This window comes from Aquimarina sp. MMG016 (assembly GCF_018100805.1).
Classification (GTDB): domain Bacteria; phylum Bacteroidota; class Bacteroidia; order Flavobacteriales; family Flavobacteriaceae; genus Aquimarina.
The window spans coordinates 57,672-115,342 of the sequence record NZ_JAGJEA010000016.1 but is presented as its reverse complement, the minus strand read 5'-3'; the positions used below and the strand labels follow the sequence as shown (position 1 = coordinate 115,342).

General features: G+C 35.1%; 55 protein-coding genes (2 of these 55 cut by a window edge). 31 read left to right on the top strand and 24 right to left on the bottom strand.

Annotation, left to right across the window (positions count from 1 at the left end):
• A protein-coding gene (locus J8M14_RS21185) for a PA14 domain-containing protein (RefSeq protein ID WP_211076827.1) crosses the window boundary here: on the bottom strand, nt 1-3,275 show its 5' portion. The gene continues 343 nt to the left of window position 1, outside the view; the window shows 3,275 of its 3,618 coding nt (coding positions 1-3,275); it begins with the start codon at nt 3,273-3,275; the stop codon falls past the left edge of the window.
• A gap of 187 nt (nt 3,276-3,462) precedes the next feature.
• Here J8M14_RS21185 and J8M14_RS21180 point away from each other — a divergent pair, with 187 nt between their 5' ends.
• Nucleotides 3,463-4,044, top strand: a complete 582-nt coding sequence (locus tag J8M14_RS21180) for a hypothetical protein (RefSeq protein WP_211076826.1) — start codon at nt 3,463-3,465, stop codon at nt 4,042-4,044.
• Between the two features lie 105 nt (nt 4,045-4,149).
• Here J8M14_RS21180 and J8M14_RS21175 read toward each other — a convergent pair whose 3' ends face one another.
• A complete protein-coding gene (locus J8M14_RS21175) occupies nt 4,150-5,223 on the bottom strand; it encodes a hypothetical protein (protein WP_211076825.1) in 1,074 nt (357 codons plus the stop codon).
• Between the two features lie 200 nt (nt 5,224-5,423).
• The gene (locus J8M14_RS21170) at nt 5,424-6,578 is read right to left on the bottom strand and encodes a hypothetical protein (RefSeq protein WP_211076824.1); all 1,155 of its coding nucleotides are present in this window, start codon (nt 6,576-6,578) and stop codon (nt 5,424-5,426) included.
• Between the two features lie 401 nt (nt 6,579-6,979).
• Here J8M14_RS21170 and J8M14_RS21165 point away from each other — a divergent pair, with 401 nt between their 5' ends.
• The gene (locus J8M14_RS21165) at nt 6,980-7,513 is read left to right on the top strand and encodes a hypothetical protein (RefSeq protein WP_211076823.1); all 534 of its coding nucleotides are present in this window, start codon (nt 6,980-6,982) and stop codon (nt 7,511-7,513) included.
• Nucleotides 7,514-7,617: 104 nt separating this feature from the next.
• Here J8M14_RS21165 and J8M14_RS21160 read toward each other — a convergent pair whose 3' ends face one another.
• Complete coding sequence (locus tag J8M14_RS21160; RefSeq protein ID WP_211076822.1) at nt 7,618-9,624, bottom strand: dehydrogenase E1 component subunit alpha/beta; 2,007 nt, start codon at nt 9,622-9,624, stop codon at nt 7,618-7,620.
• A 254-nt stretch (nt 9,625-9,878) separates the two neighbouring features.
• On the opposite strand from J8M14_RS21160, the gene J8M14_RS21155 reads away from it, so the two are divergent.
• The 8 genes from J8M14_RS21155 to J8M14_RS21120 all read left to right on the top strand — a co-directional run bounded on the left by J8M14_RS21155 (nt 9,879) and on the right by J8M14_RS21120 (nt 16,397).
• Nucleotides 9,879-10,829 (top strand): isopenicillin N synthase family oxygenase, encoded by a 951-nt coding sequence (locus J8M14_RS21155; protein WP_211076821.1) that lies wholly within the window; start codon nt 9,879-9,881, stop codon nt 10,827-10,829.
• A 92-nt stretch (nt 10,830-10,921) separates the two neighbouring features.
• Nucleotides 10,922-11,251, top strand: a complete 330-nt coding sequence (locus tag J8M14_RS21150) for a translation initiation factor (RefSeq protein WP_211076820.1) — start codon at nt 10,922-10,924, stop codon at nt 11,249-11,251.
• Nucleotides 11,252-11,253: 2 nt separating this feature from the next.
• Complete coding sequence (locus tag J8M14_RS21145) at nt 11,254-12,192, top strand: DUF1835 domain-containing protein (RefSeq protein WP_211076819.1); 939 nt, start codon at nt 11,254-11,256, stop codon at nt 12,190-12,192.
• Nucleotide 12,193: 1 nt separating this feature from the next.
• Nucleotides 12,194-13,066: a nucleoside phosphorylase gene (locus J8M14_RS21140; protein WP_211076818.1), complete on the top strand. Its 873-nt coding sequence runs from the start codon at nt 12,194-12,196 to the stop codon at nt 13,064-13,066.
• A gap of 478 nt (nt 13,067-13,544) precedes the next feature.
• Nucleotides 13,545-14,396 (top strand): substrate-binding domain-containing protein, encoded by an 852-nt coding sequence (locus tag J8M14_RS21135; RefSeq protein ID WP_211076817.1) that lies wholly within the window; start codon nt 13,545-13,547, stop codon nt 14,394-14,396.
• Nucleotides 14,397-14,510: 114 nt separating this feature from the next.
• Nucleotides 14,511-15,101 (top strand): hypothetical protein, encoded by a 591-nt coding sequence (locus J8M14_RS21130; protein WP_211076816.1) that lies wholly within the window; start codon nt 14,511-14,513, stop codon nt 15,099-15,101.
• A 121-nt stretch (nt 15,102-15,222) separates the two neighbouring features.
• Entirely contained in the window at nt 15,223-15,678 is a 456-nt protein-coding gene (gene tnpA, locus J8M14_RS21125) for an IS200/IS605 family transposase (RefSeq protein WP_211076815.1), read from the top strand.
• Between the two features lie 545 nt (nt 15,679-16,223).
• The gene (locus tag J8M14_RS21120; RefSeq protein ID WP_211076814.1) at nt 16,224-16,397 is read left to right on the top strand and encodes a hypothetical protein; all 174 of its coding nucleotides are present in this window, start codon (nt 16,224-16,226) and stop codon (nt 16,395-16,397) included.
• A 2-nt stretch (nt 16,398-16,399) separates the two neighbouring features.
• Here J8M14_RS21120 and J8M14_RS21115 read toward each other — a convergent pair whose 3' ends face one another.
• Entirely contained in the window at nt 16,400-17,065 is a 666-nt protein-coding gene (locus J8M14_RS21115) for a uracil-DNA glycosylase (protein ID WP_211076813.1), read from the bottom strand.
• Nucleotides 17,066-17,152: 87 nt separating this feature from the next.
• Here J8M14_RS21115 and J8M14_RS21110 point away from each other — a divergent pair, with 87 nt between their 5' ends.
• The 4 genes from J8M14_RS21110 (at nt 17,153) to J8M14_RS21095 (ending at nt 25,247) form a co-directional block, all read left to right on the top strand.
• Nucleotides 17,153-19,324, top strand: a complete 2,172-nt coding sequence (locus J8M14_RS21110) for a DNA mismatch repair protein MutS (protein WP_211076812.1) — start codon at nt 17,153-17,155, stop codon at nt 19,322-19,324.
• A 13-nt stretch (nt 19,325-19,337) separates the two neighbouring features.
• Nucleotides 19,338-20,645, top strand: coding sequence for a hypothetical protein (locus J8M14_RS21105; RefSeq protein WP_211076811.1), 1,308 nt, complete (start codon nt 19,338-19,340; stop codon nt 20,643-20,645).
• A gap of 217 nt (nt 20,646-20,862) precedes the next feature.
• Complete coding sequence (locus J8M14_RS21100) at nt 20,863-23,361, top strand: PIG-L family deacetylase (protein WP_211076810.1); 2,499 nt, start codon at nt 20,863-20,865, stop codon at nt 23,359-23,361.
• A 176-nt stretch (nt 23,362-23,537) separates the two neighbouring features.
• Nucleotides 23,538-25,247 carry a sodium:solute symporter gene (locus tag J8M14_RS21095; RefSeq protein ID WP_211076809.1) on the top strand — a complete coding sequence of 570 codons (1,710 nt, stop codon included), beginning with the start codon at nt 23,538-23,540 and terminating at the stop codon, nt 25,245-25,247.
• Between the two features lie 86 nt (nt 25,248-25,333).
• On the opposite strand, the gene J8M14_RS21090 is transcribed toward J8M14_RS21095, so the two are convergent.
• Nucleotides 25,334-25,672, bottom strand: coding sequence for a hypothetical protein (locus J8M14_RS21090; RefSeq protein WP_211076808.1), 339 nt, complete (start codon nt 25,670-25,672; stop codon nt 25,334-25,336).
• A 234-nt stretch (nt 25,673-25,906) separates the two neighbouring features.
• Here J8M14_RS21090 and J8M14_RS21085 point away from each other — a divergent pair, with 234 nt between their 5' ends.
• Entirely contained in the window at nt 25,907-26,893 is a 987-nt protein-coding gene (locus J8M14_RS21085; RefSeq protein WP_211076807.1) for a Gfo/Idh/MocA family oxidoreductase, read from the top strand.
• A 71-nt stretch (nt 26,894-26,964) separates the two neighbouring features.
• On the opposite strand, the gene J8M14_RS21080 is transcribed toward J8M14_RS21085, so the two are convergent.
• Nucleotides 26,965-27,807: a DUF2911 domain-containing protein gene (locus tag J8M14_RS21080; protein ID WP_211076806.1), complete on the bottom strand. Its 843-nt coding sequence runs from the start codon at nt 27,805-27,807 to the stop codon at nt 26,965-26,967.
• 129 nt (nt 27,808-27,936) lie between these two features.
• Here J8M14_RS21080 and J8M14_RS21075 point away from each other — a divergent pair, with 129 nt between their 5' ends.
• The 6 genes from J8M14_RS21075 (at nt 27,937) to J8M14_RS21050 (ending at nt 32,461) form a co-directional block, all read left to right on the top strand.
• The gene (locus J8M14_RS21075) at nt 27,937-28,596 is read left to right on the top strand and encodes an MIP family channel protein (RefSeq protein ID WP_211076805.1); all 660 of its coding nucleotides are present in this window, start codon (nt 27,937-27,939) and stop codon (nt 28,594-28,596) included.
• Nucleotides 28,597-29,048: 452 nt separating this feature from the next.
• A complete protein-coding gene (locus tag J8M14_RS21070; protein ID WP_211076804.1) occupies nt 29,049-29,405 on the top strand; it encodes a hypothetical protein in 357 nt (118 codons plus the stop codon).
• An 84-nt stretch (nt 29,406-29,489) separates the two neighbouring features.
• Nucleotides 29,490-29,984 carry an SRPBCC family protein gene (locus J8M14_RS21065; RefSeq protein ID WP_211076803.1) on the top strand — a complete coding sequence of 165 codons (495 nt, stop codon included), beginning with the start codon at nt 29,490-29,492 and terminating at the stop codon, nt 29,982-29,984.
• A 10-nt stretch (nt 29,985-29,994) separates the two neighbouring features.
• Entirely contained in the window at nt 29,995-30,693 is a 699-nt protein-coding gene (locus tag J8M14_RS21060; RefSeq protein ID WP_211076802.1) for an SDR family oxidoreductase, read from the top strand.
• Nucleotide 30,694: 1 nt separating this feature from the next.
• A complete protein-coding gene (locus J8M14_RS21055) occupies nt 30,695-32,005 on the top strand; it encodes a deoxyribodipyrimidine photo-lyase (protein ID WP_211076801.1) in 1,311 nt (436 codons plus the stop codon).
• A gap of 90 nt (nt 32,006-32,095) precedes the next feature.
• Nucleotides 32,096-32,461 (top strand): SnoaL-like domain-containing protein, encoded by a 366-nt coding sequence (locus J8M14_RS21050; RefSeq protein ID WP_211076800.1) that lies wholly within the window; start codon nt 32,096-32,098, stop codon nt 32,459-32,461.
• Between the two features lie 126 nt (nt 32,462-32,587).
• On the opposite strand, the gene J8M14_RS21045 is transcribed toward J8M14_RS21050, so the two are convergent.
• Complete coding sequence (locus tag J8M14_RS21045) at nt 32,588-33,466, bottom strand: LysR family transcriptional regulator (protein ID WP_211076799.1); 879 nt, start codon at nt 33,464-33,466, stop codon at nt 32,588-32,590.
• Nucleotides 33,467-33,549: 83 nt separating this feature from the next.
• Between J8M14_RS21045 and hutH the strand changes: the two genes are divergently transcribed.
• The 8 genes from hutH to J8M14_RS21005 all read left to right on the top strand — a co-directional run bounded on the left by hutH (nt 33,550) and on the right by J8M14_RS21005 (nt 42,772).
• Nucleotides 33,550-35,130, top strand: a complete 1,581-nt coding sequence (gene hutH, locus J8M14_RS21040; RefSeq protein WP_211076798.1) for a histidine ammonia-lyase — start codon at nt 33,550-33,552, stop codon at nt 35,128-35,130.
• 72 nt (nt 35,131-35,202) lie between these two features.
• On the top strand, nt 35,203-36,453 hold the full coding sequence (gene hutI, locus J8M14_RS21035; protein ID WP_211076797.1) for an imidazolonepropionase: 1,251 nt from the start codon (nt 35,203-35,205) through the stop codon (nt 36,451-36,453).
• A 95-nt stretch (nt 36,454-36,548) separates the two neighbouring features.
• Nucleotides 36,549-38,555 carry a urocanate hydratase gene (locus tag J8M14_RS21030; protein ID WP_211076796.1) on the top strand — a complete coding sequence of 669 codons (2,007 nt, stop codon included), beginning with the start codon at nt 36,549-36,551 and terminating at the stop codon, nt 38,553-38,555.
• A gap of 123 nt (nt 38,556-38,678) precedes the next feature.
• Nucleotides 38,679-39,629 carry a formimidoylglutamase gene (gene hutG / locus J8M14_RS21025; protein WP_211076795.1) on the top strand — a complete coding sequence of 317 codons (951 nt, stop codon included), beginning with the start codon at nt 38,679-38,681 and terminating at the stop codon, nt 39,627-39,629.
• Nucleotides 39,630-39,672: 43 nt separating this feature from the next.
• Nucleotides 39,673-40,479 (top strand): SH3 domain-containing protein, encoded by an 807-nt coding sequence (locus J8M14_RS21020; RefSeq protein WP_211076794.1) that lies wholly within the window; start codon nt 39,673-39,675, stop codon nt 40,477-40,479.
• Between the two features lie 8 nt (nt 40,480-40,487).
• Nucleotides 40,488-41,123, top strand: coding sequence for a hypothetical protein (locus J8M14_RS21015; protein ID WP_211076793.1), 636 nt, complete (start codon nt 40,488-40,490; stop codon nt 41,121-41,123).
• Between the two features lie 52 nt (nt 41,124-41,175).
• Nucleotides 41,176-41,697, top strand: coding sequence for a hypothetical protein (locus J8M14_RS21010; protein ID WP_211076792.1), 522 nt, complete (start codon nt 41,176-41,178; stop codon nt 41,695-41,697).
• 598 nt (nt 41,698-42,295) lie between these two features.
• Nucleotides 42,296-42,772, top strand: coding sequence for a hypothetical protein (locus J8M14_RS21005; protein ID WP_211076791.1), 477 nt, complete (start codon nt 42,296-42,298; stop codon nt 42,770-42,772).
• Between the two features lie 94 nt (nt 42,773-42,866).
• Here J8M14_RS21005 and J8M14_RS21000 read toward each other — a convergent pair whose 3' ends face one another.
• The 3 genes from J8M14_RS21000 to J8M14_RS20990 all read right to left on the bottom strand — a co-directional run bounded on the left by J8M14_RS21000 (nt 42,867) and on the right by J8M14_RS20990 (nt 44,717).
• Nucleotides 42,867-43,373 carry a ferritin gene (locus tag J8M14_RS21000; protein ID WP_211076790.1) on the bottom strand — a complete coding sequence of 169 codons (507 nt, stop codon included), beginning with the start codon at nt 43,371-43,373 and terminating at the stop codon, nt 42,867-42,869.
• A gap of 95 nt (nt 43,374-43,468) precedes the next feature.
• On the bottom strand, nt 43,469-43,780 hold the full coding sequence (locus tag J8M14_RS20995; protein ID WP_211076789.1) for a hypothetical protein: 312 nt from the start codon (nt 43,778-43,780) through the stop codon (nt 43,469-43,471).
• 112 nt (nt 43,781-43,892) lie between these two features.
• On the bottom strand, nt 43,893-44,717 hold the full coding sequence (locus J8M14_RS20990; RefSeq protein ID WP_211076788.1) for an alpha/beta hydrolase: 825 nt from the start codon (nt 44,715-44,717) through the stop codon (nt 43,893-43,895).
• 104 nt (nt 44,718-44,821) lie between these two features.
• On the opposite strand from J8M14_RS20990, the gene J8M14_RS20985 reads away from it, so the two are divergent.
• Nucleotides 44,822-45,466, top strand: a complete 645-nt coding sequence (locus J8M14_RS20985; protein WP_211076787.1) for a hypothetical protein — start codon at nt 44,822-44,824, stop codon at nt 45,464-45,466.
• Between the two features lie 69 nt (nt 45,467-45,535).
• Nucleotides 45,536-45,958 (top strand): hypothetical protein, encoded by a 423-nt coding sequence (locus J8M14_RS20980; protein WP_211076786.1) that lies wholly within the window; start codon nt 45,536-45,538, stop codon nt 45,956-45,958.
• 67 nt (nt 45,959-46,025) lie between these two features.
• Here J8M14_RS20980 and J8M14_RS20975 read toward each other — a convergent pair whose 3' ends face one another.
• The 13 genes from J8M14_RS20975 to J8M14_RS20915 all read right to left on the bottom strand — a co-directional run.
• Complete coding sequence (locus tag J8M14_RS20975) at nt 46,026-46,493, bottom strand: MaoC family dehydratase (protein ID WP_211076785.1); 468 nt, start codon at nt 46,491-46,493, stop codon at nt 46,026-46,028.
• A gap of 205 nt (nt 46,494-46,698) precedes the next feature.
• Nucleotides 46,699-47,436: a 3-oxoacyl-ACP reductase FabG gene (fabG, locus tag J8M14_RS20970; RefSeq protein ID WP_211076784.1), complete on the bottom strand. Its 738-nt coding sequence runs from the start codon at nt 47,434-47,436 to the stop codon at nt 46,699-46,701.
• A gap of 167 nt (nt 47,437-47,603) precedes the next feature.
• Nucleotides 47,604-48,581, bottom strand: coding sequence for an NADPH:quinone oxidoreductase family protein (locus J8M14_RS20965; RefSeq protein WP_211076783.1), 978 nt, complete (start codon nt 48,579-48,581; stop codon nt 47,604-47,606).
• A gap of 79 nt (nt 48,582-48,660) precedes the next feature.
• Nucleotides 48,661-49,662, bottom strand: a complete 1,002-nt coding sequence (locus J8M14_RS20960; RefSeq protein ID WP_211076838.1) for an NADP-dependent oxidoreductase — start codon at nt 49,660-49,662, stop codon at nt 48,661-48,663.
• A gap of 37 nt (nt 49,663-49,699) precedes the next feature.
• Nucleotides 49,700-50,464, bottom strand: a complete 765-nt coding sequence (locus J8M14_RS20955) for an enoyl-CoA hydratase/isomerase family protein (RefSeq protein ID WP_211076782.1) — start codon at nt 50,462-50,464, stop codon at nt 49,700-49,702.
• A gap of 33 nt (nt 50,465-50,497) precedes the next feature.
• Nucleotides 50,498-51,253, bottom strand: a complete 756-nt coding sequence (locus J8M14_RS20950) for an SDR family NAD(P)-dependent oxidoreductase (RefSeq protein WP_211076781.1) — start codon at nt 51,251-51,253, stop codon at nt 50,498-50,500.
• 28 nt (nt 51,254-51,281) lie between these two features.
• The gene (locus J8M14_RS20945; RefSeq protein ID WP_211076780.1) at nt 51,282-51,668 is read right to left on the bottom strand and encodes a hypothetical protein; all 387 of its coding nucleotides are present in this window, start codon (nt 51,666-51,668) and stop codon (nt 51,282-51,284) included.
• Nucleotides 51,669-51,670: 2 nt separating this feature from the next.
• Entirely contained in the window at nt 51,671-52,309 is a 639-nt protein-coding gene (locus J8M14_RS20940) for a transglutaminase domain-containing protein (protein WP_211076779.1), read from the bottom strand.
• 5 nt (nt 52,310-52,314) lie between these two features.
• Nucleotides 52,315-53,367, bottom strand: coding sequence for a phosphotransferase family protein (locus tag J8M14_RS20935; RefSeq protein WP_247672725.1), 1,053 nt, complete (start codon nt 53,365-53,367; stop codon nt 52,315-52,317).
• 24 nt (nt 53,368-53,391) lie between these two features.
• The gene (locus J8M14_RS20930) at nt 53,392-54,627 is read right to left on the bottom strand and encodes an acyl-CoA dehydrogenase family protein (RefSeq protein WP_211076778.1); all 1,236 of its coding nucleotides are present in this window, start codon (nt 54,625-54,627) and stop codon (nt 53,392-53,394) included.
• An 83-nt stretch (nt 54,628-54,710) separates the two neighbouring features.
• Nucleotides 54,711-55,487 carry a glucose 1-dehydrogenase gene (locus tag J8M14_RS20925; RefSeq protein WP_211076777.1) on the bottom strand — a complete coding sequence of 259 codons (777 nt, stop codon included), beginning with the start codon at nt 55,485-55,487 and terminating at the stop codon, nt 54,711-54,713.
• A gap of 52 nt (nt 55,488-55,539) precedes the next feature.
• Nucleotides 55,540-57,354, bottom strand: coding sequence for an acyl-CoA dehydrogenase (locus J8M14_RS20920; protein WP_211076776.1), 1,815 nt, complete (start codon nt 57,352-57,354; stop codon nt 55,540-55,542).
• A 187-nt stretch (nt 57,355-57,541) separates the two neighbouring features.
• Nucleotides 57,542-57,671, bottom strand: the 3' end of a protein-coding gene (locus tag J8M14_RS20915; RefSeq protein WP_211076775.1) for a Crp/Fnr family transcriptional regulator. It continues 443 nt past the right edge of the window; the window shows 130 of its 573 coding nt (coding positions 444-573); its start codon lies beyond the right edge, outside the window; its stop codon occupies nt 57,542-57,544.

Here is a 57,671-nt window from a genome sequence, read left to right as displayed (position 1 = left end):
TCAGAACCTTCTGGTGCTTTTTCTAATGTAGTACCTCTATAATATTCTCCTAGATATCCTTCTGGTAAAATCTGAAATCCAAGAAAGGCACTATAGGTATTCTGGAAATAATCTACCTCGATGGTTATATTTCCACCTTGGTGTTCATATACCTCACTATAATTCTTAGTTATACTGGGCTTCCACCCATCAATCAACTTAATGCCATTAATCTTTAGTATTACGCCATCGTCTCCCTTAATATGAAAACGATATCTTCCTACCGGTAACCATACGGTTCGTTTTGCCTTTGCAGAATAGGTATGATTAGCCAATTGAGAAGGCCTGGATCCCGGTAAATCCGAAAGGTCATTAACTTTGGCATTCGCTATAAATGTGTCAAAGTTGATTCCATCATAATATGTCACATCCCACTCTGTTTTTTTAAGCTCAAAGGTAAACCGTGCACTCCATCCCATATTAGCATATTCTATGGCGACATCGTGAAACCCAGCTTTTAACCATACATCTTTGTTCTGAGGGTCAGGCCCAGTGGTATGATGGTCTTCTATCAATTGTTTACCATTAATACTTAGCCTATGGCCATCATCAGATTGTAGTTTTGCATTATAATACCCATCCTGGGCGATGAATATTCTTCTACGCATGTGTACACTTACCTGATCTGTTTTCAAGTTTTGTGTCTGACTAAAATTATTGAGTAGTTTATCTATTTTATTAAAATTTAATCGCCAAGGTTCTGAGGATCCGTCTTGATATTGATCTATAAGCTTAGCCTTACCTGTGAGTGCCAGGTTCCTGAAAACTACATAATTAATATCCGGACTACTATCTTTTCTCATATCCCATCGAATGGGATCTTGATGCACGTCTGTTAGCCAAAATTGTTCTGACCACCCGAAATGCAGCGCCGCCCTGTAATATGTTTTGGATCCCATCTGTGGTATTATATCCAGATGACGATATTCTACCTTAACTTGATGTGTACCTTTAGTAATGGTCACCGGATTACCTGAAGCATTATTCTGATTCCAGTCATCTAAAACTAATTGATTAGCAACCCAAATACGACATCCCCCGGTATGTAATGCATGAAATTGATAAGTGCCCCCTTTAAAAAACAAATTTGCTTTGGATCTCAAAGAGAAAACCCCTGGTTGTTGACTGTTGATTGCCGGAGGTACATGACGCCATTCTAATCTGGTTTTGGTATCTATAAAGGTATTTGCAGGATCTCCAAATAAGCTATCATTAGTAAATATCTCGTATGTAAAATGGATAGGCTCAATGTCTAATTCTACTACCGCGCTTCCTTGGTTTTCATAATACTCTACCCTTAAAACGTGATCTCCTCCGGTAAGATAATGTTCTTCTGTATAGCTTTGTGCAGGTTGATTTTTCCAGGCGTTAATGACCAAGCGATCATCTACATACAAACGTATTCCGTCATCACCTTTTAGGTGAAAACGGTAATATCCTTCTTTGAACCGTTTTAATTTGGTAAAACGGATAGAAAAATCATTCTTCAGGGGCAATGAGTTGAGATCTATCAGCGGGTTTAGTGTAGTAATTGGCAATTCAAACCTTAATGCACTACCTGCTCCCCAATTATAATCTAATTCATCAATTTCTGTAGGCACAGGCAATGTTACGGTCTGATTGATCAAGAAGACTTTTATTTTAGCCTGCACGCTATTAAGAGGGCTACCCATTAAATGTTTATTATCATAATATTCTACCAGCCATTTTTTTTCATGCTCAGGATTTGCCTGATGATCAATCATAGTAAATGCACTATGTGAATAACGTCTGTACCAACCATAGGGCATTAACAAATGCCCACCATATTCGGGACCTAATTGATGTGCGGTAGAATTGGCTCCTCCCCAGCTATTACGAACGATAAAAAAACCACCTTCCATATCTTTATGTAGGTCGTTTCTATCTATAAACCCAATAATAGTAGTGCAATGACTTGACCCAATACCTTTGGAATCCAAAGGGTTCGGCATTGTAACCGTACCTGTAGATGTACTCCAACCATGAACACCGCTTACCAGTCCTACACAGCGTCCGGTTTTTAATGTTTCTTTAACCGCAGCAATATCTCTGGCAGGAAGCGCCACAACCTGTCCGTTTTTATAAAACTGAGCTCTATCCATCGCTTCATCAGGTACAGGGAGATGTACATAATTAGATCCCATATTGGTGCCATTGTATGGCAAATACGCTTCTTCACAACCGCCATACTCTGCATAATGTCGTAATGCTGCAAAGCCACTATATCCTCCTGCCCCAAATAACTGTCCTCTTTTAGAATACCAAAAAGTAAGCTCTTCTGATAAGTTTATAGGTTGGTTTCTAGGATCTCTAAAATATTCCATACCTTCAACAACAGCAGTAGAGCAAAATGCAGTACAGCTCCCTCGCCCACCTTGGTTACGTGCATCTCCAAAATATGGACGTAAATCTACCGCTGCTATAGCTCCAAAGTACCAATAGAAAATCTCAGGGTAAATATCCCATTTTTGTATATCTTCTAATGAAGCTATCGGAATATCATCCAGTCCTAATTCTGTAACAAAACGATCATAATCAGGGTCATCTGAACTAAGATGCCCGGTAAATTTTGGTTGTTCTACGTGTTCTTTTATGACTTGTAATTTATCCTGCGGAGTGGTTTGTATAGCATAATTGATCAATTGTGTAAGCGCCAGTTCTGACACTTTCATTTTTTTAGCTTCTTCCTTTAGAGATAAACCATCCATTGCCATTTCTACCAATACCTCCTTATTAAAGATTCCTCTTTTTTTTAGCGCATTACTCAATCTCTTTTTAGCAATTTTTTCTTTTCCCAGATAAATCTCTGTTCCCCCTATTTGCAATCTTTCTGCTATATCATCTTTTTCAAACCCATAAAGATAATCATCAATTGGACTAATAATTGAATGCCCTAATTCCTGTCCGTTGGTAGCTATTGATAAATTAATAACTTCTTTTACCGCGGCACTGCGTTTCACTCTTGATGCACCTAACTGTTTTTCGTTATCGTGATCAAAAACCTTAATGACTAGTTCTGGCCCACCCTTTTCTTTACTTGTTTTTTTAAAATCTCTATCTGTATAATTAATAATATATCGTCCTTCATGATCTGTGATGCAATTTCCTAATGCATCCTCGCCATTGACATCCAGGTCAAAAGCTTTTACAGTTACATGAGAAAGACCTTCTCCTTTTGCATTAGTTATCTTGCCGGTGATATTCCAAGTTTTCATATGTTTGGTTTTAAGAGTTTCATACTCTTTAATGTGTTTTTACCTAAAAAGGTTAACATCACATATGCGGAATTTTCCAACTAATTAGAAAACATAAAAAAGTTAACTATTAAAAAATGAAGTAATAATAGGGGTAACATTTTTGGTGTTCAAGACACTAATGGTGATTGTAAACTTAAGTTGATTTATGAAAAAGACATTTTTACTACTTCTTATTACCATACTTACAGGTATCGGAACATATGGCCAAAAAACAAATGCGACCCTTATATTTAAAAATGGCATCAAACTAAGAGGTCTTGGTACGGTCATTAATGATGGTGATGTTAAGTTTAGGGAATCCAAAAAACATAAACGAGTGTATTATAGTTTTGACAAACTGGATTCTGTAATGGTCTATGATACAGATGTCGTCTATACCTATGTCCGCAAAAAAGTAAAAGACAAGTTGGAGCGAAAGGTATTACGGGTTGTAGCCAAAGGAAAAAAAGTAACGCTATATAAAGTAGTTATAGAAGGATACACTGATACTGGAATGGGTCCCAGTTTTGGCCATCACCATTCTATCAGCGGTTATTATGCGAGCAAAGAAGGGGAAAAAGAAGTAACCCACCTGGGGTCCTCAGGGTTATTTAGCATTAATTTTAAAAAAGCAGCCTCCAAATATTTTGAAGATTGCCCTGTTTTGGTGGAAAAAATAAAGAACAAAAAATATAAAAAACGCAATATCTTAGAGATAGTAGAATATTATAATAAGGAATGCAAGTAGTTCTTTGTCTGACGGCATAGATATCGCATATTTAATTATAAGACCATACAAATCAAGGGTACTCTAATTCATGGTTTGCTAAAGAATCTGAATCTGCTATTTTGATTAATCCCTAACCGCCATTGCATTGACAGTAATACGACTATTAATAGGAGTAGGAATATTCTGAAACTCCAGCCCGTTTCGCCAAATTTTTATTCTTTGATCATCGGGAACCATATTACCTTCTTCTTCTTCTGTAAGAATTTTTTCTGTCATTCCCATCACATAAACATCACCCTTATAAATCGTGACACTTACTGCGCGTCCCTGGATAGTGGGTTCGTCTAAAAATGAAATTACTCCATTTTTCCATAAGGCAGGAGCTGGATCACCACTAGTAACTGTTAACGGATTACTTCCAGCGATATAAACATCCGTATTATCGACATACAAGCTTTCTGCCGCTGTATAAAAGGATTCTCCGTTATTCAGATCAATTTCTATCCCATTTTCCCAATACTTGGCAAGGCTATTACGATCATAACCTTCTCCTATAATGTAAACGTTTCCGTTTTTGGCCACAATTCCGGAGGCATTTGTACGATAATCCTCATTATTTAAAACCGTGGCAACTCCATTTTTCCAATAGATAGCTCTACTTATATTTACCGTTTGATCTCTTATCAGACCACTAACATAAACATCATTTCCATCTACAAAAACAGATAAGGCGTTACTCAACGTATTTTCTAAAGTGGTACGTATTCCGTTTTTCCATAAACTAGCAACACCAACACCATTCAGAAAGCTTAGACCACAAGCATAGACGTCATCTCCCGACACATAAATACTATTAATAGTAGCTTGCTCTGATGGGTCTGTTTTTAAGAAAGGGATTCCATTTTTTAGAATATGAGCTACGTCATTCTCTAATTCATTAATTGAAACGTATACATCATTATTACTAACAAACACATCTGTACCTCTGCTTCTACCAGAAATATTACTTCTAGAAAGTTCTACAGGTATACCATTAGCCAATAGCATTACTTTGTCAATAACAATAGGATCATCTTCATACCCAATAACAAATACTTCTGGGGTAGCATCAGAAATAATAGTATCATCGTCTGACTTACAGGATACAAATGGCATCATGATTACTAAAATCATCATATATATACATAACTTTCTCATAAACTCAACAGTCGTTAAATTGAAATAATTTTTAATATTTACTTACTACTAAAGAAGTAGTGGTTTGCTTCTACAAATGTGTAAAAACAAATCGTCATATTTACCCCTGAAAACAAGGGTATTTGATGAGAAAATATATAATGATAAACTGTGTTTTTCTTTTGTTTAAAAATTTTATGTTTTGAAATCAGGGGAGCATATCATTCTCTATTTGGATACCAGGCGTTCTGTAAAGAAAAAGAACCTTTTATGTAGTATTTAAAAGCGTCTACAGTATAAAAACCTGATAATAACCTTGGGAGATCGTCTGGAACATATGGATCAAAATAAATCTGTAAAGGTGTTTTAATCCAAACATCATCCACAAACAGCGTTTCTGTATTTACTATTTCTACATATAGATATACTTCGTCAATTTGTGCATCTTTTATGCTGTTTACTCCTTCATATAACGCATTAAGATATTCTTTTTTTGACTTTTCAGAAGCATCTTTTGATATCTGAGAAGTTTTTACCAACAGTAATAACTTATTACCGTTTTTCTTTATGATATAGTTGGTTAGCGAATCTTCCTCTATCTCTAAGACCCCTTCCATATGATTTCTAAGCCTTTCAATTTCTGATGTATCCGGATGAGGCCATGGGCGATTTAATTCTTGTGTTTGTCTATATATCAATCTACCAACAGCCTCTTTTTCAAATTCTTTTGTTTCATTTATTAAGTAGTGTAGTGATTGTGGATATTGCTCAAATAATAATTCATAAAGCACTCTATCTATTTTATCCAAATAGTAGAAATATGAAGAAAATTTAGGGTCATAAATTAACTTGTACCTGGATATAGAGTCTGTTTTCTTTACATGATTCATTATACCCGTATAGGCCATATTTAAGGAGGCTACATATTGTGGTATTTTTTCTTTTAATCTATAGGTATTGAAAAGATAACGTAGAGTATCCCCTATTGGATAAATTTCAGACAATTGTTCTCTTTCTGTAACATAATACATTAGGTATGGATCTTCTTCATATTGATCAAAAAAACTAAGGATATCATTATGTCTTCTCGTTAACCCTTCCACTGTATAATTAGGGTGCTCTATAGTATCTCTGTTATGAACCGCTGTTACTTTTGCATATATTGTACTCCAGTACCTAGCCAGGCTTTTTAATTTAGCATACTGATAATCCAGGTCTCTGATTACATCCTTTTTGGCCCTTATTATATTTTCTTTTGCTTCTTTCTTATGTAGATACCGATCCTTAAAAAATGTAAAGCTGGTAAATAGTAGTATAATACAGCTAAAGATTACGAGAATTCGAAACCAGGTTTTCTTAGTATCCGATGTTTGCATAAAGTTTATAGTTTTAGTCCGGTATACCAAATAAGCCCTATCTGATATAAAAACAAAACAAATATGCAAAAACCTATTGTTTTGTACACCCCTGAAAACAAGGGTATCTTAAGAGTAATATGTAAATACTCCGGTTGATATGGATTTACCCTTTAAATCTGTATTAAAATATTAATATTCGTTTTAGCAACTGAAACTTATATTTCATAAAGTTTTTTAGGTGTTTCATAAGTTAATACTCTTCCAACTTTTCTGATAGCCATAATTTTATATTTAGAAATGATCACTCAAAACTTATAAGTTTTTGACAACTATTAGGAAAGTTTAGCATTATACTTTTGCATCATTAAAAGATTGAATAATCTAAAAAAGTAAACCCAAAATAAAACTATTTAATAATTATGAAAATTTACATTACCCTATTTATTACACTTGCACTATTCACTGTATCCTGTAGCAAGGATGACAGTCCTATTATTATAGAAGAAACTGACATCATTATTGCAAAAGAAGACCTGGTTGGAGTATATAACGTATTGACTAGAACTGATTCACGTGAAATTAATGGAGAATTTGATTACCAAAATAGAATTACAGATTTCACGGCAACAGAAGAAGTAGCTGAGTTTACATATACAGATAATGGAACCCTTCAATGGAGATCGAAAAAAACTCCAACAAGCGGTGTTGGTGGTTTTTGTTGGTCCTGGATACTTACTGATGGTATGCTATCTTTGGATAGTAATAGTACTACTGATGAATTTGATTCAGACTCTACCGAAGTGTTGTCTTATGAAAAAGATGGAATACTGGAAATAAAACATATAATAAAATATATAAGGGAAAATGGAAATGTAGATATCTACACTGTTGTATTTGAAACTACAAAAATTGAGCAGGCAACAATTGACTCTTCCGGATGTCGATTAGATTAATTTTTAGGTAAAAAAAATAAAAGCTACGAGCTTGATAAGGTCTTAAACAATAAGCTTTATCAAGCTCAATGTATTTTCACCCCTTACTTTTCAATACTCTATTTCTAATACGCTAATAATCCTAACAACTCTTTTTCAAACCTATTTTTAGCCAAATATTGAGCTTCTAAATTAGGTTCAAAAGGTATTGGAGTTTCTATACTGGCCACTCGCCTTACCGGTGCATCCAGGTATTCGAAGCAGTTTTCCATAATTAAAGCCGATATATCCGAAGCTATACCGCCAAACATGCTATCTTCTTGTAAGATAATCGCCTTACCGGTTTTTTGTACTGATTGATACAAGGTTTCTGTATCTAATGGTTGTAAGGTTCTCAGGTCAATCAAATCAGCAGAAATCTCTTTGTTATTTCCTAATACTTCTAATGCCCAATGAACTCCTGCTCCATAACTAATGATTGTGATATCATTTCCATCCTGTAACACAGATGCCTTCCCGAAAGGGAGATTATAATATCCTTCCGGCACTTCCTGGCGTATACTTCTGTATAAAGCTTTATGCTCAAAAAACAATACGGGATTTGGGTCTTCAATAGCTGTGGCTAACAACCCTTTGGCATCATAGGGAAATGCTGGGTATACCACTTTTAACCCAGGTGTTTTGGTAAACCATGCTTCATTGGTCTGACTATGAAAAGGTCCTGCTCCTACTCCTGCGCCACAAGGCATCCTAACCACTACATCAGCCGATTGCCCCCAACGATAATTAGATTTAGCTAACAGATTAATGATAGGATTAAATCCTGAAGACACAAAATCTGCAAATTGCATCTCCACAACAGCTTTATAATCATTTACTGCTAATCCATATCCGGCAGAAACAATTGCGGACTCACAAATCGGAGTGTTACGAACTCGTTCCTTCCCAAAAGCTTCTACAAAACCTTCTGTGATTTTAAAAACACCACCATATTCTGCTATATCCTGCCCCATAATCACCAGGTTGTCATTGCGTTGCATCGCTTCTTTTAACCCATCAGAAATTGCGTCAATTAACCGAAGTTCATTAGTAGTTGAACTTGGTTGTTTCTCTGTATAATAAAATCCCTTATAAACATCCTTCAATTCTGTATCCAAATCGACCGCTACAGTACGTTCTTCTTTAGCCTGCTTCCAGTGTGATTCGATTTCTGATTTAATCGCTGAACGTTTTTCCAGATCTTTTGTTTCTGTAATAACACCCTGCTCGTATAAATAGTCTTTATAGTTTTCTATAGGGTCCTTTGCCTGCCAATGATCCATAAGTTCTTGCGGTACATACTTAGTTCCACTAGCTTCTTCGTGACCTCGCATCCTAAAAGTTTTAAACTCAATTAGTATCGGACGTGGATTTTCTCTAACACTTTTGGCCAGTTCACTTACCTTATGATATATCTCTAGTATATTATTACCATCAATGATATGAGACTCGATACCATAACCCAATCCTCTATCTGCCAGATGCTGGCAGTTATATTGTTCACTAGTTGGGGTAGATAATCCGTATCCATTATTCTCAATACAGAATAACACTGGTAGGCTCCAAACTGAAGCTACATTCAACGCCTCATGAAAATCACCTTCACTGGTTCCTCCTTCTCCTGTAAATACAGCTATAACTTTATGATTCTTTTTCAAAAGATTACCCAGTGCAATACCACATGCAACCCCCATCTGAGGACCAAGATGTGATATCATTCCGACAAGATTATACTCCTGAGTACCAAAATGAAAAGAACGATCACGGCCATTGGTAAAACCATTAGCCTTGCCTTGCCATTGGCTAAACAATCGATATAACGGAATACCTCTGGTGGTAAATACACCCAGATTACGGTGCATAGGCAAGATATATTCATCTTTTTCTAATGCAGATGTTACTCCTACTGATATGGCTTCCTGACCGATACCACTAAACCATTTGGATATTTTTCCCTGGCGGAGCAATACCAACATTTTTTCTTCAATAAGCCTTGGTGTTAGCATATTGTGATATAATGAAATCAATACATCATGATCAGATGTTAGCTTATCAAATTGTAGCTGTGATTTTTCCTTAGAAATATGATCCATAAAAGAAAATTAATGGAGTAAATGTAATTATTTTTCGTTCAGAATACCATGTCGTTTAGACAATATTATTAAGTAGTTGTTAATTTAAACTAAACAAATCTATGAATTAGTTAAATTTACTATGATTTTAGAACCATATATTCAGAATCAAGTAAAATGATTTATATCCGAAAAATGTTGAAATTTTTGGAGAACTATTATACTTTTTACAGCAAATACAACTATTTTAGTTCTTCAATATAATGACTCACACTATGAATAATATACCAAGCGTAGATTTGGCTGATTTTTTGTCTGATGATCCATCGCGCAAACAGAAATTCGTTAACGAAATTGGAAAGGCATACGAAGAAATTGGTTTTGTGGCCTTAAAAAACCATTTTCTAAGTGACACACTTGTAGACAATTTATACAAAGAAGTAAAGGCCTTTTTTGCTTTACCAGTTGATACTAAGGAAAAATACGAAATCGAAGGCCTTGGTGGACAACGCGGTTATACTTCTTTTGGAAAAGAACACGCTAAAGGTAAAAAAGAAGGTGATCTTAAGGAATTCTGGCATTTTGGTCAGGAACCTGATGCAGATGCCAATCTAATCGAAGAATACCCTCCTAATGTTATTGTAAATGAACTAAAGGATTTTAACGTAACTGGAATGGAAGCATATCGAATGCTGGAGAAAACCGGTATTTATGTACTAAGAGCCTTAGCACTTTATATCGGGATCGACGAGCATTATTTTGACCATTGGGCAAGTAATGGCAATAGTATTCTAAGACCTATCCACTATCCTCCTATTACTGAAGAACCTAAAGGAGCAGTTCGTGCCGGAGCTCATGGAGATATCAATCTTATTACCTTATTAATGGGGGCTTCTACCGGAGGGCTACAGGTACAACGTAAAGATGGAGCATGGATAGATGCAATCCCAAAAGAAGATGAATTGGTGATTAATGTTGGGGATATGTTAGAACGCCATACTAATAATAAATTAAGATCTACGATACACAAAGTGATTAACCCTCCTAAAGAACAATGGGGAAAACCAAGATACTCTATCCCGTTTTTTATGCATCCCAGAAGTGATATGAAGCTGAATTGTCTGGAAGAATGTATTACTGAGGATAATCCTAAACAATATGATGACATCACAGCTGGCGAATTCTTACATCAAAGATTGGTAGAAATCGGATTAATTAAGAAATAATTACTAATCAGTACTTTTTATTATAAACACAAGTCGCATCAAAAACCCCATTAGATCATTTATTCATTAACATCATTAATTCATTAAATCAAATGGATTTACAAGACCAACTAAAAAACCTTTTTCCTGATCATAAAGTCGAAGAGGAAGAACAGATTAAAGAGACTGAAAAAGGAATATGGATACAGGATGATCCTATCATCTGCAAATATGAAAAACGAAAGGGAAAACCAATTACCATACTCGAAGGGTATACCGGAGCAGATGAAGATTTTAAAAAACTAGCCAAAGAACTAAAAACCACCCTAAGTGTTGGTGGAAGCTTTAAAGATGATCGCATCATTATCCAAGGAGATTATCGAGATCAGATTATGAATATACTGAAAGAAAAGGGGTTCAAAGTAAAACGAGTAGGAGGATAATTTTGGAAACAAAAACGTTACATATCACTAATGGGGATAGTCTTACCGATCGACTAAAAGAAATGCAGCTGGTCGATGGTGAGTTTCTGGTTTGGCGAGAAATGCTTTGTGAGGGTCCAACCTGCCATAAAGTAGAAGGAGAAGATTCTATTAAGAAAAGAGAGGATTTTCTGAAAAGATACTACAGAATTGATCATTCTGATTATGAAGAAAAGTTTGTCTCACAACTAAAAAAGTTTGATGACCTTCAGCAATATGATGAAATTATACTGTGGTTTGAATATGATCTCTTCTGTCAAATCAATATGATAGCTGCTCTTAGTATTTTACTGCGTAAAGAAGTAAAAGACATTCCTGTATATCTAGTGTGTAGTGGAAGAATTGAGAACGGAAAAAAGTTAATGGGACTCTGCGAACTTACCGATGCTCAACTAAAAAGCCATTACAAAAACAAAATACTATTAGATATTGACGACCTGGAGTTTGCTGATTATGTATGGACGTTATATTGTGAATCTAATCCGAAAAAAATTGCTGGGCAGATTAAAAGAAATTCTTCTTTTGAATATTTATCTATTAGCCTAAGAGCACATTTACAACGTTTTCCAAATATGCTTACCGGCCTAAATGTATTAGAACATAATATTCTGGAAATGGTAGAAAAGTACCAAATCAAAAATATCAGACAACTTATGGGATATGCCCTAGAATATCAAGGGTATTATGGGTATGGCGATATGCAAATGAAACGTGTTATCGCACGACTTTTTCAGTTTTTGGATCAAACTAAAGATCGTCTGGTACTATCAGAAAGAGGTAAATTGGCATTAAAACATAAAAAGAACTTCTACAATACTCAAAAATTGGATTGGCATTATGGTGGCGTCAAAAAATACGACTACCTCTATAATAATGAATCTCATACCCTTTTAAAATTATAATATGGCCATAGCCGAATCAGAACTTATTCTTAATCAAGATGGAAGCATATACCATCTAAATCTTAAACCGGAACATCTAGCTGAAACAGTTATTACGGTTGGTGATCCAGATCGTGTAGATCAGGTTAAACAGTATTTTGACAACATAGAATTCAAAATCCAAAAAAGAGAATTCCATACCCAAACTGGAACATACCAAGGAAAAAGAATTACTGTCATCTCTACTGGTATCGGTACCGATAATATAGATATTGTGTTTAATGAATTGGATGCTTTGGCTAATATAGATTTCACATCACGAAATATTAAACAAAATCATACTTCATTAGATATTATTAGAATTGGTACCACCGGAGCTATACAAGCAGATATTGCTGTAGATAGTTTTATTGTTTCTGAGGTAGCTATTGGTTTTGATAGTCTTCTTCACTTCTATGATAGTTCGCATGTACAGTTTCCTCAGATTTCTGCCCCCCTAATCAAACACTTAGATTGGGATTCTAACAAGTCAGCGCCCTATGTGGTAACTTTTGATAAAAAGCTAGGGAGACATATGCAGAGTGATGAAACCCAAAAAGGATTTACGATTACCAATGTTGGTTTTTATGGACCTCAGGGAAGAGTACTAAGACTGCCCACTTCTGATGCTAAACTAAATGAAAAGATCGCTTCTTTTGTATACGCAGATAAAAAGATAACCAATCTGGAAATGGAAACTGCCGGAATTTATGGAATGGCAAAACTTCTTGGTCATCGAGCAGTATCTATGAACGTAGTTCTTGCGAATCGTGCTACAGGAACATTTAGCCAAAATCCAAAAAAAGCTGTAGATCGCCTTATACGGTACACCTTAGATAAGATTAAGAGAATTTAACGCTAAAAAAATATGAAGTTATTACATCCAAATAGTGTATTCGATTGTAATTTTAAAAATAAATTATAAAAGAATCAAGTAACTAAATAAAAAAGGATGGAGCAATGTCCATCCTTTTTTAATATTATATTTAGAGAATACCTAAAAAGTATTCATCGTTTTAAAGAAATTCTAACCAAATAAAATTTTAAGGCTTATTAGGAAATTTGTTAATAACAATAACCCAACAAATATAACAATCCCGTTCTCTAAAGGGTTACTTTTTAATTTTGCAACCTTTACTTGAGCGTTTTTGTTCTTTAAAAAATTCTTTTTCATAGTAATTTTGTTTTTATTTGGATTAAAACTTGAGTAAAACTATTTCTTTTATCAGAATTACATTCCAAATATAAAACAAATAATTCAATTTACACGATAAAAAACACAAATAATCGATAAAATACACAATTTTTAACTTTTTAGCTTAAAAAAAGTAAATATGCATACTATAAAAATTGGTGGTGTCCCAGAACATTTTAATCTACCCTGGCACCTTACTATAGAGGACGGAAGTTACTTAAAAAACAATATACAATTAGATTGGATAGATTTTCCCGGAGGAACCGGAGCTATGTGCGAGGCATTAAGAAATGCAGATATAGATATAGCCATAATTCTTACTGAGGGTATTGTAAAAGATATCATAGCCGGTAATCCAAGTAAAATTGTACAAACTTATATAGATACTCCATTAATATGGGGAATTCATGTAAGCGCTAACTCCAACTACCAAAACCTTTCTGATTTACAAAACACCAAAGCCGCTATCAGTAGGTATGGGTCCGGATCACATCTTATGGCTTATGTAAATGCCCAAAACGAAGGTTGGGATACTTCTACCCTAAAATTCGAAGTGATTAAAAATCTAGATGGTGCTATTGAAGGGTTGACTAACGGAAATGCGGATTACTTTATGTGGGAGCATTTTACCACCAAACCGTTGGTAGATAAAGGAACATTTAGAAGAGTCGCCGACTGCCCTACTCCCTGGCCTTGTTTTGTGATTGCTGTTAGAGAAGAGGTTTTAAAAACCAAAAACGAAGAAATAAAAACAATTTTAGATATCATCAATACTACCACAGCAGATTTTAAGAAAATACCTAGTATAGATAGAACACTATCACATCGATATGATCAACAATTAGAAGATATCCGAAAATGGCTGGAAATCACAGAATGGAGCCAATCGCAAATCCAACCAGAAATTCTAAAGAAAGTTCAGGATCAATTGCATATACTTAATATCATTGAAGAAAAAGTAGATCCTAAAGAATTAATTTTTGCATTATAAGCAACCTTTTTACTATGATTACATCTTATTCCTAAGATTAACAATTATAACCTAACAAATAATCGTGGCAGACTTTTTGCTACACTAAGGAAAACAAAAAACAATCTAAACAAAATGAAAAAAATTTTCGCACTATTAGCAATTGTATTAATATCCCAGGGTGGGTTTGCACAGGATGATTCTGGTTTACCGCGTAGAGATATCAAGAAAAATGATTTCGGTATTAACCCGTTTAATTTAGTAGCTTTTGGAGCTCTGGATGTAGGTTACGAAAGAATACTAAATGATAATACATCTTTTGGAGTAGATGTATTCTATAGATTAGCAGATGATGAAGATGAAAATGATGATTGGATTGATACTGATGATATTTTTGATAAGGAATTCGCTTTAACAGGAAAGTTTAAATATTATATAGGTGATCGAGTGGCTCGAGGTTTTTATGTAGAAGCTTTCGGGATGTATTCTTCTGGAGAACATGATAACGAAAGACAAATCATAGATACCGATACCGGATTTATTAGTTTTGTTGATGTAGAAGAAGAATATTCAGATTTTGCTCTAGGTTTTGGAGTCGGAGGAAAATTTGTTACCAGAGGTGGTTTTGTAATTGATGTTGGATTTGGTTTAGGACGAAATCTATTTAGTAATGAAAGCCCAGAAATTGTAGCCAGACCTAATTTATATATAGGATATAGATTCTAATAATCTTTGTACAAAAAACAAATAGTAAACGGTTCTAAAACTTTTTTAGAACCGTTTTTATTCTCTACCGGGTAAATACCCCGAGGCTTGCCTCGTATGAAAAAAATAGTAATCTTTGGGCGTGAGCCCAAGTATTCATATACACAAGAGTCATAATGTTTCTATGTTGCTCTATCATTTAGTTTGTTCAACTAAATATAGGCGTATGGTTTTGAGTCCAAAAGTAGATCGTATTTTAAAGAGAACCTGTTTGGATATTCAAGACAGATATGAGATACATTTTTTAGAGATAGGATCAGACAAGGATCATGTTCATTTTTTAGTTCAAAGTGTTCCAACATATAGTCCCACCAAAATAGCGAGGACAATAAAGAGTTTAACAGCACGAGAGATATTTTCTAAAGCACCTGGAGTAAAAAGAGCTCTATGGGGCGGTGCATTTTGGGGTAGTGGTTTTTATATTAATACAGTTGGTCAACATAGTAATGAAAAGGTGATAGCAGAGTATGTAAAGAATCAAGGTAAAGAACAGGAATATGAGATTCTTCACATCAACAGACAATTAAGATTATTCTAAAACTAATGCCTCGTGGGCTTGCCCCGAGGATCATTTACTATTAGTTAAACTATATTTTGAAAAATTGCGTAGCAAAGCGTTCAAAATAGTTAGTTGAACCTGCCTACCTGGCGGATTGCAGGCAGGCTAACCCCGCTTTTTCAGCGGGGTCTTTAGTTTAAGACCTCGGCCCTTGGGTCGATTTTTAGAGTCCAGGGTTTGCCCTGGGATTTTAATACACTTATTTTACCATTTTCTTGTGTAAACAATTAAACTCATGAATAAAGTCTATTCTTTAGGGTAGGGTATTCCTTTATCCAAACGTTTAATATACAAGCAGGTATGAATAATGAATTGATTTTATTAAAATTCAATAGATATTACATTTTTAACCCTGGAATTATTAACAAATAATTAATAATACATCTTATACGGCATAACCATACAGTTTAACTGAAATATTTTTGTACATTTGCCGTGCCTACCCCTAAAAAAGAATAAGTTATTAACATATGGCGCAACCATTTTATTCATGCTATATCTAATAATTAACTAACAAATCAATTATGGCTACTTTTTTATTAATTTTAGGCGGACTGATAGCTTTTAACTTCATTTTATTAAAATTCAGCATGCAGTCTGTAGATGCTGATAAAAAGAAGGTAAAAGCTAAAAGAACAAATCTTCACGAAGCTGAAGTTGCTAAAACAAAATCATCCAATATTCCAGAAGCTGCATAATTTCACCAATCAATTGCAGTTTGTTGTGTTTTCTTTAGATATGAATTTGTTTTACTAAAATGCTTATTACCAAACCAATATCCCCTATTGGCACTTAATGGTGATGGATGCCCGCTTGTTAACACACAATGCTTTTTAGTATCTATCTTTGCTCCCTTTTTCTTCGCATAGCCTCCCCAAAGTAAAAACACTACATTTTCTTTTTGATCAGAAACCGTTTTAATTACCGCATCCGTAAATTGTTCCCAACCTTTATTTTGATGTGATCCAGCTTGATGCGCTCTCACTGTCAAAGTAGCATTTAATAATAAGACTCCTTGTTTTGCCCAACGTTGCAAATTTCCGCTTGACGGAAAAGGAATCCCCAGATCTGTTTCTATTTCCTTAAAAATATTGATTAGTGATGGAGGACTATCAATACCATCATTTACTGAAAAACATAAGCCATTAGCTTGTCCCACTCCATGATAAGGATCCTGGCCAATAATTACTACTTTGAGATCATCAAACCGACAATGATCAAAGGCAGCAAATATTTCCGGACCTTTAGGGAAACAGGTCGTATTTTTATATTCTGTTTTAACAAAATCAGCCAGATTTGTAAAATAAGGCTTCTCAAATTCCTCATGAAGTTGGGTTTTCCAACCCGGTTCAATATTTACATTCATAGGTATAACAAAAATTGTAGTATTTATGTACTTTTGCTTTGCTTAAAAAACGACGGAAGATAACCCAAAAATAGGGTAAAACAAAGTATGATTCGGATTTCTAAAAAAACACTTGACGACCTTGAATTTGGAACTGTTCTCAATCACGTCTCTGAGTTGTGCAATACAGATTATGGTATCCAAAAAGCATTGAACATCACTCCTTTTGGATCAGAAGATCAATTGCATACTGCTCTTAGTCAAGTATCAGAATATAAATCTTCTTATCTTAATGATGCACGAATCCCCAATCATGGATTTGATAGTATTGATAAAGAACTTCAGTTACTAGGAATTGAAAATACATTTTTAGAGGCTTTTAACCTTAAGAAATTAATTTCTATAAGTACTACAACTAACGGATTATTAAGTTTTTTCAAGAAGTATCATGAATTGTATCCTGTTCTTTTTCAAACTTCCACAGAAACTCCTTTTACCAAAGAGATTATCAATCTTATTGAAGCAGTTCTGGACAAATTTGGAGAAGTAAAAGATAATGCTTCTCCTGTTCTTCAGAATTTAAGAAGAGATATCAACCAAGTACAAGGGAAACTAAATGGTAGCTTTGGTAAAGACCTTACTCGATATAATAGCCTTGGATATCTAGATGACATTAAAGAAAGTGTGGTAGATAATCGCAGAGTGCTGGCAGTAAAATCCATGTATCGCCGAAAAGTAAAAGGTGCGATTATGGGGAATTCTAAAACCGGGAGTATTGTCTATATTGAACCTGAAGCCACACTTCAATTCAGTCGTGAGTTATCCAATCTACAGTATGAAGAACGAGAAGAAGTTGTAAAAATATTAAAAGAACTCACCAATAAACTTCGTCCGTTTTCTGAGCTTTTACAGCAATATCAGGAATATCTAAGTGATATAGATGTAGTAGCTGCCAAATCTAAATATGCAAACAAGCTTAATGGAGTATTACCTAAAATCTCTAAGAATAGAGAGCTAACTCTAAAAGATGCATATCATCCCCTGCTCTATCTTACGAATAAAGAAAAAGGAGAAAAAACATTTCCGCAGACTATTTCCTTATCACAAAACAACCGAATTATTGTTATTTCGGGACCAAATGCCGGAGGAAAAAGTATTACATTAAAAACAATTGGTTTACTGCAGATCATGTTACAAAGCGGAATGCTAATTCCTGTGCATGAATATAGCAGAATGTGCCTATTCAATACTATATTGACAGATATTGGAGATAATCAATCTATAGAGAATCATCTTAGCACATATAGCTATCGATTAAAGAATATGAATTACTTTCTTAGGAAATGTAATGACAAAACTTTATTCCTAATCGATGAGTTTGGAACAGGAAGTGACCCAGAATTAGGAGGAGCTCTAGCAGAAGCTTTTCTTGAAGTTTTTTATGAACGAGAATCTTTTGGAATCATTACCACACATTATGCAAATCTAAAGATGCTGGCGAATGAGTTACCCGAAATGACTAATGCTAATATGTTATTTGATGCCAGAACCCTAGAACCATTGTTTAAACTGCATCTTGGTGAGGCTGGAAGTTCATTCACCTTTGAGGTTGCGCAGAAAAATGGTATTCCTTATAGCTTGATTAATAAAGCAAAGAAAAAAGTTGAACGAGGTAAAATTCGTTTTGACAAAAGCATCGCCAATTTACAGAAAGAGCGTTCTAAACTCCAAAAAACAACCTCTTCTCTAAAAACAAAGGAACAAAAAGCCGAAGAAGAAAAAGAACGCTTGGAGAAAACCAATGAACGTATTCAGCGAAAGCTAGAGAGTTATCAAGAGCTATATGATAGTAATCAGCGTTTGATCTATCTTGGACAAAAGATTGATGATCTGAGTGAAAAGTTCTTTAACAATAAAAAGAAAAGGAACTTAATTGATGAGTTTATGAAAATTGTTCAGGTAGAAAACTCTAAACGTAAGAAGCAATCTGCCAAACAAAGAAATATACAAAAAGCCAAAGAGAAGAAAATAGTTAAAGAAGTAGAGAAAAAGGTCGAAGTCATTCGCGAAAAGAAAAAGGAAGAAAAAAAGAAAGAGGAAAAAATAATACAGCAAAAACCAAAAGTAGCTTTAAAAGTTGGTGACCGTGTAAGAATGATTGATGGAAAATCTGTGGGAACCATTGATACTATTGAAAAAGGAAAAGCAGTAGTGAATTATGGAATTTTCACCACCAATGTAGCTGTAGATCAACTAGAATTTGTAGAACGCAAAAAATAACCTAAATCCAAAAATGGAAATCTACATATACCTTATTTCATATATTCTATTAATTATTGGATTATCTGTTTATGCTTCTCGTTCTTCTACTACAGAGGATTTTCTCATCGGTGGCAGAAACCGAAGTAGTTTTACTATCTTATTCTCTAAGTTTGCTGGTGCAATTGGAGTCAGTACCCTGATTACTTATACAGGATATGCATATAAATTCGGTTGGGGTCTTTTTGCCATGTCCATTGGCTCTGTAGTAGGTTATCTCTTATTTGCTTTCTGGGCAGCTCCAAGAATAAAAAGACTTTCACTATCCGGTAATTTTTATACGCAAGGAGACTTACCCGGTTATGTAACCGGAAATAACAAAACCACTACAATAACTAATATCACCACAATGGTGGTGCAATTCTTTTGGGTATTGTTGTCACTAGCCGGAGGAGCCAAAATTATAGCATATTTTGAGATTATGAATTATGAATATGCCGTGCTGACAACAGCTCTGGTAGTAATGATATATGTATTATTATCAGGTTTTAAAGCGGTAATCATTACAGACGTACTACAAGGATTGATTATTATATGCTTTCTAGGGCTTTTGATTTACAGTTTGTTTAATGGAACTAGTTTTAGTTCTGTATTAAATGTTTCTACAACAGAAAATGTAAAAATTGGTAGCATCATTGGTCTAATATTATATGGTGGGTTATCTGTTTTTGGGCTGGCCGATCGTTATCAACTTTGTTATGCTGCCAAAGATGAGAAATCACTAAAAAAAGGTATGGGATTAGCCATTATTCCTGTTTTGGGGATTGCTTTTTTATTGCTTTTGATCGGACTCTCTGTGTATGCCCAAAATCCTTCATTGGATCCCGATACAGTTTTCGTTTACGCCATGAAAAACCTGTTGAACCAGTCCTTAATACCTTTATTATTAGTGTTATTTTTTGCAGGTTTAATGAGTACAGCTGATACTTCTGTATTTGCGGTGGCATCGCATACTATTTTTAATACTAAACAAGAAAACAAAGTAAATAAATTACGTATTACCACAATTGTAGTAATTATATCATCAAGTGTCATAGCTTTATTTTGGAAAAGCATTGTTGATATCACTATCGTTGGAGCTGCATTAAGAATGACACTTTCAATCCCTATGATATATGTTATTAGACAAAAGAAAAACAGTGGTCGATTTATTGCTAGTGTAATTGGTGGAGTATCAGGTTTACTTATTGGTTTAGCAGCTTTTGGAGCTAAACCAACCATTGCTATAACTGTGCTTTTAGGCTCTTTGCTCGGGTTGATCTATAAATCAAAAGAGCGTTAATACTCCATCTGATAATCAATATGATTTTGATTCTAAATTCAGACTAAAATAAAGGTCCCAACTGTTAAGTGAGATAAGTTCGACATATAATTTTGAATGTATAATCCATACTTTTCAAAATGGAGTTTCACTTAGTTAAAGTATCCTTAAACCACAATTCTGACAGTATTACTTTTATATATTTGGTGAAATTGAACTAAAAATTGCACCTATAATCATGCGAAAATTACTTCTAGTAATTAGTATTTCTTTACTATTACCAATAACTACTAAAGCACAGCAACCTCAAAAACCAAATTCAGTAGAAATACATGAAGCTATAAAAAAGCTAAATTTTTTAGGTTCAGTGCTCTATGTTGCAGCGCATCCGGATGATGAAAACACACGACTCATTTCATATATGGCTAATCAGGTTAAAGCCAGAACTGCTTATCTATCATTGACTCGAGGTGACGGTGGACAAAATCTAGTTGGGCCGGAAATAAGAGAATTATTAGGAGTTATAAGAACGCAAGAATTATTAGCAGCACGCAGAACAGATGGTGGAGAACAAATGTTTACCAGGGCTAACGATTTCGGATATTCTAAACATCCGGATGAAACATTAGGGATTTGGGATAAAAAAGAAGTATTAGGCGATGTAATTTGGGCAATACGCAAGTTTAGACCCGATGTAATTGTCAATCGTTTTAATCATAGAACACCTGGATCAACTCATGGCCATCATACTTCTTCTGCAATGCTTAGTGTAGAAGCATTTGATATGGTTGATGATAAAACGGTATATCCGGGTCAATTAAAATATGTAGACACCTGGAAACCAACTCGATTATTTTTTAATACATCCTGGTGGTTTTATGGTAGTAGAGAAAAGTTCGAAAAAGCTGATAAATCTAAATTATTGTCACTAGAAACCGGAGTATACTACCCTACTCTTGGGCTTTCTAATACAGAAATTGCTTCGTTAAGTCGTAGTCAGCATAAATCACAAGGATTCGGAAGTACTGGTTCTCGTGGAACTCAAACCGAATACATTGAATTGATAAAAGGAGAGTTACCAACAGATAAAACTGATATATTTGAAGGAGTTGATACTTCCTGGAACCGAGTAAAAGGTGGAAAAGCTATTGGAGATATTTTATATCAGGTCCAAAAAGACTTTGATTTTAAAAACCCAGCGGCTTCTATTCCTCAATTAATTAAAGCGTATCAACTTATAGAAAAGCTAGAAGATAAGCATTGGAAAACTATCAAATCTAAAGAAATTAAAGAAATCATAGCAGCTGCGTCCGGGTTATATCTAGAAGCGGTTTCCAAAGAAATAACAACTACCAGAAATAGTGATGTTAGCTTAAATATTGAAGCTATTAATCGTAGCAACACATCTATTAAATTAAAATCAGTACAGATTCCTAGCCTTAGAATTATAGAAAACTACGGAGAATCTTTAGAAAATAATGTTAGAAAGAATTACGAATTAAAGGGAACTATTCCTGCTAATGCAGCTTATACTAGTGCTTATTGGTTAAAAGAAAAAGGTACTTTAGGAATGTATGCTGTAAAAGATCAAAAACTGATCGGTACGCCGGAGACAAAGCATCAAATAAAAGCTATTTTTGATGTGGCTTTTGACGAAACTGTACTTACTTATGAAAAAGATATAGTATATAAAACTAATGATCCTGTGAAAGGAGAAGTGTATAAACCCTTTGAAATTATTCCGGCGGTATCAGCCAGTATAAAAGATAAGGTTATTATATATGCTAATGGACCTTCAAAACAAATTCCTGTTACTATTAAAGCAGGAAAAGCTAACATAAACGGAAGTATTTCTTTATTACACCCTGAAGAATGGCAGGTAACTCCTGATAATATAGATTTCAGTTTGTCACAAAAAGGAGAAGAAAAAACAGTAGTTTTTACGTTAACTGCTCCCGCAACTCAGAGTGAAGGATACATTTCTCCAAACATTCAATTTGAAGGAAACGAATATAATGATGAAGTCATTACTATAGAATATGAGCATATCCCATCTCAGACCGTTATATTACCTTCTGAAACTAAAGTGGTTCGTCTGGATGTTCAAAAAAAAGGACAGAACATAGGTTATATTGAAGGTGCTGGTGATGTGGTCCCCGAAAGCTTACAACAAATCGGATATAAAGTGACTACCATAGATCCTGAAAACATTTCTCCAGAAACATTAAAACCCTTTGATGCTATTGTTATAGGTATTAGAGCTTATAACACCATAGAAGAATTAAAGTTTAAGCAACAACATCTTCTGGAATATGTCAAAAATGGAGGAAATTTAATTGTACAATATAATACTAGCCATAGACTAAAAGTAAAAGATGATCTTGGACCATATCCTTTAAAATTATCAAGAGATCGCGTTACTGATGAAAACGCAGAGATCACCTTTTTAGCACCTGAGCATCCGGTATTAAACACGCCCAACAAAATAACAACTAATGATTTCAAGGGTTGGGTACAAGAACGAGGATTATACTTTCCTAATGAATGGTCTGATGAATATACTGCAATACTAGCCTCCAAAGATAAAGGAGAATCCTTAAAGAAAGGTCCTTTATTAGTAGCTAAACACGGAAAAGGATATTACGTATATACCGGATTAAGCTTTTTTAGAGAGTTTCCTGCTGGAGTTTCCGGGGCTTATCGCCTATTTGCAAACTTACTATCTTTAGGAAAATAAACTGAAGTTTTCATGGATACGCAAAAAGATAAAATCATCTGGAAAAAATGGTACACAGCTGTATTAATTGCTAATGTGATCTATATTTTATTATTCTATTTGATTACCAATAAATATTCCTAAAAGATCATCACTCATTAACTCATTTTTTCATTAACTCATTTTCGCTCTAGAATATGCAAACTATAGATTGGATAGTACTCATTGGAACCTTATTATTCATTGTTTTATACGGAACCTGGAAAACCCAGGGTAGCAAAAATGTTCAGGAATATATTCGTGGTGGTAATGAGGCTAAATGGTGGACCATTGGATTGTCTGTAATGGCCACACAAGCCAGTGCGATTACTTTTCTGTCTACTCCAGGCCAGGCATTTCACAGTGGAATGGGTTTCGTACAGTTTTATTTTGGGCTTCCAATCGCAATGGTGATTATTTGTTTAGTCTTTATTCCATTGTATCATAAACTAAAAGTATATACCGCATATGAATATCTTGAAAGCAGGTTCGATCTTAAAACTCGTACACTAACAGCTATTCTATTTTTGATTCAAAGAGGGTTAGGTGCAGGGATAACTATTTTTGCTCCGGCAATTATATTGTCGGCGGTGTTAGGATGGGATCTTACCACTCTTAATATCATCATCGGTATCTTAGTAATTATCTATACCGTTTCTGGCGGAACTAAAGCCGTGAGTGTTACTCAAAAACAGCAAATGGCAGTAATATTTACTGGCATGTTTATCGCTTTTGGCTTGATCATAAGTTATCTCCCTGATGATATTACCTTCTCTAAAGCTCTGGACATTGCCGGAGCCAGTGGAAAAATGGAAGTTTTGGATTTTTCTTTTGATCTAAATAATAGATATACAGTTTGGACTGGGATTTTAGGAGGAACCTTTTTGATGCTTTCTTACTTCGGTACGGATCAAAGTCAGGTACAACGTTATTTATCAGGTAAATCTATCAAAGAAAGTCAATTAGGATTATTATTTAATGGTTTGCTCAAAGTGCCTATGCAGTTCTTTATTCTGATGGTTGGTGTAATGGTTTTTGTTTTTTATCAATTTAACCCTACTCCTGTTAACTTTAACCCGGCCGCTAAAGAAGCAGTAAAAATTTCTGAGTATAATAAAGAATATAATACTTTGGAAACTGAATTATTACAGATTCAAAACTCAAAAGAAAAACTCATCAAACAATGGATGGTTGAAAAGGAAATGGGGGAAGCTTTTGATGTCAAAAATAGAGTGGCTCTACAAAGTTTTAATGAGGCTGAAGAAAATATTAGAGAACAAGCAAAAACTATCGTTAAAAAAGCAGATCCTGATGTAGAAACTAACGACAAGGATTATGTTTTTATACACTTTATACTAAACAATTTACCAAAAGGATTAATTGGTTTGTTATTGGCTGTAATCTTATCAGCAGCAATGTCTTCAACAGCTTCAGAATTAAATGCTTTGGCGTCTACCACTGCTATTGATCTTTATAAACGTAATGTTACTGAAGAAAAAAGTGACCAACATTATGTAGTTGCTTCTAAAGTTTTTACACTAGTCTGGGGAATACTCGCAATTCTGGTGGCCTGTTTTGCTAATCTGTTTGATAACCTTATTCAATTAGTGAATATTATCGGCTCTATTTTCTACGGAAATGTGCTGGGCATATTTTTACTTGCCTTCTTTATTAAATTTGTACACAGCAACGCTACTTTTGTAGCCGCACTACTAACACAAGTAATAGTTATTTATGTATGGTGGCAAGATTGGCTTCCCTTTCTTTGGTTGAATGCATTAGGTTGCGGTGTGGTCATATTTTTAGCCATTGTCTTACAGTTATTCATACCAACAACCAATACTAGTAAACCTGAATATACTACATAAGCATTATCTGAAATATTTTATCAAATAAAAAAGCCCGATATTTATACGTATCGGGCGGGACTATTTTTAAATTATAAAACAAAAACCTAATGATGTACAACAGCTTCTGATAAATATGAAGAAAGGTGCTTTTGAAACCTATTGTATTTTTCAATGATTCCATTAATTTCTTTATTGCTATTAACATCATTTGAGCGTTCAGAAACATTTTTGACCAAATGAGTTGTTTGATTTATCGTCTGTTTTAACTTAAGCCCGTTATGATTTAGTTCCATATATTGTTCGTGCATATCCGGAGTACAAGGTTCACATCGATATGAATGTAATTCTGAAAGCATAGAAGAGAGTTCGTTTCCCATTCTACTTAATCTTAGATAATTGGTTTGCTGGTTTGGGGAATCTTTTGTGATGACACGGTTTCTCATGATTGTGGTTGGGTTTTAGGTGAGTATATCTATTAAATATATAAAATATTACACTTATTATCAATTAGTTACACACAAACAGCATATATTTTTGTTTTATTCAAAAAAACAACCAAAATTTTGCGATAAGCATAAAATTTAACAACTAATTAGGTTCGATTACATCATAAAAACACAAAAAGAATTACTCTTTATATACTTTTAATCATCAACAAAACAATCAAAATCAGCAAAATGAATAATAAAAAAATCATCAAATGGGGCATTATTGGATGTGGTAAAATTGCACATAAATTTGCAGAAGATTTAATTACTATACCCAATGCAAAACTGCAAGCTGTCGCTAGTAGAAATCTAGGAAAAGCAGAAGAATTTGGTCATACATATGAAACTTCAGCTTGTTACGGTAGTTATGAAGAATTGAGTAAAGATCCCAATATTGAAGTTGTTTACATAGCTACTCCTCACGTTTTCCATTACCAGAATACTTTGATGTGTATTCACCAAGGCAAAGCTGTGTTGTGTGAAAAACCCTTTGCTATGAACATAAAGCAGGTTGAAGAGATGATCGCTGTAGCAAAACAGAAAAAGGTTTTTCTTATGGAAGCACTTTGGACCTATTTCTTACCCCATTATCAGTATGCTTTAGATTTAATAACTTCTAAAGAGCTTGGCGATGTAAAAAACATAACTGCTGATTTTGGTTTTGACAGTACTTTTAATCCAGAAAGCAGATTGTTTAATAAAGACCTCGGTGGTGGAAGTTTATTAGATGTAGGCATTTATCCTCTATTTGCAGCTTTAAGTATTTTAGGATACCCAGATGATATAAAGGCCGAAGCTTTTTTTGGTAATACCGAAGTTGATGAAACCTGTACTATGGAGCTTCAATATAAAAACGGAACTACAGCCAGACTATTCAGTGCAATTACTCAAAAAACAGCAACTGAAGCTATTATAGAGCTAGAAAAAGGTACTATTGTGATCAATAGCCGTTTTCACGAACCTTCATCTGTCACTGTTATTAAAAATGATGTTTCAGAACTCAAAGAATTTATGGTAAGTACCAATGGATATAGTTTTGAAGCAATTCATGTACAAGAAATGTTACTTCAGAATAGAACGGAAAGTACTCTAATGACTTTTAGGAAGAGTTTACATCTTATTAAATTATTAGACACTGTTCGAGAAAGAATTGGATTGTATTATGATAATCATTAAAAACAAGAAACGCCCTGAATACTCAGAGCGTTTCCTAAATGATTTTTGTATATGTGTGTGAAAAAGAGTGTTTATTTTGCTCCCCACTCTGCAAGAGAGTCTTTGTTTAATTTAACATAGTCAGCATTTCCTGCTTCCTCTGCTAGTTTTAAAGATGTCTTAGCAGCTTTTATTGCCCCAGGCTTATCACCTGTTCCTGCATAAATTAAAGATTGTTGTCTATGATACCAGAATGCTGGCTTTTCACGCCCTGCGATTGCTTTATCAATATGCTTTTTAGCTTTATCGAATTCTTTTAGATCTTTATAAAATACTGCTGCTTGATAGTGATCATTTGGAGATGGTCCAGACATCACCTGTTTGATACTAGCCAAAGCTTTATCTTTAGAAGGAACTTCGATCTTTACTGCAGCTTCTATATTTGACCAAACAAAGTTAATTTTTGCAGAATCCATAGTAAAGTCACTAAACATAATAGTAAATGTCTCTACATTGAATGGTATCTCAGTTGCCTTAACTGTAGTTTTTGCAGCCACTTTAGCATCATCCCATTTTTGAGGAGTTCCCCAGTTTTCTGCATCACTATAGAAAATTACCTCCCAGTTTTCCTTACCTGGTTTAGTAAAAATAGCATATGTTCCTTTTTTAAGTTCTTTACCATCAACTTTTACATCATCTCCAAAAGTGATCTGAGTGTTTTTATTGGCTCCTGTTCTCCATAACTTATCATAAGGTACTAAGTTTCCAAAAATGGTTCTTCCTTTCATGCTCGGGCGAGAATATTCTATAGCGACATCTGTTAATCCAATCACTTGTTCTGCTTTTGCAAATGGACTAGGTTGTGGTACTTTTACTTGTGCTTCTATATTTAAAGATAATAGAGCTACAGAAAGAAATAAGACGATTTTTTTCATGGTGTTTAATTTAGTTAAGAATTGTTTTAGTAGTAAATTATGGAACGAAAATAAAGGATTACCTCTGTATTAAGAGTTAACAAAAACTTAAAATAAGTAATGTTATATTTGCCATCATCTTATGAAATTATGAAAAATTATATTTCAGAATGTATTGGAACTTTTAGCTTAGTATTCTGTGGCACGGGAGCTATGACAATTAATGAAATTACCGGTGGTGATGTGACTCATGTAGGGATTGCTATTACCTGGGGATTAATCGTAATGGCTATGATTTATGCCTTTGGCGAAATTTCCGGAGCACATTTTAATCCAGCGGTTACTATAGCTTTTGCCTATGCAAAAAAGTTTCAATGGAAAGAAGTTCCTAAATATCTATTTGCACAATGCATTGGAGCTATTGCGGCTAGTAGTATTATGCTTTTCTTATTCCCAGACAGTGAATACCTGGGAGGAACTTTACCTTCTTTTGACGCTTTAAGAGCATTCATACTAGAGTTACTACTCACCTATTTCTTAATGGTAGTAATTATTAATGTGTCCACTGGTTCTAAAGAGACAGGAACTATGGCTGGAATTGCTATTGGTGGGGTGGTCGCATTAGAAGCTATGTTTGCAGGTCCTATGACCAATGCTTCTATGAATCCGGCTAGATCATTAGGTCCCGCCCTATTATCTGGTCACTGGGAACATCAATGGCTATATTTTACAGCTCCGATTATTGGAGCCTTATTAGCAGTTCTTACCTGTAAACTCGTAAAGCCAGAAAATTGCTGTGACGATTGTTAGGGAAAATTCCACGAATTTCAGTATATTGATAGCCCCTTATTAATATGACTTTGTTATATATAGATGTAGTAATTCTGATTGTTTTACTGTATATAAATTACCGAAAGTATAAATTCTCTACAGAGTTTGGTATAAAACAAAATACTGGATTAGCAACAATTTTTGTAATTGTTGTCTTATATGGTATTTCTATACCAGCCTTTAGCACTATATTAGTGAAATTTAGTTTCTTAAAATCTGATTCTTCAGAGTTTTATCTCGCTTATAAAAAAGTGAGACTCCCTTTTTATTGGGTTCTAGGTATGATCCAATTCATATATTTAATATTTGTAAACCAAAAAGTTATACCAAAAAATTCCTAGAAAGCAATACTGTTGATTTTTTTCAGAATTGTTATTGCAAAACTTATCTTTTTTAACATATATTTATCATTGCATAAACCATTCCCCCTTATGGACGTATATTCTAATGAATTTTGTCAGATGGAATTGCATGATCGTTTTGTTATTGTAACCATGAACGAAAATGTAAATCTCACACTCACAGAAGCAACTATTTTAAGAGATAAGCTCAAAAAATATTATAATTCTAATCATTTTGTAATGATTAGTCATCGTAAGTATAAGCATAAAGTTTGTGACCAAGTATACAAACAAGGACAGTTACCTAATATGAAAGGCCTTGCTATAGTTTCTAGCGATGATAAAGAACGAGATCGCGCCATGATAGAACAGCAATTATATGGTAAGTCGTTTACTTTTTTTGAAGATCTTGAGGAAGCCAAATCTTGGGCTGAAGGATACTTTTAGCTTAAAAAATTATTTTTTGTTTAACAATTAACTGTTTTTAGTTAAACAAAATGATCGTACTTTTACTTCAAACTTTTAAAAAGTATGAAAATTTACACCCTAAAAGCAAAACAAAACCTTCCTATTTCTGTTGAAGATGCCTGGAATTTTCTATCTGATCCTAACAATTTAAAAACCATTACTCCTGATTATATGGGGTTCGAGATATTATCTGGAACGGACCGAGGTATGTATCCTGGTCAGATTATACAATATATAGTTACTCCCGTTGCCGGAATTAAAAATAAATGGGTCACAGAAATTACTCATGTAAGGGATAAGGAATATTTCGTCGATGAGCAGAGATATGGGCCTTATGCCCTTTGGCACCATAAACACTTTATCAAAGAAATTCCAGGTGGTGTGGAAATGGAAGATATCATAGACTATAAAGTACCTTTCGGAATATTGGGTCAATTAGTGCATCCAATTCTAGTAAAACCAAAACTCAAAGAAATTTTTCAATATCGAGAACAAAAATTAATTGAGTTATTTGGAGAATTTGAATCCAATATAAACCATCAAATTGTATTTGCTTAACTTTTAGAAAATGAGAAAAAATATACTCCTTATTGGTGGAAGCCATGGAATAGGCTTCGAAATAGCGTTAAAATTATATAGTGAACATAATATATATATAGCATCTCGTACATCGGAAAACCTGGGAAATCTCGAGGTTACTCATATAGATTACGATGCTTCAACGGATGAAATTGATACTTCTTTACTACCTGAGAAGATAGATGGATTTGTGTATTGTCCCGGAAGTATTAATTTAAAACCTTTCAAAATGCTTACTCCACAAGCTTTTGAAGATGATATGCAGATCAATTTTATGTTTTTGGTCAAAATCATTCATACTATTTTACCCAAACTAAAAAATGCTGAGCAAGCGAGCTTGATTTTCTTTAGTACTGTAGCTGTAAAAGTAGGGATGCCCTTTCATACCAGTATTGCAGCTGCTAAAGGAGCAATTGAAGGTTTTGCCAAAGCGTTGGCCGCAGAATATGCGCCTCAATTTAGGGTAAATGTCATTGCACCCTCTCTCACGGATACTCCTTTGGCAAAAAGATTATTAGGCAATGATAAAAAGAAAGAACTCATGAATAATCGTCATCCGTTGAAACGGGTTGGACAAGCTGAAGATATTGCTAATATTGCAAGGTTTTTATTAAGTGATGATAGTAGTTGGATTACCGGGCAAGTGATTGGTGTCGATGGAGGGATGTCAACGCTTAACGTAAATTAGAATGAATCAAAAAATTTCGATATTTTGGCTTAGAAGAGATTTACGATTAGATGATAACAAAGGATTATCTGAAGCCTTACAAAGTAAATATCCAGTACTTCCTATCTTTATTTTTGACAAAAACATCTTGGATCACCTTCCTAAAAATGATGCTAGAGTAACTTTTATTCATGAAACTCTTCAAAGCATAAGGAAAGAACTTCAAAAAAACTTTAAAAGTTCTTTGGCAATATTTTATGGTTCTCCCAAAATTATTTTTGATCAGCTTATATCAAAATATGATATCCAGGAAGTCTATACCAATCACGATTATGAACCTTATGCAAGGACTCGTGATGACAGGATCAAACAACTTCTGACTGAAAAAAATATAGATTTTTATACCTATAAAGATCAGGTTGTCTTCGAAAAAGATGAAATCCTAAAGGCAGATGGTAACCCATATGTAGTATACACTCCCTATAAAAATAGGTGGAAAGAAGTTTTTAAGGCTACAACACTAAAAATTCATAATACCAAAAGTCTATTAAGCAACCTTATTCAGGAAAACAATCTTCCCAACATTTCATTAGAAGAAATGGGGTTTACAACTTCATCTATTAAAGTTCCACAATATACTGTTACGCCAAACCTTATTCAGAATTATGAAGACACCAGAAATTTTCCTGCAGTAAAGAACGGAACTTCTCGTTTAGGGCCTCATTTACGATTTGGAACTGTGAGTATTCGCAAAATGATCCAAAAAGCTATTAACGAAGAAAATGAAGTATTTTGGTCGGAATTGATATGGCGAGAATTCTTTATGCAAATTCTTTGGCATTTTCCACATACCAAAGACAGATCCTTTAGACCAAAATATGATCGTATACAATGGCAAAATAATGAAAATGATTTCGAGCAATGGAAGAAAGGTGAAACTGGATACCCTTTGGTAGATGCAGGAATGCGAGAACTTAATGAAACCGGCTATATGCATAACCGCGTTCGAATGGTTGTCGCAAGCTTTCTTTGCAAACATTTATTGATCGATTGGCGTTGGGGAGAGGCATATTTTGCAGAAAAACTATTAGATTACGACCTGTCTGCTAATGTAGGCAATTGGCAATGGGCAGCAGGATCAGGCGTTGATGCAGCACCATATTTTAGAATATTTAATCCTACTACACAGATCACTAAATTTGACAAGCAGTTAGAATATATCAATACCTGGGTAAAAGATCTCAATGAACTCACCTACCCGAAACCTATAGTAGATCATAAAATGGCACGCGAACGATGTCTAAAAACCTATAAAGAAGCTGTGGCAATATGATCTTAACTTTTTCTTAAAACCAATGAATTGAAGTTTTTTGTAATTTCAAAACATCTTTACACATTAAATAACCTTATAAACTTCAATCCAATGAATACACAACAAGTAGCTGACCGCTTAGTAGAACTTTGCCGCTTAGGCGAAAACATGCAAGCACTTAACGAACTTTACGATACAAATGTCGTGAGCAAAGAAATGCCAGGTTATCCAACAGAACTTTGCAAAGGAAAAGATGAAGTTCTCAAGAAAAGCCAAGATTGGTTTGCTAGTGTCGAAGAATTTCACGGAAGTGAAATCTCAGATCCCATTGTAGCTGGAGATCACTTTTCTTGTAAAATGAAAATGGATTGTACTTTTAAAGGGCAAGGGCGTATGGAAATGGAAGAAGTGTGTGTTTACACAGTAAATAATGGCAAAATTACTGAAGAGCAATTCTTCTATAGTATGCCTAACTAGTATAATTTAAGTTCCAAAAAAATAGCGTTCCTGTCATTTCGTGCAAAGTCGAGAAATAGAGTCTTCCTCTTATTAATATATTTCTACAGCGTTCAATGTGACGGGTACTAGATTTAAGCTCTCTTTTCACAAAAACTTCAGCATCTGGTGTAAAGCAGGATTATGATTATCTTCTTTCCAGATAACCGACAATATAGCTTTTTGAGGTATTCTTGGTATTTCCAGAAACTTAACTCCCAGATCGAACCCGTGTTTCAGTGAAGTGGGAACGATGGCCACCCCCATCCCACTCTCCACAAGCTTATATATAGTCTGTGCATGAACGGATTTATGTGAAACCTTAGGAGTAAAACCTTTGTCCTCGCAAATACTCATGATTTTATCATAGTAAACAGAACTATAATCTGATGAAAATAGAATGAAATGTTCATCTGATACTTGCTTGATATTTTTGAAACTGCTTTGGTCTAAAGGGTATTCCTTCGGCAACACTAAAGAAAAGGAATCAATATGAACAGTTTTCATACACAAACCCTTTGGAACCCTAGCTAATCTAACGAATCCTAAATCCAATTGATCTTTCTCGATAGCTTCTACCTGTAAATGATTTGATAATTCCTCTAAACTGAATTGTATATTCGGATAGGTTTCATTAACTTTTACTAATAATTCAGGAATGACAGTTTGCATAGCTGAGCCCAAAAACCCAATACGAATTTCCCCATCACTACCTGCATTGATCAAATTAGTTTGTTTTATCGTAAAATCAATATGATTAAAGATATATTCAACTTCTTTTTTCAGGTATTTACCCGCTTCAGTTAGGTTAACATTACGTTTGTTTCTGGTAAAAAGTTTTGCACCTATAATCTCCTCCATTTGTTTGATCTGACGACTGAGCCCTGGTTGAGAGATAAAAAGCCGTTCTGCTGCTTTTCTAAAGTGTAGTTCTTCGGCTACAGCCAAAAAATAAGTAAAATGACGGAGTTCTAATTGATAACTCATAGTTATTAATTGATGATAAAATAAGTATTTCTAATTATCAAAAATACCGATTAATTTAGTGAGAACAAATTAGAAGCACATCCATGTCAGATACATCACATCATTTTTCATTCGGAGAAGATCATCTCACTGCAGGTATAGCTATACAAATTGCTCGTGGAGAGATTAAAGGCACTATTTCTGAAGCTTCACGAGAAAAGATCAGGAATAGCAGACAAATTGTAGAAAATATTGTCGAAAAAGGCCATCCTGTATATGGTATCAATACAGGATTTGGGCCATTATGCACTACAAAAATTTCTAAGGAAGAGACCAAAATATTACAGAGTAACATCCTACAAAGTCATAGTGTAGGTGTTGGAGAACCAATTGATACAGAAATTGCTAAACTGATGCTTATCCTAAAGCTTCAATCTTTAGCCAAGGGTTATTCCGGTATTGCCGAAAGTACTTTGGACCGTATTCTTTGGCATATTGACAATGATGCGATTCCTGTTGTGCCATGTCAAGGGTCTGTTGGAGCATCTGGGGATTTAGCACCACTCTCTCATCTTTTCTTACCATTAATTAGTTTAGGAAAAGTCGAATTTCAAGGTAAAACGATTACTACAGGAGAATTATTTAAGGCAACAAAATTACAATCTTTGGATTTAGGCCCTAAAGAAGGTTTAGCACTGATCAACGGCACACAATTCATCGCCGCCCACGCTGTAAAAGTGGTTGAAAAGCTACAAAGCTGTTTATCACAAGCTGATATTATTGGAGCCATGATGATCGAAGGCTTACAGGGTTCAGTAAAACCGTTTTACAAAGAATTACACGCATTAAGACCTTTTAAAGGCAATATCCATGTAGCATCCAGAGTAAAATCATTACTCAAAGGCTCTGAAATTATGGAAGACCATATCGATTGTGATCGTGTACAAGATCCATATTCATTACGTTGTATCCCGCAAGTTCATGGAGCATCTAGAAATGCTTGGTTACATCTTAAAGAACTACTTGAAGTAGAATTAAACTCCGTAACCGATAATCCAATCATCATTAACGAAGACCTTACGATTAGTGGAGGAAGTTTTCACGGGCAACCATTGGCTATGGCGATTGACTACGCTTGTCTGGCTGCTTCAGAAGTTGGTAATATTTCTGATCGTCGTATTTACTTAGCTTTAGAAGGAAACTCGCCAGGAGTACCCAAACTATTGATGGAAGATACCGGGATCAACTCCGGATATATGATTTTGCAATATACTACCGCAGCGTTAGCTAGCGAAAATAAAGGACTTTGTTTTCCTTCGAGTGCCGATAGTATTCCAACTTCTTTAGGACAGGAAGACCATGTAAGTATGGGCTCTATTGGTGGTAGAAAAGCATTGAGAGTGATTGAAAATGTAGAAAAAATTTTAGCTATTGAATTATTAACCGCTGCACAAGCCTTTGAATTTAGAAAACCTCTTAAATCAGGACCAATTCTGGATGAAATATATAAGCTTCTAAGAAAAGAAGTTCCATTTGCCAGTAAAGACCGCGTATTTGCTGATGATATTGAAAAAGGAATCAAAATCATTCAAAACAAAATCATTATAGATATCACTAATAATGTAATCAAAAAGAAAAACTTAACACTGGAAACTCAGTTTTCTAATGAATTTGAAATATATTAATCATATTCCTTTTGTTATTGCGACGTCTATCCACCTAAAGAGGGTAAACCGGAATCATAATCCAATATACATATGAAAGAATACAAACTAATCGGTCCCATCACACAATTAATCTCTTTGTCTAATACTCCTGTCAAAGGCGCTTTAAAAGATGAAGATTTAATCATTATCAAAGATGCGGGTATTCTTATGCATAGGGAACAAATTCATGCTGTCGGAAAATTCTCTGAACTGAAAGATAAAACCGAAGTATTAGATGCAGAAATTCATGAACTAAAAGCCGATTATGTCGCGACACCCGGATTTATAGATTGCCATACCCATATTTGCTTTGCAGGTTCAAGAGCCAGGGATTATGCTATGCGCAATTCTGGTAAAACCTATCTGGAAATTGCCAAAGCCGGTGGCGGAATTTGGGAAACAGTGACCAAAACTCGAGAAGCTACTATTGAACAATTGATTCATAGTACTACAAAACGAGCTAATCAATTACTCAAAAATGGTATCACTACTATTGAAGTAAAAAGTGGTTATGGTCTTTCTGTAGAAGAAGAACTCAAAATGCTTAGATCCATTAAGGAAACTGATCTTAACATTGAAGCAGACTTGATCGCAACCTGCCTTGCAGGTCATATGTTACCCAAAGATTATGATGGTAATCATACCAAGTATTTAACAGAAATAAGCGAGCAACTCTTTCCAATTCTAAAAACCGAAGGTTTAACCAATAGAATTGATGCTTTTATCGAGCAAAGCGCTTTTACCGCAGAACATATTTACCCCTATTTCCATAAAGCAAAAGATATGGGGTTTGATATTACTGTACACGCAGATCAGTTTAGTACCAGCGGTAGCGAAGTTGCAGTTAATGTTGGAGCCATTAGCGCTGATCACCTTGAAGCTAGTACAGAACGAGAAATTAATCTTTTAGCCAAAAGCGATGTGGTATCTGTGGCATTACCAGGAGCATCAATTGGACTAGGGTGTGCTTTTACGCCAGCCAGAAAAATTCTGGATGCAGGAGGAGCTTTAGCCATTGCTAGTGATTGGAATCCTGGTTCAGCGCCAATGGGAGATTTATTAACGCAAGCTTGTATACTCGGAACTTTTGAAAAATTAAGCAATGCAGAAATAATAGCTGGATTGACATCCAGAGCTGCAATGGCACTAAATTTAACAGACCGAGGGACGTTGACTTCCGGGAAATTAGCAGATTTCAACTTGTTTCAAACCAATGATTTTAATGAAATCTGGTATCATCAAGGTAAATTAACACCCTCTCATGTTTGGAAACGAGGAGATTTAATATATACAAAACAATAATAACTCAACTGTATTCTCGAACGGAGTCGAGAGACAAGTGGATAAGACTTTAATCACATTTAAACTCCGCTCAATGTGACTATAAAATAGAGATAATGGCATCATTCAAGCAACAAGTAGTACAAGGTATACCAAAACAGCTCCCCGAAAAGAAAGCTTTTGACCCCAATATTAGCCGAGCACCAAAACGTAAGCAAATTTTAACTCCTGAAGAAAAAAAACTGGCCGTTCGTAATGCGTTGCGATACTTTCCGAAGGAATGGCATAAAGAACTTGCTAAAGAATTCCTGGAAGAACTCAATGAATTTGGGCGTATCTATATGTATCGATTTATGCCGGATTACAAAATGATGGCTCGCCCTATTAGCGAGTATCCTAATAGATCATGTCAGGCTGCAGGAATTATGTTGATGATCCAGAATAATCTGGATCCAGCAGTAGCACAACATCCGTATGAGCTAATCACCTATGGTGGAAACGGAGCCGTTTTTCAGAACTGGGCTCAATATCTGTTGACCATGCGCTATCTGGCGACAATGACAGATGAACAAACCTTGCACATGTATTCTGGACATCCGATGGGTTTATTTCCTTCCTCAATAGATGCTCCTAGAGTCGTGGTGACAAATGGAATGATGATTCCAAATTACTCCAAACCGGATGATTGGGAAAAATTCAATGCTCTGGGAGTTACGCAATATGGACAAATGACTGCAGGAAGTTATATGTATATCGGCCCACAAGGAATTGTTCACGGAACCACCATTACTGTGATGAATGCCTTTAGAAAAACACTACAAAAAGATCAAAAACCTGCCGGAAAAGTATTTCTAACCTCTGGTTTAGGAGGAATGAGTGGCGCGCAACCCAAAGCAGGCAATATAGCTGGCTGTATTACTGTTTGCGCCGAAGTAAATCCTCGGGCAGCACAAAAGCGTTATGACCAGGGCTGGGTAGATGAAATTATTAGTAACATCAAAACCCTGATTGAGCGAGTTAGAAAAGCAATTCAGCATAAAGAAATAGTTTCTATAGCCTATCAGGGCAATGTGGTCGATGTATGGGAGCAATTCTACGAAGAAGAAATTCATATCACTCTAGGGTCTGATCAAACTTCATTACACAATCCTTGGTCTGGTGGATATTATCCAGTGGGTTTAAGCTACGAAGAGTCTAATGAAATGATTGCCAATAATCCTAATGCCTTTAAAGGCAAGGTTCAGGAATCGTTGCGTAGACAAGCTAATGCAATTAACAAACATACATCCAGAGGCACCTATTTCTTTGACTATGGTAATGCATTTTTGCTGGAAGCTTCCCGAGCAGGAGCGGATATTATGTCTAAAAATGGTATTGACTTCAGATATTCGTCATATGTGCAGGATATTCTGGGTCCTATGTGCTTTGATTACGGATTTGGCCCATTTCGCTGGGTTTGCACATCTGGTAAACCGGAAGACCTTAATAAAACCGATCAAATTGCTTTAAAAGTGATGAGAATTATCAAACAAACTGCACCGACTGAAATCCAACAACAAATGCAGGATAACATTACCTGGATTGAAGAAGCAAATCAGAATAAGCTAGTTGTAGGCTCTCAAGCTAGAATTCTATATGCAGATGCCGAAGGAAGGATAAAAATCGCTCAGGCGTTTAATAAAGCTATTCAGGAAGGTAGAATATCAGCTCCTGTTGTATTAGGAAGAGATCACCATGATGTAAGCGGAACAGATTCTCCTTATCGCGAAACTAGTAATATCTATGATGGCAGTAAATTTACCGCAGATATGGCAATCCATAATGTGATTGGTGATAGTTTTAGAGGAGCTACCTGGGTTTCTATTCATAATGGCGGAGGTGTTGGATGGGGAGAAGTAATTAATGGTGGTTTTGGATTATTATTGGATGGTACTGATGAGGCTTCGACTCGATTAGAGCGAATGTTATTTTATGATGTAAATAATGGAATCTCTAGAAGAAGCTGGGCACGAAATGATGAAGCGCTATTTGCGATTAAACGAGAAATGGAAAGAACCCCTCAACTGAAAGTTACTTTACCGAATATGGTGGAGGAAGATTTACTTAATGATATTTTTAAATGATACACCTACCCCTATCAAGAGTTAAAAATATTTAGTATTCTCTCTTGAGAAGAATAGAATTTCAACTCAGCTTTGCTGGGTGAGAAATTCTTGGGTTTGTAATAGAAAAAAGACCAATATAATATGGCAAATTACCAAAAACCAAACGCAGCGATCTGGACTGGACACCAATCAGATAGCCAACTGTACTTCCATGAAAAAATTAAGTGTATTGACCTGGAAAATGATATTTTGCCTAAAGACAAAAAAAAGAGGTTTGGCCTCTTGGGATATGCTTGTGATGAAGGAGTTAAAAGAAATCTGGGAAGAGTTGGCACGGCCGAAGGTCCAAATTCGATCAGAAGAATGTTAACTCCGCTATCAAATCACCTGAAAAATGACATAGAAATCATCGATTTTGGAGATATTACAAGTGTAACTTCCGATTTAGAATTAACCCAAAGTATAACTTTAGATAAAATATCATATTTATCTGGAAATAAAATATTTAATATAATTTTAGGAGGAGGTCACGATTTAGGTTTTGCTCACTTTAATGGTTTACAAAAAGTGTATCCAAACCAAACTATAGGAATCATTAATTTGGATGCACATTTTGACCTTAGAGAAGTAGAAAAAGAACCGAATTCCGGTACTCCTTTTTATCAGATAGCAGAACAACAGAACGATCGTTTCAAATATCTTTGCCTTGGTATTCAAAAGGTTTCTAACAACAAAAAACTATACGAAACAGCCAAAAAACTAGGGGTACAATTCATCGAAAATACCGAATTTAAACTTCAAAATTTCACCTCAATTTCTAACCAGATTCAATCTTTTATCAATACCGTTGATCTCATTTATCTCACGATTGACATGGATGGATTTTCTTCAGCTTACGCACCTGGAGTAAGCGCTCCTTCCCCACTCGGATTTAACCCAGATATAGCCATTAAAACAATCAAATTAATTTGCGAATCCAACAAACTTATCAGTGCTGATATTGTAGAACTTAATCCCAAATATGATATAGACAACTGCACAGCTAGGCTAGCAGCAAGATTGGTTTATTTTTTAATTGAAGAACTATCTTAATAAAAAATGTATTTTTAACCTCTAAACCTTATTTAACAAGCAAATGAAAAAGGCTTTAGCCCTCTTCATATTTATGATTAATAACTGTATCTCTTTCTCTCAACAAAACGAAACAAGATATATAAGCGAGCATTTCTCTTTTAAAGAAGGCTCAACAGAATATCTTTTTGGAAACAACGTCAAACTCAGATCAGAACCTAACACAACTTCAAAAGCTATAGATTTACTCTCCATTGGTAGCAAAATCGTGATTCTTTCAAAAGAAGAGGAATTTATGCAGTTTGAAGGATTAAAATCACACTGGTATAAAGTCAACTATAAAGACAAAATTGGCTACATACTAGGAGCCTTGATTGCCTCTAAGAAGCTTAGCTATAATGACGTTAACTTTTATTTCAATATAAAAAAAGACGCAGAGAATTTACAAATCAAAATAAGAAATCTTCAGAAAGGTAAAAATTATATCGAAGCTAATTTCAATTTAATAGGACGAGAATTTGAAGCTAAACTATCCAACAACAAGGGTATTTCAGAAGTTTCCAATATTATTACTATTGATTATCTATCTGAAGCTTGCGGTATACAAGGAGGAAAATCATATGTGTTTTGGGATGGAACTCAATTTCATCATGTAGCGGATTTATCACAAATTTCCGAGGCTGGTATTTTCTATTTTTCAGAAGAATTTATCTTTCCTGATGAAGAAAATGGTGTGCCGGGAAAAGTTTATTACGTAAAAGAACAAGGAGAAACAATAGACGAAACTACAGGTTGGACAAAAACAACTATCGAGAAAAAAGAATTTTCTTGGAGTCAAAATAAACTAACCCCTTCTTTACGAACAAAATAGATAAATCCATGGAACAAATCGCAATTACACTTATCTATATTCACGCTTTTTTTGGTGGTATCGGCTTGTTAACTGGCTTGATAAGTATCATGAGTAAAAAAGGTAGGTTTTACCACCGCAAAAGTGGGAAAGTATTTTCTATCACCATGCTTATTAGCGCTTCAATTGCGATCCCTATTACTATTATGCCTAATCATGAAAACCTACTACTAAACCTACTCTCTATTTTTACGATCTACCTGGTGATTTCAGGAAATCGGGTGTTGGTATTTAAGAAGCAACACACACTCGGAGCTATAGATATTCTTGTCACCAGCATTATGGGTTTAGTTTTTATCGGAATGATTGCTATTGGCATATATTATAAAATAAACAACATACCAAAAGGCATACTGTTTTTCTTTTTTGGAGGATTTGGAATCTTAGCCAGCATTAGAGATATTAAGCTTTACAAAACCTTTAAAACCAATCCAACAGCATACCTTTCTAATCATTTAGCCAAAATGTCCGGAGCATTCGGAGCAGCAGTTACCGCTTTTCTACTAGCCGCATTGAATTCGAGCACTTTATGGGTTTGGCTCACCCCTTCTATCTTAACCTTTACTTTTGTAACTTTTTGGAGAAGAAAGATTGCAAAAGCATAGGCACTGTTACATTTCGAGCACAGTATCGTCTTATTATCAAAACCACTTCTAAATGACTTTTAGAACTATTTTTGAGCGTACTATTCGTTACTTTGTAGCCTTTTTCATCTTTATTTATGGAGCTGCAAAACCACTTCAGTTTGGAACAAAAGAAAATCTACCTGACATCCCTGTAAGTGAAATGACAGGAATGGAGTTAATGTGGTCTTTTTTCGGATACTCTACAGAACTACCTATTATTATTGGAATTCTACAAGTAAGTGGTTCATTACTGTTATTATTTTCCAGAACCAAAATTATCGGAATACTACTTTTACTACCTATAATGGCAAACATTGTGTTGTTTGATCTGTTCTACCAGGTTCACAGAGGTGCTACTATTAACGCAATAGTATTTCTAGTAATTCTTATTGGTCTTTTGTTTTTTGAAAAACAAAAATTACTACAGGTTTTCAAAATCATTACTTCAAAAGAAAAGAAAAACCCAAAAGCTATTCAGCTTTTCTTTATTTGCGCAACTCTAGCCGCTACATTGTTTTTCATATACACCCTGATACTTCAGAAACAAACCTAACACTAAAGAGGCTTAAAATCACATAAGTTAAAGCATAAATAAAAAAAAAAGGATTACCCACTACAGCAATCCCTTTCTGGTACCTAAACCATATAACTAAACTCAATTACTTATTATCTGCGCATAGCGTACTTAGACGCTCTCGGAAGTTCTCTTATAAAACTAAAAACTGTTCTGAAATTCATTTCTAATGTAGAATAAAGCTGACTCATGATTGTGATATTTTAGGATTAACTGATACTAATATACACACTTATCAACAAAATAACAAATAAAATGTTGATTTAATGTTAATAATTTGTTGAAATAATTAATAAAATCGTTTAAATACACAAATTTTGATATATAAAAAATATTACGACAGAAAATACTTATTTTAATTGTTAATAACTATGTTAATAAGTGCAGAAAACACAATAAAATCAAGGGGTTTCATGATTTAGTTTTTATAAAGAAATAGCCAAAAACATCACTTTTATACGGTTTTAAAGGCTTTTGAAGCCTGTTTTGGGGTTATACACAATTGTTTACATGCTATTCACATACATATCAAGATCTTTTCAACAGATATGTTATAAGGTTTCCTTACATTGTTATTATGAAAACAGCTACGGTAAAAGAATTGAAAACAGAATTAGGGTATCGATCGCGTGATGAGCTTGTAGATATTTGCCTACGCCTATCTCGATTTAAAAAAGAAAATAAAGAATTACTTACCTATTTGCTGTTTGAATCCACCCATGAAGAAGGATATATTATAGGGGTAAAAGAAGAAATCGACGAACAATTCGAACTTATTAACACCTCCTCCTATTACTTTATTAAGAAAAGTGTTCGTAAGATTCTGAGAATGATAAAAAAGTATATCCGTTATTCTAAAAACAAAGAAACTGAAGTAGAACTATTACTATATTTTTGTCAAAAGCTAAAAGACTTTAAACCATCAATTAAAAATAATACTGTACTGCTCAATATCTACTATAGGGAGATTAATAGCATCAAAAAGAAGGTTAGCACCTTACACGAAGATCTGCAATATGATTATCTGTTAGAATTAGAATCTTTACTGGGATAGAAAGCACTTAATCCCAACTCAACTAGGTATGGTATAAAAATATAGATCGCCATAATGGCGATCTATATTTTTAATTTATGTGTTGTTATAGATATTACTCTTGTGGAATACGCTCATCTATAAGTTTTAGTGCCGAATCACCCATAAGCTCTATCATATCCAGAATATCTCGTATACTTTGCTCTTCTTCCATTTGTTCCTCTACAAACCACTGTAGAAAGTTTTCTGTACCAAAGTCATTTACCTTTCTGCATTTTGCCACAATCTTATAAATAGATTGAGTAACAGAAATCTCTTGTTGTAGTGCTAACTCAAAAACTTCTTTTAATGTAGCATACTCATGAGATATATTAGAAACATCGGGAGAATGTGCCGCACCACCACTATCATTAATGAATTTAAAGATTTTCATCATATGTTCTCTTTCTTCTACAGACTGTCTGTAAAAAAAAGAAGCACTTCTACTCAATCCGCGTTGATCACACCAAGAAGCCATTGCTAAATATACAGATGATGAATGTTGTTCTTTGGCTATTTGTTGATTAAGCATATCCATAACCTCCAGATTAATGCTTATTTGTTGTCTTGCTATATTTTCCATAGTGTGAATTTTTATCCTAATTATAAAATTAAGGAAAATAAGACGTTAAAAAGGGTCGGGGATGTAATTTATAGACAGTCTAAATCTACACTAAATTAAGCAGCAAGAGCAGCATTCAATTCCATCATAGCAAAAGTACCTTGGATCAGCTCAGTAAAGTCTAAAACCTGCAAAGTATCTAATACAACTATATGTTCCTTATCACAAAACGTCAATAAGGTTACATCACAATGATTTAGCATATATTCTAAATGCTCGGGAGAAGACAATTGTTTCGCTTTATAACGCAAACTAAGTAATTGACAGAAAGAAACCTTAACCTTTTTGTGGCCAAAGTCTATATAAAAACACCTATGTGCTTTAGATTGATAGGATGTATAATATTTTGAGGTAAAAAGTAATTCCATATTCCGGATGCGAAACTAATTCTTATTTAGATTTATTCCAAATATTATGTCGATTTTCTATCCAAAACCTATCCTATGAGTGATTTAATATCTACAATTTAAGTGCCGATTACTATAATCTATCCTGTATCCAGGTAGTTATAGTATCCAAAAACTTTTCTTTTTCAAGATCATTATGCAGCTCATGATATCCATTATCAAACAATACCAGATCAGCTAAGTCTGCTTTTTCAGAGTATTCTTGAGTAGCCTTATAATCAATTATCCTATCCCCTGTTCCGTGAAGTAGCAACACAGGTTTTTCTAATGTCGAAGCGTTCTCAATTGCCCAAAACCCAGCTTCTATGACCGGAAAAGAAAAATTAGGACTAATCCTATCATGAATCAGAGGGTCATTTTTATATTTCTCTACCTCTTCCGGTATTCTGGATATCGCTTCTACCTCCAGTTCCGAAGGAAGCGTAACCGAAGGGGCTATTTTTTGCAACAGTTTACCCAAGGTCATTTTCCATACCGGGGGTTGAAATGCTAGACGCAAAAACGGACTAGTCAACACTGCACCTGTAATATCCGGTTTGTTTCTCAGCACATAGTTAATTACCAAATTACCCCCCATACTATGCCCATATAGAAACACAGGGACATTCTTAGCGAGGTTTTTTGTTTTTGTAAGCATAATATCCAAAACCTCCAAAAGCGATGTATAACCCGGGCAATGCCCTCTTTTACCGCTACTTTTACCGTGACCAAAATTATCATAGGTAATTACTCCTATATGTTTTGCCAGCAGCTCCGGGATTACATAGTCTTTATAACGAGATGAATACTCACCCATCCCGTGTACTAATAAAACTATCGCTTTATAATCATTAGGCAACCAGTACTGCTCAAAAAGTTGATGTTTTTTATACTCAAAAAAGAATTCTTGATGTTGCATAGTTTAAATATACTATTTTATATTTCCTCGCAGTTCTTGCAAGAAGGAATATATAAATTACCTTAGTAATTCTATCAACAAACTAGATGTAATTAGATTAGAGTATGAAAATTTTCGACATTGATTCCAAAGAATGTATTGAGTTTGTCAATAAATATAATTCAAAAGAAAAATTTATTAATGACTTTAAATCTAAATTCACGCATATATTATCTTTTCATTCTACAAAATTATCACAAGAAGAATTAGAGCAGGTATCTGTTCAAGGTTTAATTTGTGCATCTCTAAAATTATATCGTGAAAAAGCGATATCAAGATTTATTCATGAAAATGACAAAGATATTATCAAAGAAAAAATTATAAATTCTATTGATTTATTTTTAAAAGAAACGACTCCGTACACGATTGGTGAAATTAATTTTGGATTAATCAAAGAAAGTTTACTTAAAGAATATCATTATCTAAAATTTGGTTCTGAGGCAATATTGGGTTTGGCTTCAAAGCTCAGAAAAGAGATAGGTATTAACTTTAGAACAAGAATGATCAACTATGGAAAACCATACATAATTTCGGTAAATATACCCTTAGAAAAAACTGAAACTATATGGATAGAAAATATTTTCGAATACTTAAACGAAAATGGTTTGGAAGCTTCTTTAGTTTATAAGTATAACATACCAAAAGAGTTAATCACTAATATAAAAGAAGAAAAGGAACCTTTTGATGTGAGAGGATATGAATATTGTTAAAAGAAAATAGGTAACTATTATAATAACTAATATTGTTTAAAATATCTATCTTAACGAAAATCAATTTTTGTGTTAAAACAACTCTTAACTTATTTCTATGAGAACCCAAAGAGACTTTTCTTAATAGATGGAATTGGAGCGATAGTATCCGCTTTTTTACTAGGGATTGTTTTGGTCAAATTGGAGAGTTTTTTTGGAATCCCAATATCAATGCTGTATGTACTTGCATCGTTACCAGTTTTTTTTGCCATTTATGATTTGTACAGTTACCAAAAAGATAATGATAAATTAACTGGATTGTTAAAAGGAATCGCAATCATGAACTTACTCTATTGTAAGCTATCCATTGGATTGACAATTTTTCATTATCAGAAAATAACGCATTGGGGTTGGACTTATATTATAGTAGAAGTTTTAATTATTATTATACTTGCTATTATTGAATTAAAGGTAGCAAAAGAACTAAACACTACAATTCGACAACGTCAATAAGTATTAATAAACCAATAAATCTATATAGTTTAGATTTTTAACCTTCAAGGTTTTACAAATACGAAACCTACTCCTCAAACATCAAAGAAATAAACTCTGCTACACAGGCAGGTTTTTCTACTCCTTCTATTTCTACGGTACAATTACAGGTAACTTTTATTCCATTTTCAGCGTAATCTTCAATCTTAGCAATACTGCTATGTAATCGTACTCGGCTACCAGCCATGACAGGGTGAGGAAAACGTACTTTATTCAGTCCGTAGTTGACTCCCATTGCAAAACTCTCAACCTTCATAACATCCATCAACATCTTAGATATCAACGATATAGACATAAATCCGTGGGCAATGGGTTTCTTAAAAGGAGATTCTTTTTTGATACGTTCCAAATCCACATGTACCCATTGGAAATCTTGTGTGGCTTCTGCAAACGCGTTAATCATCTCCTGGGTAACGGTTAACCACTCTCCTACTGGAAGTGATTTCCCTTCGTGGGTTCTAAACTCTTTAAAGTTTTTGCAAATTAGTTGGTTCATAGTTTTATTTTTTATTAACCTATATCACACTGAGCTTCCACCCCAGACTGACAACAATATTTTACTTTGTGCTTATAACTCTTTTCCGTAGCTAAAACACCTCTAGCCCCTACTTCTACAGAGCTCAGCACAGGTCTAAAGAGGGGAACAACTTGCGACTCACATACTCACCTCTCAAAAACTCACATACTAGCACACTCAAAGCCTACCTCGAGATTCCTCCATCTATCGTAAGGCAAATACCCGACACATACGAAGCTTCATCGGATGCCAGATATAGATAACCATACGCAATATCCATTGGTGTAGCAGCTTTTTTAAGTGGTATCTGTGATTTGATTCCGTCCAGATGTTCTTTCGGGATCTGTTCCGTCATTTCGGTTAAGGTAAAACCTGGTGCCAAGGCATTCGCAGTAATTCCGTATTTACCGAGTTCCATCGTCCAGGTTTTAGACATCGCAATCACTCCAGCTTTGGTCGCCGAGTAATTCGTTTGTCCGAAATTACCTCGTAATCCTACATTAGAAGCCGCAGAAACAATCCTACCGTAACCAGCTTCTTTCATATACATAGAAACTATTTGTGTGCATAAGAAAACACCTTTGAGATTGACATTAATCACCGCATCCCATTCTTCTTCACTCATCTTATGCAATGTTCGGTCTTTAGTGATTCCTGCATTATTAATCAGAATATCAATTTTACCATATTTGCTATGAATTCTTTTAGCTTCAGCCTCAATCGCAGCTTTATCTGTCACCGAAATCTTGGTAAATTCTGCGGCATTACCTTTTGCAGTGATTCCTTTAGCGGTTTCTTCTCCTTCTGGTAATAAATCCCAAATGACTACTGATGCTCCTTCCTGAGCAAATAATTCTGAAACGGCTTTGCCAATACCTCGGGCTCCTCCAGTGATAATGGCTACTTTATCTTTTAATCTCATAATTTGTTTATTAGAAGCTGATTATGTTTTCATTAAACCAAAGCTGTCACGCCCATCGGAGTCGAGGTACAATTTAAACAAGATGTCCCTCGACTTCGCTCGGGAAAACAGAAAGAGAGATTCAACAATAATCAATCTTTTTTTTATCCTCTATTCAATTTTATTTTCTACGAACACTCAATCACCACTTTCCCTCTCACTTTTCTCTCCATCATTTCCTCTAAGGCGTCAGGGGCTTCATCCAGAGGGTATATTTTATGAATATGTGGTTTTAGTTTTCCTTCTCCATACCACTGCATCAGTTGCATCGTATTTTCCATATTCTTTTTAGGCATTTTCATCGCAAAACTACCCCAGAACACCCCTACAATCGAACTACCCTTTAATAATGCCAGATTCAAAGGAATCTTAGGAATATCACCTGCAGCAAAACCAACGACGAGATAACGGCCTTCCCAAGCCATTCCACGAATAGCAAATTCAGAATAAGGACCTCCTACAGGATCATACGCTACATCTACTCCTTTGCCATCTGTTAACTCTTTGATTCTGGATCGTAGATCTTCTGCCGTATAGTTGATCACCTCATCGGCTCCGTACTCCTTACATAGTTGTAGTTTTTCATCAGAAGATGCCGCAGCAATTACTTTGGCACCCATCAGCTTTCCTAATTCTACAGCAGCTAATCCTACTCCACCCGAAGCACCTAAAACCAATAGCGTTTCTCCTTCTTGCAGTTTTGCTCTGTCTTTTAATGCGTGGTATGATGTTCCATACGCCATCATAAAAGAAGCCGCCACCGGAAAATCCATCATCGGTGGTTTTTGGAAACAAGCATTCCCTGGAACAACTACTTCTTCAGCATAACCGCCGTGCATCACAAATCCAAAAACTTCATCGCCCGGTTTTACGTGTTTAATCCCAGATCCAACCTCTTTTACCACTCCAGCAATATCACTACCGGGTGTAAATGGCAAATTCGGTTTAAACTGATACAATCCCTGGATAATCAATGTATCTGGAAAATTGACTCCACAGGCTTTGACCGTAACGATAACTTCTTTGTCTTTAGGTTTTGGGTTTTTGACTTCATCAAGTATTAAACTCGATGGTGGTCCGAATTCTTTACAGATTATTGCTTTCATGGTTAGTTTGTGAGTTTTTGAGTATGTGAGTTCTTTAGTATTTCAGTATTTAAATATTTGAGTTAACTAATTGTGCTTACTATTCAATAACCTTCAAGACTAGTTTACCCATTTTATCCCCTGAGAATAGGCGCAAAAATGTTTCGTGAAAGTTTTCGATACCTTCATAAATATCCTCCTTGGTTTTTAGTTTACCGGTAGCAATCCAACCTCCCATTTCCATGGCGGCCTTACCATAGTCTTTGGCATAATCCATTACCACCATACCTTGCATCGTTGCTCGATTCACTAATAGCGACAAGTAATTTTTAGGACCTACTACATCATTCATATTATTATACTGCGAGATAGCTCCACAAATCACGATTCGTGCGTGCATTCGTAACCTAGATAAAGCAGCATCCAGGATTTCTCCACCGACATTATCAAAATACACATCGATTCCTTTAGGACATTCACGTTTTAATGCTTCATAAATATCTTCAGACTTATAATCTATGGCAGCATCAAAACCTAATTCGTCTACCACATACTTACATTTTTCCGAGCCTCCAGCAATTCCTACAACACGACAGCCTTTGATCTTTGCAATTTGGCCAACTACGCTACCTACAGCTCCTGCTGCTCCGGAAACGAGAACAATATCTCCTTCTTTAATCTTTCCTACTTCTAGTATACCAAAGTAAGCCGTCATACCAGGCATTCCCAAGGTTCCTATGTATAATGGCAATGGTGCTATGTTTGGGTCCACTGGGTACCAATTTGCACCATCTGTTACTGTATACTGCTGTACACCTCCCCAACCAGTCAGAAAATCACCTTCTTTATATTTTGGGTGATTAGATTTCATCACTTTTCCAATGGAGCCGGCACGCATTACGTCGCCAAGTTCTACAGGTTCTATATAGGATTTACCTTCTCGCATCCATCCACGCATTGCGGGATCTAAAGAAATGTAATGATGCTGAACTAGGACTTCTCCTTCTCCGGGCTCTGGAATTGGGTTATTCTGTAATTCCCAAGTATTGGAGTCAGGTAATCCTTCCGGCCGATTTTTTAAGATGATTTGCTTATTCATTATTGTGTTTTTTTTTATATCTAAAAAATTTAATTCGTTTTTATTTCTTCTGAAGGCTATCTACAAAAGCCTTCATCTTTGCTCTTATTTCGGGCTTCCACCAAAGTGCTATGGCTTGTTCTAGATCTACTGTCGGATCAGTTTCCATACAATCTAACCACGGTTTACGTAGTTTATACTTCGTATTTTTAAAAATTTCCTCATCCGCCCGGAGATACTGTTTCATTTTAGCTTCAGCTTTAGGTAAAACCTCATCAAGGACACACACTTCATTTACCAAACTAGAATTCAGAGCTTCCTTAGTGTTTAATAATTTTCCATCTAAAAGATACTGATTTGCTAAACCTTCTCCTAACCAAAAAGCATATCCTCGGATCAGATTACTCGAAATCTGAATATTCACAGCCACTTCATTCAATCCTATGGTATATTTTTCGCCTTCTGCCATAATACGATAGTCTGATGTGATGGCAATAACACAACCTCCTGCAGGAGAATGACCGGTGATCGCACTAATCATAGGTTTAGTAAACTTAGCTAACTGGATATACATTCCTCCAAAATCATTGAAGAATTCTTTCATCTTTAGTTCATCATAACTAAATAATTCAATTACATCCAATCCAGCTGAAAAGAAATGAGGAATTCCGGTAATGATTACTCCTTTTACTGAATCATCCCCTTCCAGATCAGTAAAAGCTTGTCGAATCTCTTTGGTCATCTGGTGATTAATAGCATTGACTTTTCCTCTATTCAGTTTAACAATCGCGTAATTATGCTTTCTTTCTATATGAACTGTTTGCATTATTTATTTTTGGATTTTTAATTTTAAAGTATGTTACAAAGAAGTTCCTCCGTCTAAAGTTATTGTTTGACCTGTGATGAATTTGGTACTATCTGAAGCTAACCAAACTACTGCTTCCGCAATCTCCTCTGCCAGTCCATAACGTTTCATAGGAATCACACTTTTAAGCATTTGATCCATATCTGGTCTTACAGATAATAATTTATCCAATAAAGCAGATTCTGTATATCCAGGACATACGGCATTGATACGTATATTCTTAGTTGCGTATTCTAAGGCAGCAGATTTTGTCATTCCAACTACTGCAAATTTACTTGCGCTGTAAGACAGGTTGTTTAATGAAGCTTTTAAGCCTGCTAAAGAAGCAATATTTACGATGTTACCATGACCTTGTTTCATCATTTGTTGTAACGCCAGTTTCATACAATAGAAAACGCCTGTTTGGTTTACAGCAATCACACTATCCCAATCTTCTAGGGTATACTCACCAGTCTTTGCCATATTTCTGGGCCCAATTCCAGCATTGTTCACAATGACGTCTAATTGTCCAAACTGCTCAACAGTTTTTGAAATCAATTGTTCTACCTCATCATACTTTGCCACATTAGCTGTAATGACCACAGCCTCTCCTCCTTCATTTTTGATCTCATCCACAACGTTCTGAGCCTTTTCTTCTTTAATATCGGAAACTACTATTTTGGCCTGATATTTTGCAAAATATTTTGCTGTAGCGGCTCCTATTCCTGAACCCGCTCCGGTAACCATTACTATTTTGTCTTTTACTTGCATGTTAATATGTACGTTGGTTATTAAATGTCTATTTTTCTTTACATAAAATTAATCTCGAATCTTCTAAAGCTCTGCTTCTCATCTCTGCAGGATAACCTTTTGTTGTGATCATACCTATAAAGTCTTCTTTGCTGGCATATTCGACAATCAAAACTTTATCCCATTCCTTATCTCCATCAGGCCCAATAAGGTTGAACATAGGTTTTCCCTGATAAATCACTCTAGCTTTGGAGGCCATAAAAAAAGGCATTACAGCATTCATATATACTGCATAAGCTTCTGCTCCGGAAGTTTCTGTTTCTTCAACCTTATCTTTAAATTTTAGTAAATTCAACATCTGGAAAGATCCTTCTACCGGTAAAGCTGTAAAATCATGAAATTGTTTAGGTGTCACCCCAGTATATGTATCACTCATAGTTATTTGATTCTAATTTCTGTAGCACCTGGATGTAGATCCATAATACCTGAATAGTGCTCTTTCATATTATTAAAAATAAAATCCAAAGGAACGTCTTCGAAATGTCCATAATCCTCCAGGTATTCCATAAACACATTCCCATCATTATTATATTCCTGAAACATAGAGTCATTTTCTCCATCAAACTCCAGTGGTGCCACATTACATTTTTCGCATAAAGCTTCATTAAAAGCCGGTGAAGCCTTGAGCCACTTCCCATCAAGATGAATATTTACAATACCATGAGGTGTTAACTCATTAGTTCCAAATTTTTCGATAAGCCGCTCTACTCCAATATGGTTTTTTACTTTTGCCAAATGTATTCTTGCCGGTATTCCTAAGGCACGTAAACAAGTAATCAATAAAATAGCCTTGTCAATACAATGCCCATGCGACTTTTTAGCAATAATACTTGCCTTATATCCTTCTCCGGTAAGGTGAATATGATATGGGTCATATCTCCAGTGGTCTCTAACCTTAAGATAAACTTGTTTTGCTTTTTCCTTCGGTGAAAGGGTTTCACTATTAAATTCTTGAATAATCTCCTGAATTGCTTCAGTTTCATAATCAAAAAAGTATGTTGAGCTTAAATAATCCATTTTCATTAATCTATTTTCTTTTTCTGAATTGCCTGAAAAGCCAAATTACAAAGTAATTCTGCTGCTTTATTCAATTGTGCAAAACGAGGATCTGTAGTCAAGCCTTTGCTATATCTGTAATAGATCTGTTGTGCAATTACCGCAATTTTAAAAAGTCCGAATGCGTAATAAAACACTAAGTGATTGACATCTCTTCCACTTTTTTGTGCATATAATTCTACTATTTCACTTCTTCCGGGGTTTCCTTCCATAATTGTCGGTGACGGGATTCCTTGTTGCACAAAAGGATGATCACTAGCCATAGTCCAATACCCCAAAGAAGTTCCTAAATCCATAAGAGGATCACCTAAGGTCGCCATTTCCCAATCAAGGACTGCAACAACCTCTTTCCAACTATCATCCTTAAAAACGACATTATCATACTTAAAATCATTGTGAACTAAGCTATGTCTATACTTTGTGGGTTGATTTTCCTCCATCCATTTCATTACCTTCTCAGCCGCAGGAACATCATCTGTGGCGGCAGCAAGGTATTGTTTACCCCAATTGAGCACTTGTCGTTCTACATATCCTTCGGGTCTACCCAGGTCTTCCAGTCCCGACGCTTTATAATCGATGTTATGTAATTCTACAAAAGTATCCAACCATGAATTGGCAATGGTCTCAAAATCACCTGCTGGGATATTTCTTTTTTTAGCTTCTTTAGCACTAAGAATAATCCCTTCCATCTTTTCCATGATGTAAAACTGACATCCCAAAACACTTTCATCATCTGTATAAGCATACATTTTGGGCACTTTAGGAAAAGTACTGTGAATTCCTGATTGCACCTTGAACTCACGACTCATATCATGACCTCGTTTTACTGCTCCAAAAGGTGGGCGGCGTAAAACATACTCTTTATCTTCTATCTGTAATAAATACGTTAGGTTAGAATATCCATGAGTATATTGCGTGACTTGCCATTCGCTTTGTTCATTATTTATAAGTCCTTCTTTCTTAAGGAAATCTTTTAATGTTCTTTCATTCAGTTCTTCGCCTTTGCGTACGTTTTGCATGTTTATGTGGTTGATTTATAAGTCTTAGACCGGTAATTTAAATTTTGTTTCAGCATACTTATTGATTACACTTTTTCCCAGTTGGTACATATGGACTTCATCAGGGCCATCAGCCAAGCGCAGCATTCTTGCCGCTACAAAGAAATGAGCCAATGGAGTATCAGGACCAACGCCTTTTCCTCCGTGAATTTGCATGGCACGATCTATTACCTTCAAAGCCATATTGGGTGCTACAACTTTGATCATTGCTATTAAATCTTTTGCAGATTTATTACCTTCTTTATCCATCTTATCAGCAGCCGAAAGTGTTAAAAGGCGAGCCTGCTCAATTTCGCATTTAGATAGTGCAATTTCCTGACGTATGCTACTAAAGTCTTTGAACGTTTTACCAAAAGCAATTCGTTCTGAAGCACGTTTCGACATTAATTCTAAAGAACGTTGTGCCATCCCAATCAATCTCATACAGTGATGAATTCGTCCGGGGCCTAATCGACCCTGTGCTATCTCAAAACCTCTTCCTTCTCCAAGAATTAGATTTTCCTTAGGAACACGAACATTGTCAAGTACAATTTCCGCATGACCCTCAGGAGAATCATAAAATCCAAATACAGTTAAAGGCCTTATAACCTTTAATCCAGGAGTATCCATAGGAACCAATATCATACTTTGCTGTTGATGCCTTGGAGCATTAGAATCTGTCTTACCCATAACAATAGCAATCTTGCAATGTGGATCCATTCCTCCGGAAGACCACCATTTTCTACCATTTATGATGTAATCATTGCCATCTGCAACGATTGATGTTTCAATATTTGTTGCATCAGAAGAAGCTACCTGAGGTTCAGTCATTAAAAACGCTGAACGAATTTCGCCATTCATTAGTGGTTTTAACCATTGTTCTTGCTGAATAGAAGAACCATACTTTGCCAATACTTCCATATTTCCGGTATCGGGAGCATTACAGTTAAACACCTCTGAAGACCAAAGTACGCGTCCCATAATTTCTGCCAATGGTGCGTACTCCAGATTCGTTAATCCAGGACTTAGTTCTCCATATGCTTTAGGTAAAAAGAGATTCCATAGACCAACTGCTTTAGCTTTAGCTTTTAAATCTTCTATTCCTGGCCAGCGTTTCCATCTGTTATCAGGATTATAATTGAAAGCACCTACTTCTTCTTCTACAGGAAGTATATGTTCTTCAAAAAAAGCATTGAGTTTTTGTTGAAGGGAAACTATTTTTTCTGAGTAATCGAAATTCATGTCATATGTATCATAATGCCTCTCGACTTCGCTCGAGGTGACAGATAGGTTATTATCTATATTTAGTTAATCCAAGGGTTTATTTATCCGGCAATCATATATCCTCCATCAGCATTGTAAACTCCTCCGGTCATATAAGCTCCGGCATCTGAAGCTAATAAACATACAATTCCCGCCATTTCATCCGGCATACCCATACGCGCACTCGGCAATGTCTTTTCGATCTTATTAAGTAATTGCTCATTTTGCCACAGCGCAGCGCTAAATTTGGTTTTAATCAATCCAGGGCATATTACATTAGCACGAATACCGTGCCTACCCCATTCCTTAGCCTGGTTTTTAGTCAACATTAATAAAGCAGCTTTACTGGTACTGTACAACCCTAATCCTGCTCCTGGAGTCAATGCTTCAACTGAAGCTATATTAATAATACTGCCTCCTCCACGCTCTTTCATAGAAGATAATGCTAGGTTAGACAACATCCAGGGAGCTTTTACATTAACATCCATAATTTTATCAAAAACTTCTTCTCCCGCATCCTCAATAGGACCGAAAATAGGGTTAATAGCCGCATTATTTACTAAAATATCGACTCCGCCATAATGTTCTATAGTTTTTTTGATCAGGTTTTCTCGCTGCTCCGCTTTTCCTATATGACAAGCTATGCCAACGGCTTCTAATCCTGCTTTTTTAAATTCAGCAGCAACTTCATCTACAGCTTCCTGGCTTCGGCTACTGATGACTACTTTAGCTCCATGTTCTGCGAGACCTTGTGCAATTGATTTTCCTATTCCTTTACTAGAGCCTGTAACAATGGCTACTTTACCTTCAAGATTGAATGATTGTTTAATACTATTCATTTAGTTAATCTGTGAGTTTTTGATTAATAAGTATCTTTTTAAAATCTAAAAATTAGTTGAAAAGTTCCTTTTCTCCCGCTATAGTTAAGACTTCTTCATCCATCAAAATTTCAGCTAAACCATTAGTCTTAGGTAATTCATATTTAAAGAAGAATTTCATAGCGTGGATTTTACTCTCGTAGAAATCTTCACTATGTGTTTTATCTCCTGTAACCAAAGCGTTTTTTGCATGAGATGCCATATCTAACCATATCCAACTCATAGTGATTGTACTTAGAAATTCCATAAATGGTGTAGCATCAGCTAAGAAGCGTTCATAATTTCCTTTTTGTGCAAAACCTACTAAGAAACCTATTACTTTCTGAGCTAATTGTAACTTCTCACCTAGCTTTCCTGCATGACTTTTTAGATCATCAAACTTAGAAGCATCCTGAATCGTTTGCATAATTTCTGCAGTCAATAACTCTAATGCTTTACCATTTTCCATGAGAAGCTTTCTACCTAATAAATCCTGAGATTGAATTCCTGTTGTTCCTTCATAGATCGGGAAGATTCTAATATCTCTATGATATTGTTGTAGTATAAAATCTGAACAGAAACCATATCCTCCTAATACTTGTAAACCGTTAGAAACAGTATGTGCACCCATATCTGAAGGATACGTCTTTACCATAGGAATAATCAATTCTAATAATAGTGCATATTTCTCTTTCTCAGATTTATCCTTAAGTGTTTCTTTTAAATCATAATATTTTGAAGCCAACATCACCAGACTCAATGAACCTTCTGCAATTACTTTCTGTAATAATAACATTCTACGCACATCTGGATGGTTAATGATCAATGTCTGACCTTGTTCAGGATCTTTTTTACCTGTACTAGCCAGTTTTCTTCCTTGAGGGCGTTCTTTTGCATATTGTAATGATGCCTGATAAGCAGCGGTGGCAATTGCGGCTGCACCACGACCTACTGCGATACGGGCACCATTCATCATCAGGAACATATATTTAAGACCTTGATGAGCTTCTCCAACTAACCATCCACGGCAGTCATCTGCATCTCCAAAACCTAAATGTGTCGTACAGTAACCCCGCTGTCCCATCTTTTGAAAATCCGCTACTGTCGTTACATCATTAGATACCAGACCTCCATTTCCATCAGGACGTTTTTTTGGTACAATAAATAAAGAAATACCCTTAGTTCCGGCTGGCGCACCTTCGATTCTGGCTAATACCAGATGTACAAAGTTTTCTGCATATTGGTGATCACCACCTGAAATAAAAATCTTTTGTCCGGTAATTTTATAAGAACAATCTTCTGCTGGAACTGCTTTTGTTACCACATCAGATAATGAGCTTCCTGCTTGAGGTTCTGTCAAACACATGGTTCCTCCCCAATTACCAGAAAGCATATCTGGAACATAAGTATCTTTTAACTCTTCACTTGCAAAATGTATAATCAATTCTGCAGCACCTAGTGTAAGGCCAACATATCCTGGCAAATGATTATTAGCTGCATCCTGAATAAAAGCCGATGCGGTATATGCCATCATAGGCAATTGTAATCCGCCAGCTTCATAATCAAATGTTCCGGAGATTAGTCCCATCTCTCCTCCTTTTTTCATCATCACTCCTACTTGTTCATGTACAATAACAGCACCGTCTTTATGATAAGCAGGTTTTTCATCCATTTCTTTGAAGTATGGAAACAATTCACGGTCTGAGAACTCCTTAACTGAATCTAAAAACAAATTTAATGACTCTTTATCATGATCAGCAAAGCGATCTTGTTGTAACACTTCTTCTAAGTCATGCACTTCATGAAGAAGATACTTTAAGGTTTCGAAGTCTATATATTCTTTAGCCATTGTGTGATAATTTTAGAAGTTAATTATTGATTACACAATAAAGTTCGGGAATATTTGATAGATTCTTATTAAACTGGTTTAATAAATATCAAGTTTTAGAAAGTCTTAACAATTTAACAAATTCTCTTAAAACTAAAAGGCTTCGTTATAAGGAAGTTAAGCTTTAAAAACAACATGTATTTAATTACTATTTCTGACTTAAACGTTTACGAATCTTGGAAAGTCCTACTGGTGTTAACCCTAAATATGATGCTATTAGATATTGAGGAACTCTCTGAAATAGTGTAGGTCTCTTTTCTAATAATTGCAGATACCGT

What these genes read in the sequence shown, in the direction of transcription:
- J8M14_RS21165 (WP_211076823.1), top strand. Translation starts at nt 6,980, where the DNA reads ATGAAAATTTACATTACCCTATTTATTACACTTGCACTATTCACTGTA.
- J8M14_RS21020 (WP_211076794.1), top strand. Translation starts at nt 39,673, where the DNA reads ATGAAAAAGGCTTTAGCCCTCTTCATATTTATGATTAATAACTGTATC.
- J8M14_RS21050 (WP_211076800.1), top strand. Translation starts at nt 32,096, where the DNA reads ATGAATACACAACAAGTAGCTGACCGCTTAGTAGAACTTTGCCGCTTA.
- J8M14_RS21080 (WP_211076806.1), bottom strand. Translation starts at nt 27,807, where the DNA reads ATGAAAAAAATCGTCTTATTTCTTTCTGTAGCTCTATTATCTTTAAAT.
- J8M14_RS21130 (WP_211076816.1), top strand. Translation starts at nt 14,511, where the DNA reads ATGAAAAAAATTTTCGCACTATTAGCAATTGTATTAATATCCCAGGGT.
- J8M14_RS21160 (WP_211076822.1), bottom strand. Translation starts at nt 9,624, where the DNA reads ATGGATCATATTTCTAAGGAAAAATCACAGCTACAATTTGATAAGCTA.
- J8M14_RS21105 (WP_211076811.1), top strand. Translation starts at nt 19,338, where the DNA reads ATGGAAATCTACATATACCTTATTTCATATATTCTATTAATTATTGGA.
- J8M14_RS21180 (WP_211076826.1), top strand. Translation starts at nt 3,463, where the DNA reads ATGAAAAAGACATTTTTACTACTTCTTATTACCATACTTACAGGTATC.
- J8M14_RS21030 (WP_211076796.1), top strand. Translation starts at nt 36,549, where the DNA reads ATGGCATCATTCAAGCAACAAGTAGTACAAGGTATACCAAAACAGCTC.
- J8M14_RS21075 (WP_211076805.1), top strand. Translation starts at nt 27,937, where the DNA reads ATGAAAAATTATATTTCAGAATGTATTGGAACTTTTAGCTTAGTATTC.
- J8M14_RS20985 (WP_211076787.1), top strand. Translation starts at nt 44,822, where the DNA reads ATGAAAATTTTCGACATTGATTCCAAAGAATGTATTGAGTTTGTCAAT.
- J8M14_RS21100 (WP_211076810.1), top strand. Translation starts at nt 20,863, where the DNA reads ATGCGAAAATTACTTCTAGTAATTAGTATTTCTTTACTATTACCAATA.
- J8M14_RS21065 (WP_211076803.1), top strand. Translation starts at nt 29,490, where the DNA reads ATGAAAATTTACACCCTAAAAGCAAAACAAAACCTTCCTATTTCTGTT.
- hutH (WP_211076798.1), top strand. Translation starts at nt 33,550, where the DNA reads ATGTCAGATACATCACATCATTTTTCATTCGGAGAAGATCATCTCACT.
- hutG (WP_211076795.1), top strand. Translation starts at nt 38,679, where the DNA reads ATGGCAAATTACCAAAAACCAAACGCAGCGATCTGGACTGGACACCAA.
- J8M14_RS20920 (WP_211076776.1), bottom strand. Translation starts at nt 57,354, where the DNA reads ATGGCTAAAGAATATATAGACTTCGAAACCTTAAAGTATCTTCTTCAT.
- J8M14_RS21010 (WP_211076792.1), top strand. Translation starts at nt 41,176, where the DNA reads ATGACTTTTAGAACTATTTTTGAGCGTACTATTCGTTACTTTGTAGCC.
- J8M14_RS20925 (WP_211076777.1), bottom strand. Translation starts at nt 55,487, where the DNA reads ATGAATAGTATTAAACAATCATTCAATCTTGAAGGTAAAGTAGCCATT.
- J8M14_RS21140 (WP_211076818.1), top strand. Translation starts at nt 12,194, where the DNA reads ATGGCCATAGCCGAATCAGAACTTATTCTTAATCAAGATGGAAGCATA.
- J8M14_RS21055 (WP_211076801.1), top strand. Translation starts at nt 30,695, where the DNA reads ATGAATCAAAAAATTTCGATATTTTGGCTTAGAAGAGATTTACGATTA.
- J8M14_RS21135 (WP_211076817.1), top strand. Translation starts at nt 13,545, where the DNA reads ATGCATACTATAAAAATTGGTGGTGTCCCAGAACATTTTAATCTACCC.
- J8M14_RS20945 (WP_211076780.1), bottom strand. Translation starts at nt 51,668, where the DNA reads ATGAGTGATACATATACTGGGGTGACACCTAAACAATTTCATGATTTT.
- J8M14_RS21170 (WP_211076824.1), bottom strand. Translation starts at nt 6,578, where the DNA reads ATGCAAACATCGGATACTAAGAAAACCTGGTTTCGAATTCTCGTAATC.
- fabG (WP_211076784.1), bottom strand. Translation starts at nt 47,436, where the DNA reads ATGAGATTAAAAGATAAAGTAGCCATTATCACTGGAGGAGCCCGAGGT.
- J8M14_RS20940 (WP_211076779.1), bottom strand. Translation starts at nt 52,309, where the DNA reads ATGGATTATTTAAGCTCAACATACTTTTTTGATTATGAAACTGAAGCA.
- J8M14_RS21115 (WP_211076813.1), bottom strand. Translation starts at nt 17,065, where the DNA reads ATGAATGTAAATATTGAACCGGGTTGGAAAACCCAACTTCATGAGGAA.
- J8M14_RS21095 (WP_211076809.1), top strand. Translation starts at nt 23,538, where the DNA reads ATGCAAACTATAGATTGGATAGTACTCATTGGAACCTTATTATTCATT.
- J8M14_RS21120 (WP_211076814.1), top strand. Translation starts at nt 16,224, where the DNA reads ATGGCTACTTTTTTATTAATTTTAGGCGGACTGATAGCTTTTAACTTC.
- J8M14_RS21005 (WP_211076791.1), top strand. Translation starts at nt 42,296, where the DNA reads ATGAAAACAGCTACGGTAAAAGAATTGAAAACAGAATTAGGGTATCGA.
- J8M14_RS21015 (WP_211076793.1), top strand. Translation starts at nt 40,488, where the DNA reads ATGGAACAAATCGCAATTACACTTATCTATATTCACGCTTTTTTTGGT.
- J8M14_RS21175 (WP_211076825.1), bottom strand. Translation starts at nt 5,223, where the DNA reads ATGAGAAAGTTATGTATATATATGATGATTTTAGTAATCATGATGCCA.
- J8M14_RS21000 (WP_211076790.1), bottom strand. Translation starts at nt 43,373, where the DNA reads ATGGAAAATATAGCAAGACAACAAATAAGCATTAATCTGGAGGTTATG.
- J8M14_RS21110 (WP_211076812.1), top strand. Translation starts at nt 17,153, where the DNA reads ATGATTCGGATTTCTAAAAAAACACTTGACGACCTTGAATTTGGAACT.
- J8M14_RS21070 (WP_211076804.1), top strand. Translation starts at nt 29,049, where the DNA reads ATGGACGTATATTCTAATGAATTTTGTCAGATGGAATTGCATGATCGT.
- J8M14_RS20990 (WP_211076788.1), bottom strand. Translation starts at nt 44,717, where the DNA reads ATGCAACATCAAGAATTCTTTTTTGAGTATAAAAAACATCAACTTTTT.
- J8M14_RS21150 (WP_211076820.1), top strand. Translation starts at nt 10,922, where the DNA reads ATGGATTTACAAGACCAACTAAAAAACCTTTTTCCTGATCATAAAGTC.
- J8M14_RS21090 (WP_211076808.1), bottom strand. Translation starts at nt 25,672, where the DNA reads ATGAGAAACCGTGTCATCACAAAAGATTCCCCAAACCAGCAAACCAAT.
- J8M14_RS20955 (WP_211076782.1), bottom strand. Translation starts at nt 50,464, where the DNA reads ATGCAAACAGTTCATATAGAAAGAAAGCATAATTACGCGATTGTTAAA.
- J8M14_RS21045 (WP_211076799.1), bottom strand. Translation starts at nt 33,466, where the DNA reads ATGAGTTATCAATTAGAACTCCGTCATTTTACTTATTTTTTGGCTGTA.
- J8M14_RS20995 (WP_211076789.1), bottom strand. Translation starts at nt 43,780, where the DNA reads ATGGAATTACTTTTTACCTCAAAATATTATACATCCTATCAATCTAAA.
- hutI (WP_211076797.1), top strand. Translation starts at nt 35,203, where the DNA reads ATGAAAGAATACAAACTAATCGGTCCCATCACACAATTAATCTCTTTG.
- J8M14_RS21060 (WP_211076802.1), top strand. Translation starts at nt 29,995, where the DNA reads ATGAGAAAAAATATACTCCTTATTGGTGGAAGCCATGGAATAGGCTTC.
- J8M14_RS21155 (WP_211076821.1), top strand. Translation starts at nt 9,879, where the DNA reads ATGAATAATATACCAAGCGTAGATTTGGCTGATTTTTTGTCTGATGAT.
- J8M14_RS20965 (WP_211076783.1), bottom strand. Translation starts at nt 48,581, where the DNA reads ATGAAAGCAATAATCTGTAAAGAATTCGGACCACCATCGAGTTTAATA.
- J8M14_RS20950 (WP_211076781.1), bottom strand. Translation starts at nt 51,253, where the DNA reads ATGCAAGTAAAAGACAAAATAGTAATGGTTACCGGAGCGGGTTCAGGA.
- J8M14_RS20930 (WP_211076778.1), bottom strand. Translation starts at nt 54,627, where the DNA reads ATGAATTTCGATTACTCAGAAAAAATAGTTTCCCTTCAACAAAAACTC.
- J8M14_RS20975 (WP_211076785.1), bottom strand. Translation starts at nt 46,493, where the DNA reads ATGAACCAACTAATTTGCAAAAACTTTAAAGAGTTTAGAACCCACGAA.
- J8M14_RS21085 (WP_211076807.1), top strand. Translation starts at nt 25,907, where the DNA reads ATGAATAATAAAAAAATCATCAAATGGGGCATTATTGGATGTGGTAAA.
- J8M14_RS20935 (WP_247672725.1), bottom strand. Translation starts at nt 53,367, where the DNA reads ATGCAAAACGTACGCAAAGGCGAAGAACTGAATGAAAGAACATTAAAA.